Source organism: Brucella tritici (genome assembly GCF_008932295.1).
In the GTDB taxonomy this organism is placed as follows: Bacteria; Pseudomonadota; Alphaproteobacteria; order Rhizobiales; family Rhizobiaceae; genus Brucella; species Brucella tritici.
Map to the genome: position 1 here is coordinate 1 of NZ_WBWA01000014.1, position 56801 is coordinate 56801.

The window sequence follows — 56801 nt, forward strand, 5'->3', positions numbered from 1 at the left end:
CACCTTCTGCCGCCTCAAGGACTGGAGGCGTGTCGCGACACGATATGACAAGCTCATGATTAACTTCGCAGCAACCTGCTACATCGCCGCCATCGTCACATGGTGGATCAATTGAGTCTGGACCCTAGAGCCCGCGTAATAACCAAATCCCCATATGAATAACTTTCTCACTCGAGATGTTTGTTTCATCAACTTCATGGAGGTACAATATTAGACTGCACCTCCATGAGACAGTACGTTAGCTACCGTAGTGAAAGTCACCCACAAGCCAACCGATCTGTTGTGGCCTGTCGTCCACGGCAGACCATTCCGAAGACGTGTCACGCCTCTATTGGATCAGCTGAACAATCATGTGGGCACAGACTGCAACTACAAAAACAGCCGCGAAGCCGGATTCGAGACGAAAATACCAAGGCATTGCCACTCTCCAATCATGGTTAACAGATAGCTAATCAACGTACGAAGAACGATTTGGTTCAAAATGGCTAAGCGAAGATCGATATGGCGTCAGCGCGATGGCGTTAAAACGTTGGTTGGCTGATACCGATTTGGCGTTCCCACGCCCTGTTGAAATTAAACGGCGCCGATATTTCCTCAAATCAGAAATTCTGGCATGGGAAGAAACAAGGCGCGAGCAAGCGACCTGAAGTAATAAACGCCCTTCCGAGGGCGTTTTCTTTTTTGCGAAATAACCGAAATATTTTCAAATGTCGGTGTTAAAAACTGTAAACATCCGTCAAATTCTGTAAACTTTCGACCTGTTTGTGGGGAATTAATCAGAATGGTCGAAAAGCTTTTCATGACTGATGGCGAGATCGCCAAAATGCTTGGCCTCCCGCATAAGCACTGCCAGCCAGCGTTAAGAGCACTGGAAAAAGAAGGGCTTCCATTGCCAGAGCCGTTGTTCGAGAACCGACGCTACTGGCCCGCAGTAAGAGCATTCTTTGACAGACGATACGGCCTTCTTGATCCACTCTCCCCGCCCCCAGCTTTGGACGGAGAAGAAAAATGGGCGTCAAAGACAAAGTCGAGATTAAAGCGTGATTAGATTGCTCCCGCCGGATAGTCGCGCCAGCAATTTTTGGGCCACCGTTTCCAATGCCGGAATGTTTTTGAGCATTGCTGCGTCAAATGAGGCAGGATTGTCTACAAACGCCTGAGCCTCCCCCCCAGTTCCGTTCTTCAGATCAGCCATTACGCGGGTAATATCGATCATTAATTGGGCCGCTTCAGATACCTCCCCTTCTCGTGCTGGTAAGTCTCGGATGAACTGTACGATCATGTCCAGCCAGAAAGCCGCGGCATCGAAGTGCGCAGCATTTTCATCGTTGTGGTTCAATCTATAACTCCCTTGATGCGTACGCCCGGCTTGCCATGGTTTAGAAACTCAATTCCCTTGGCTTCTAATGCCCGCTGTACCGCTTGGACGTTCTGAGATCGCCCCGCGATGGGGGCAAGCCCCGATGCCTCCATGCTTCGAATAGTATTTACGTGAACGCCGGATGCCTCTGCGATCTCTTTCTGTTCGACACCGATGAGCGCGCGTGCGGCCTTCAATTGGTTGCCTGTCGTCAGCATATCGTCCCTCATTAATATAATTCTATGTACCAGACACAGATTTATATTGACAAGCGCCGCCTGTCGATTATGTGTATGAAACACAGTTAACAGTTTCTAAACGACAGGAACCGCAATGAACAACAGGTCTCAAACAGGGTCGATATCGTTTCAAGATATCTTAAATGCGAACGATGACGCCATTTTCTTGCTCGACGCGATTCTCATGATAGCACCACAAGTGAGCGACTCTGACCAATGTAACGCGTTGCAAGCCGTTGCCCTGACCGCAAAAGGTCATCTCAAGAAGCTGGAGGAATTGGTTGAAGGCAAGTGGAAGGAGTCGAAACAATGAGCACGAATTGCAAACGTCAAGCGTCATCGGTGGTCACATTGCTGGACTGTTACGATGAACTAACCACGGTGAAGCATCTGTTTAGCGGAGCTTCGTTTATCGTCGACGCCTTGATTGCTTCACCTGAAACAGAATCAGCCTCAGCAGTCATTACCGTTGGCATGACCAAACTTGATGAGGCTTTGCAGAAGCTAGATTCCATACGGAAAACAGCGAACTAGCAGTTATCCCGAAAACACGCGCCTGTTGCCCCAGACGTTGCCCGGAGCCGATAAAATCAAAATCTTGGGATTACCTAGATATTCCTAAGCTACTGTTTTCATTAAGAAAGAATTGGCTCCCCGGGCCGGATTCGAACCAGCGACCAACCGGTTAACAGCCGGTTGCTCTACCGCTGAGCTACCGGGGAACAGGTGCTCGTCGTGTCAGCGAGGTGGCGTATAGCAAAAGGATTTCGCGTTTGCAAAGGGCTAAATCCATTTTTTTTCATCTTTTTGCATTATCCCCTCGAAACCCTATATTCTCTGGGACGTTTTACTCCTGTGAATTGTAACATATCAGTCCGAGAGATGCCCCTGTGAATGACGAATCCGCAGAAATGCCCCGAAAAAAAGCCATCGTGATTCTTGGTCGGCGAATCCCGATGCCGCAATCAGTCATGATGCGGCGCATGCTTGGCGGCACACTCGTTGTCGGCGGCTCGCTGGGTTTTCTTCCGATTCTCGGTTTCTGGATGCTTCCACTCGGATTAATCGTCCTTTCTCATGACTCTCATCGCGTCCGTCGCTGGCGCCGCAGAAGCGAAGTCCACATCTGGCGCAAATGGGTGAGACGGAAGCCGTCCGACATATCGAGCTGATCAATTTGCAGCTCGATATCCCACACTCAAGTCAACTTCAAAAAAAGTGACTGTTCAACGGAACGAGCACTAGGAAATTGTTACTGCAAAAAGGCGAAAACTCTACTTACGCAGTTCACCTGGTGTCAGATGTCGATGTTTTCGCAACGCCGTCGTTAGATGGCTCTGGCTGGAAAAATTCAAAAGACGCGCAATCTCGCTTATTGGCTCGACCGTCTTTCTGAGACGTCGTTCGGCCTCATCAAGCCTCAGCCCCAACAGATATTGATGGGGCGTCTGACCAAAACTATTTCGAAAACATGTCGAAAAGTGCCCCGCTGAGATTCCCACCAGTGCGGCCATATTCGGCACAGAAAGAGCTTTATGAAAATTTTGACTGAGATAAGCTTCAATCTGCTGGCACGCTGATTTACTGAGTCCGGCTTTATTATTGCCTGAAACGCGATCATTCAAAGCAATGTGCGCTAGTGTGCGCATAAGAACCAAACTGAGAGCAGTTAGGTAGGGCTTATCCTGCCCGCCGCGCCGACAGACCTCATCCCATATCAAATGAGATAATGAGATAGATTCTTTGCACGAAATTTTTTCAACGTTCCTGGTGTCATTGATTTCATAGAATCGGGGCTCAAGACAGAACGTTTCCCGCACAAGCTGCTCTTCAGGCTGCATGATTATGATTTCAATCGAATCCGGCCAGTCGATTGATAAATCGACAGAAGCAGGAATGATGAAAACAGTTCCAGCCGAACAGTTGGACTGCTCAGCCACCAGTGCGGAGGAATACCACTTCAGATTGCGAATCTGCTCGCGCAAGACAATGATGGTCGTATCGGCTCCGCAATAAATAGCTGGCCCAACTTGGGTTGTGGTACAGGTCAAAGTGCTATTGCTTGATATCGCTTGCACTTCCCGAAAAATCCTTCCATCGGCCCCATCTTTCGCAATAATTGGGTGTAAATCAACCACTAAACTCACCCTCACATTTATTCGTTTAATATGAAAATTGAGAATAAGGACATACAGTTCGCTGATGGACTGTGCACTTCTTCTCCATTGCGCCTCAATCGAAAGCCCAACTTCAAAACTTTAAATTTTCACTCGAATACAATTTAAGCGTGTATTTCCAATTTGCAATCAGAATCTCGTTAGCCAACCTCTTTCATTTAATGCAAATGGTTTGCAATAGCACTTGATTGTGGATTGGTGACCAGTTATGCAATTGCAACTGATTGGCAACAAGGATTTGGATATGCTGCGTCGCGTTTTACGAACAACGGTGCTCAGTTTTCTGAGCGGGGCTCTTCTCTGGACAAGCGCAAGCGCTGCACTTGCGGAAAAATTCAAGGCCGTGACGACATTCACTGTTATCGCCGATATTGCCCAGAACGTTGCGGGTGATGCCGCGACAGTCGAGTCGATCACAAAGCCAGGCGCCGAGATTCATAATTATCAGCCAACTCCCGGCGATCTGATCAAAGCACAGGATGCGAAGCTCGTTCTCTGGAACGGTCTTGGGCTGGAACTATGGTTCGAAAAATTCTTCTCGCGTCTCAAAGACGTTCCGAATGCAGTTGTCTCGGACGGCGTTGAACCAATCGACATCAGCGAAGGGCCCTATAGAGGCAAACCAAACCCGCACGCATGGATGTCGCCAAATGCGGCCCTGATCTATGTTGATAATATACGGGATGCTTTCGTTAAGAACGACCCCGCAAACGCTGATACCTACAAGGCCAATGCCGAAGCCTATAAAACGAAAATTAAGGCCACAATCGATCCCATCCGAGTGCAACTGATGGCTATTCCGGAAGATAAGCGCTGGCTTGTTTCCAGCGAAGGCGCCTTCTCCTATCTCGCACGGGATTTCGGCCTGAAGGAGCTTTATCTCTGGCCAATCAATGCCGACCAGCAGGGCACTCCTCAGCAGGTGCGAAAGGTGATTGATGCAGTACGTGAGAACAACATTACGGCGGTTTTCTCGGAGAGCACCGTCTCCCCTGCTCCAGCCGAGCAGGTGGCCCGCGAAACCGGCGCAAAATACGCTGGCGTTCTTTATGTCGATTCCCTTTCAGAACCCGATGGCCCCGTGCCAACCTATATCGACCTCTTGAAGATCACTTCGGGTACGATTGCGGAAGGACTCAAACAATGAATGCTCCCGTGGACCTTCACGCCAATACCTCCGCAGCGCTGAATAACGGCGCGACCGATGGTATCCATGTGAGGGAGGCGACCGTTACATACCGCAACGGTCATACGGCTCTGCACAATGCAAGTTTCGCAATCCCAACCGGAACGATTACAGCGCTCGTCGGCATCAACGGGTCCGGCAAGTCGACCCTCTTCAAGGCGATCATGGGATTTGTGAGACTCGCCAAGGGGGAGATATCCATTCTCGGAATGCCGGTTGAAACTGCGCTCAAGAAGAACTTTGTGGCTTATGTCCCACAAAGTGAGGACGTTGACTGGAACTTTCCGGTTCTCGTTGAAGATGTCGTCAAGATGGGCCGCTACGGCCATATGGGCATGATGCGCATCCCGCGCCGCGCCGACAACGAAGCCGTAGAAAAAGCGCTTGATCGCGTGAATATGCTCGAATTTCGTCATCGACAGATCGGTGAGCTTTCAGGCGGGCAAAAGAAACGGGTATTTCTTGCGCGAGCGCTCGCACAAGACGGGCGCGTCATTCTTCTGGATGAACCCTTCACTGGCGTAGATGTGAAGACCGAAGAAGCAATCGTCACACTTCTTCGCAGTTTGCGAGATGAGGGGCGCGTCATGCTGGTCTCGACCCACAATCTTGGTAGTGTTCCCGAATTCTGCGACCGAACCGTATTACTGAAACGAACAGTTCTCGGTTACGGGCCGACTGCGGAGGTTTTCACGCAAGAAAACCTCGAAAAGACTTTCGGCGGAGTGCTGCGCCATCTTGTACTCGGCGAGACTAGCGGTGCAGGACGAGGCGCCGTCAGCGTCATAACTGACGATGAGCGCCCGTTTGTTGTTTATGAGAACGAAGACTCCGCGACCCGCAAACGGAGCCAAGAACAATGACCGTATTACTTGAGCCGTTCAGTTATAGCTACATGCTGAATGCGATGTGGGTTTCGGCGCTGGTGGGCGGGGTATGTGCCTTTCTTTCGGCTTATCTCATGCTGAAAGGTTGGTCGCTGATTGGCGACGCTCTATCCCATTCCATCGTTCCCGGCGTGGCAGGCGCCTATATGCTCGGACTGCCCTTCTCCATTGGAGCTTTCTTTTCAGGTGGCCTCGCTGCTGCAGCAATGCTTTTTCTCAACCAGCGGACAAGGCTGAAGGAAGATGCGATCATCGGCCTGATCTTTTCGTCGTTCTTCGGGCTTGGCCTCTTCATGGTCTCGCTGAGGCCAACGGCTGTCAGCATTCAAACCATCGTTCTCGGTAATATCCTCGCCATCACGCCAGAAGACACGCTGCAATTGGCGGTCATCGGCTTCGTTTCCCTGTCGCTTCTTCTTTTGAAGTGGAAAGACTTGATGGTGGTGTTCTTCGATGAAAACCATGCACGTTCGATTGGTCTCAAGCCCAATCTGTTGAAGATCATGTTCTTCACATTGCTGTCGGCATCGACTGTCGCTGCCATGCAGACGGTAGGCGCCTTTCTCGTCATCTGCATGGTAGTGACGCCCGGTGCAACCGCGTATCTGCTGACGGACCGATTTTCGCGATTGCTCTGGATTGCTGTCGCAATCGGCGCCATCACAAGCTTCACAGGTGCCTATGTGAGCTATTTTCTGGACGGCGCGACGGGAGGCATCATCGTGGTTCTCCAGACGCTGGTTTTCCTCAGTGTATTTTTGCTTGCTCCAAAGCACGGACTACTGGCCGCACGCCGCAAGGCAGCAATCGCTCTCAGGGAGTTCCAGCAATGACCATTCTAAATATGCTGGCCTCCCCGTTTCAGTTCGAGTTCATGCGCTATGCATTAGCCATTTCGGTACTAATCGCGATCCCGACAGCATTGTTGTCATGCTTTCTTGTCCTCAAGGGCTGGTCATTGATGGGCGACGCGATCAGCCATGCCGTTCTCCCGGGGGTAGTGGTCGCCTACATCATTGGAATACCGTTCGGTATCGGTGCATTTGTAGCGGGCATGGCTTGCGCCCTTGCAACAGGTTACCTCACCGAAAACAGCCGTATCAAGCAGGATACGGTGATGGGCATCGTATTCTCCGGCATGTTCGGCCTCGGTCTGGTTCTTTATGTTGCGATCCGCTCAACAGTGCATCTCGATCATATCCTGTTCGGTGACATGCTCGGAATAACATCCGGCGACCTGATCGAAACGGCCATTATCGCCACACTGACCGCCGGCATTCTTGTCGTCAAATGGCGCGACTTCCTGCTGCACGCTTTCGATCCGGCACAAGCCAGAGCGGTCGGTTTACCGGTCCGCCTTCTGCATTACGGTTTGCTTTGCCTGATTTCGCTGACGATTGTCGGCGTTCTGAAAGCAGTAGGTATCATCTTAGCCATCGCCATGTTGATTGCGCCGGGTGCAATTGCGTTTCTGCTCACGCGCAAATTCAGCACCATGATGCTGTTCGCCGTGACAATTGCAGTCAGCGCATCTTTCTTTGGTGTCTACCTGTCTTTTTTCATCGACAGCGCACCCGCTCCAACAATCGTTCTGCTGATGACTGTTATGTTCTTCGCCGCGTTCATTTACTCTTCCCGGCAAAATGCCAAATTCGAAGAGCGCGCAGAAGAAGTTTGACTGACGACTGATAACAAGCCGGTTCCTGTACACTCTCCGTCAGACCTGCTTGCGTGCGACGTGGACAGCTTTGCAAAGCTGTCCACGTCTTCGTCTTTACGTCATACATCTGTTATGAAATCTCGTTAAACAGCCTTCAAATGACGTTCCACAATGGAACTCAAGACAGTTTTTCCCGCGCAATTTCAATTTTGCGGCTTGTCGAGGTTGTTTAAAGATGCTTCAATCCAATTTGCACGGCTGTGCAGAAAAAATAAAATCAGCCGGCGATCCTGGGGAGGAGACGCCTATGCCAGCGTTTTTGGAGGTGGCGGACGCGCGCGTTCGCTATGGCAATAATGAAGTTCTCAAAGGCGTGAACCTATCCGTCAAGAAGGGTGAGTTCGTCGCGCTTCTCGGCTCTTCCGGTTGCGGTAAAACAACATTGCTGCGCGCGATAGCGGGCTTCAACATGCCATCAGGCGGCGCAATCCGGGTAGACGGCAGAGATGTCACCCGACTGCCCCCGGACAAACGCGGCATGGCACTTGTCTTCCAGTCTTACGCGCTCTGGCCGCATATGACTGTCGCACAGAATATGGGCTATGGCCTGCGCATTCGCGGCGCAGCGAAGGAGACCATCAAACAGAAGGTCGAAGAAGTCGCTCGCCTGCTGGGGCTGGACTCTTTACTAGAGCGCAAACCCGCTGCCCTTTCCGGTGGACAGCGCCAGCGTGTCGCCCTCGGGCGTGCCCTCGCCATTCAGCCCGACATCCTGCTTCTCGATGAGCCGCTCTCCAATCTTGACGCGCGCATCAGACTATCGGTGCGCCATGAGATCAGCGCCTTGCAGCGTCGCCTCGGTATCACAGCAGTTCATGTGACGCATGATCGGGAAGAAGCTATGGTCATGGCCGACCGCATCGTCATCCTCAATAATGGTGAAATCGCCCAGGCGGGCGCTCCAGAAGAAGTCTACAACCACCCGGCCACAGATTTCGTCGCAGCATTCATGGGCGCTGAGAATCTGATCGAGGTACCAATCCAGATCAAGGCTGACCATATCGAGATTGCAGCAGGGGCGAACAACAAAGTCAGTATCATTTCGGCAGGGCGCAAAAATCTGTCCGATGGCATGGCATCAGCACGTTTCCGCAGCGAAGCTGCCCGCCTCTCTGCGCCAGGGACTGATCAAAACTCCCCGACGTCCGAACTAGCGCTCAACGGCACGGTCGAGCAGACCAGCTATCCCGGTGGCCTTTGGAGGCATATGATCCGCGTTGGAGATCGGCACATCATGGTTGACGCTCAGGAAAGCCACCAACCCGGAGCCAATGTAGAAATCCGCATACCCGAGCATGCTCTGTTTCTATTCGACAAATAGCCAAGCACCTGTGGCGTTTTCGTCAGCGTTTAATAATGCGTCGTTTAGTTAAAGAAGGCCAGAGAGCGGAATACGGCATTCGTCAAATTTCGGTGCACAGCTGTGCATAGCAAACTTGATTTCTGCCGGCGCCAATACGGGGAGCCCCCCGTTCAAATTCGTTTTCACGGGCAATTTTGTCCGCGGATGCCACTGTTCCCGATAAACACCACTGATGCGCTGCATCTTCTTTCAATCACAAGACCGGGAATCCCGGTTCAGACAGGAGTCCTTTTCATGAGAACTATCCTGAACGCGGCAATGGCAATCGGCCTTACCGTTGCACCCGCCGCTGCTGATGAGCTTACCGTCATCACCGCAGGCGACCAGAACATGGTCGATTATATCAATCAATATCTTGGACCGTTATTCGAGAAAGAGAACCCCGGAACGACCGTTCGTGTTGTTGGGACAGGTCCCGGCGACGCAGGCTCGCAAAAGGTTCTCGAACGTTTTGAAGCCCAATCCAAGGCCGGCGTGGAAAAATGGGACACCGACGTTGCAGTCGTCCACGAGAAATTCGTCGGACCGATGGTAACGGCAAAGTTTCTAGAAAATTATCGCGGCAAAATCGACAGTGGCAAGTTGGTGACACGTGAGAACGCGAAAATGGCGCTCGGCACCGACGTCGACGGTTACGTCATGCCGATGTTCAACAGCCAGACCGCACTCGCTTATAACCCTGCTCTCGTTGCCAATCCTCCGAAGAGCTATGACGAGCTCGTCGCATGGGCCAAGGACAACCCGAAGCAGTTCGGTTATAACGGCATTAAGGGCGGCGCGTCGGGCGTGAGCTTTGTCATGGGCTGGATCTATGCTTATGGCGGCGACGCAGACAAGCTGATGAAGGGGCCATTCGAAGAGGGCGAAGCAAAGAACTGGGACAAGGCATTCGCCTCGCTCAAGGACTTCACGAAGAATGCCACCCTCACCCCCGGCAATGCTGGCACACTCGACATGTTGAGCCGCGGCGAAATCGCGATGGGACCAGTCTGGGTAGACATGTTCTATTCGTGGAAAGCGAATGGTCAGCTTCCGCCAGAAATGAAGCTTGTCCTGCCTGCTCCCGGCATGCCCGGTCAGCCGATGCATTATGTGATCCCGGAAAAGAGCGCGCACAAGGAACTGGCCGAAAAATTCGTCGCATTGGCGACGAGCCCGAAAGTACAGGCCGAAGGTATTGTAAAGCGCTTCAACTGGTATCCGGGCATCGATGCCGACCACGTCAAGGCAGAGCTTGACGGTGAAACATGGAACAAGCTCTTCACCGATATTTCGCCGGATGAACTTGCGAAATACGGTAAGCCCTTCCCGATCGCACCTTATAACACCGCGATCCTGGAAGCTTATGAGCGCCAGGTCGGTAACTAAGCCCGACAATCCTGCTTTCTATCGGGGCGCCTTGACGAACCTGGTTCCATGCAAAGCGCTCTGATGTCGATGCCGGATATGCAATCAAGGCACCACGAGCGTGTCCGGCACTCCACACTGTCATGAGGTTTCGAATGTCGTATCGACTGACGGGGATTCTTCTTGTCGCACCCGCACTGGCGATCGTCCTGTTGCTGTTCATCGTACCACTTTTTGGTGCTATCACCGGGGCTTTCTATGTTTCCGGTGGATGGGGAACCGGCAATTTCACCAAAGCATTCGAACTGTATTCCAGTGACATCATCTTTACTTTTGTTATCGTCACGCTGTCGTCGTTGCTGATTGCTTTATTCGCTATCGCTATCGGTGGCTATCTGACACTTGGCTCCAACCCGCGCGCTGTCACTGTTCTGCGCTGGCTTTATCGGTGGCCGCTTTTCATCCCCTTCATCGTCGTTGGTCAGATACTTCGCACCTTCCTTGCCAAGAACGGATTGATGAACAGCCTGCTTATCGAAACAGGGCTTCTAACGCCCCTACAGGCCATGAGCTTTCTCGACTGGCGTGGGATCGTCATCGCATTCGTCTGGAAACAGACGCCATTTGTCACGTTGTTGCTGGCGGGTGCCATGGCATCCATTGATCGCAGCACAATCGAATCCGCTCGCAATCTTGGCGCTGGACGGCTACGCATTCTCATCGAGATCGTCCTCCCTCAAGTCCGCCAGACATTGCTCGTTGGCTTGATACTGAGCTTTGTCACCATGATGTCCGTTTTGTCCGTGCCTTTGATGATCAACGCCCAGTCGCCAACGATGATCACAGCGAATATGGCATTTCGTATCAATGCTTATGGGGATTACGGCGTCGCAAATGCACTGGGTACGATCTCCCTTCTCATGACCAGCCTCGTCGCCTGGGTTTACCTCCGCCAGACCATGAAGGAACACGGCCAATGAGCAACATCATCGACTGGCGCTGGATACCACGTGGCATATCGCTCGGCCTGCTCGCCTTCGCGATTTTCGGACCGCTCGCCAATCTGCTTCTATGGGCGGTCGCTGAACGTTGGTATTTCCCGCACACATTGCCGCTTCAATATGGATTCTCATTCTGGGCGAATGTGTTTTCGCCTCGCGGCAACGCGCTCTCGTCACTTGGCACGAGCGTGCTTATCGCAGGCCTTACAGTGATCGTTTCACTCGGCCTCGCCATTCCCGCCGGTTATGCTCTCGCACGATTGAAACTGCCGTTTCGCGGACTGATCCTGCTGACGCTGCTGATCCCGCAGGCTTTTCCAAACCTGCCCGTTTACGTGAACATCGCGCAGATGTTCTACTCGTTTGGGCTGAATGGCACGATCACAGGCGTCGTTCTGGTCCACGTGACCCATGGGCTGGTCTATGCCGTATGGATCGCAACGGCGGCGTTTTCGGCAATTGATCGTGAGCTTGAAGAAGCGGCGCGCTCAATGGGCGCTTCAGCCCTCAAGACATTTTTCGACATCACTCTGCCAATAGCCGCACCCGGTTTGCTTGCAAGCGCGATCTTCGTCTTTCTTGAATCGCTTGATGAGTTCACCGGTACTTATTTCGTGGGAGCTCCTGATATTTCCACCCTGCCCTTGCTACTCTATACAGCGAGTTCAGGCGGCAATTATCAAATCGCGTCGATCAGCGCATTGATATTGCTGGTGCCATCAATTGCCTTCATGTTCGTGGTCGAGCGCTTCCTCAGGGCCGATGTCCTTTCAAAAGTAGGGCGATAAAATGCCAGATAAAGAAACGCAGCGAGAACAGGACAGCGCGGATAACCAGCCACGGTTCATCAGCGCGCATGAAGTCGCGCTTGAGGCTGGCGTCTCTCGCTCTGCGGTGTCCCGAACCTTTACTCCGGGTGCCAGTGTTTCGCCTGCAACACGCGAAAAAGTGCTGAAAGCCGCTGAGAAGCTTGGCTATCAGGTCAACGATCTTGCGCGCGGCCTCCTTGCTAACCGCAGCCGTATCGTCGGAATGATTGCGGCAGACCCGGACAGTCCTTTTCGTTCACGCCAGATTGCAGCACTTTCCCGTCGGCTTGCAGCACGCGGCAGTGTGCCGGTGTTGATTCCGACTGGCCAGCATGGAGAAAATCTCTCTGCCGCCCACGAAACGCTGCTGCGTTATCGCGCCGAAGCGACGGTAGTTCTTTCCGGCATGCCTTCCTCTTCATTTGTCGAGCTGGCGCAGAGAAACGGCCAGACCCTGATCCTCGTCGGGCGAACCGAAGAGGGAGCCGATCATATTCATATCAACAATCGACTTGCCGCCGAAACGGCTGTTGAAATCTTCGCGGCACGAGGCATGAAAAATCTCGGCCTCATAACGTCGAATGTCGGCAGCCTCAATCTGGTTGAACGTGAGGAAGCTTTCATCGCCAAAGGCAAGAGCCTTGGATTGAGCGTCAGTGTTCAGCGCGGCAACCTGACCGATTACGACGGCGGCTACGGCGCAGCATCTCTGCTACTTGGCGAACGAGAGCGTGTCGAAGGTGTGTTTTGCGTCAACGATCTTATGGCATTCGGCCTGATGGACTGCGCACGTGACGTTTTCAATCTTTCCGTTCCGGACGATATTTCAGTCGTCGGTTTCGACAATGTCACCGAAGCACGCTGGGGCGCCTATCGGCTAACAACGTTCGACCAGAATGCCGAACGCCTTTCCGCTGAAATCATACGCCTGCTCGATGAGAGGCAGGCTGCGCCAAATGCGCCGCCTCAGACAGTTGTACTCGAACTACCGCTCATTTTGCGCAACAGCGTCAGGGCACTTAAAAGCGAACGCGGCGTTCGAGGGATGCCAAATCAATGACTTTCCACTCCATCTGGTTACGTCCTGCGCGCGATGACCTCAAATTTCTTGAATCCATTGTCGCGGAACTGGCAGGTCGCTTTGCTTCGCCCGTATTTGAACCACACGCGACACTCGTACCCGATATGAAACGCTCGGCAGACGAATTGCTGCCGCTGGTGCTCAGCCTTGTGGTCGGCCGCAAACCTCTGGATGTTCTTATTGAAGACGTGACCGGAACAGAGGCTTATTTCCGCTCTTTCTACGCCAAACTGCAGAAAACGCCTGCACTGATGGCACTGAAGCAGGATTCACTGGACATATCGGGAGAGAAAGACATCTCGACTTTTCTCCCCCATGTTTCGCTTGCCTATGGCGTTGCCGATAAGGCTTCGCGTGCAACGGAGATAGCTCACCTGACAAGATCACTTGCTGGTCGCAATCTACGCTTCGACCGAATGGTGATCGTCAGCTCCTCAAGCGAGACGCCAATCGATCAATGGATCGTCAAACACGAAGTTTATCTTGCCGGATAGAAAAAGCCCACCAGTTGGCGGGCTTCTATCATGCATTTTTAATTGGCTTAAAGCGGACGTGGATACTGTCGATAGACCTTCTCAATGTCGCTCAGAACATCATCGGACAGCCTAACCTGATGCGCCGCAATATCGGTCTTCAACTGATCGACGGTCGTAGCGCCGATGATGGCCGAGGTCATGAACGGACGTGTCAGTGCAAAGGCAATCGCCATCTGGGCAATGTCGAGACCGTGTTTCTTCGCAACATCGATATAGGCGCGAATTGCAGGCTCTGAGTGAACATTGTTCCGCCAGATGCCACCTTCGGAAATGGCTGCGCGTGAACCGGCGGGCAGCTTGCCGCCCAGATATTTCCCGGTCAGCACACCAGCTGCAAGCGTCGAATAGGCAAGCAGTCCAACATCTTCGCAGAGCGCCAATTCTGCCATGTCAAAATCGAACTGGCGCTGCAGAAGACTATACTCGTTCTGGATTGAGGCGATGCGCGGCAAACCGTGCTGCTCCGCCAAACGAAGCCACTGCATAGTTCCCCAGGTTGTCTCGTTGGAAAGACCGATATGCCTGATCTTTCCGTCGCGAACCATGTCTCCGAGTCCGAGCAGAACGTCATGCATCTGTTGGGTTTCTGCCGCCCCATCCGTGTTGGACGGATCGAAGCTCCAGCTCTGGCCGAAATGGTAGTGCGCACGCATCGGCCAATGGACCTGATAGAGGTCAATATAGTCCGTCTGAAGCCGTTTCAGGCTACTCTCTACCGCCTCACGAACGCTGGCTCGGCTCGGCCTGGCGCCGTCTCGAATCCACTTCTGTCTGCCGCCACCGGCGATCTTGCTCGCCAGTACGATCTTGTCACGTTTTCCAGATTTCTTGAGCCAACTGCCGATGTAGGTCTCTGTCTTGCCATAGCTTTCCGCGCTCATCGGAATGGCATATCCCTCAGCTGTATCAATGAAGTTGATACCGGCATCGAGAGCAATGTCGAGCTGCTCATGAGCGTCAGACTCGGTATTCTGTACGCCCCAGGTCATGGTGCCGAGGCAAATTTCAGTGACAGTAAGGCCGGTACGGCCCAAAGGCTTCATTTTCACGAGAATTTTCCGGATCGATTATTCGCAACTACGCGATATGAGAATGGAGCCAATTGATAGCCCTGCTCCACCATGACTGACAAGCCTGTCGCGAAAGTTTTAGAATAAACTATAGAAACCGTTCTGCCGAATAGGGTTTCGGATCAACGAATGGCTCTTCTCCGACGAGCATTTCAGCGAGCAAACGTCCTGTCGCAGGCCCAAGCGTCAACCCGTGATGAGCGTGGCCGAAATTGAACCAAAGGCCCTTATGTTTTGGCGCGGCCCCAATCACCGGGCGCATATCCGGCAGGCAGGGACGCAATCCAAGCCATGGCGTCGTTTCGATTGCGTCTCCCAATTGGGGTACAAGCTTGCGCGCGATTTTCTCGTCCTTCTTGAGCTGTATACGGTTGGCAGGCGCGTCAGGCGAAGCGAACTCTATGCCTGTGGACAGCCGCACACCCTGCACCATTGGGGCAAGGACATAACCTGCTTCTTCATCCACCACCGTATGACCGAGCCGCGAACCGTCCTTCATGGTGAAGTGAAGATGATGACCGCGCTTGATGCCAAGCGGTATTGGATAGCCGAATTTCCTGAAAATGAGGCCGGATTGCGGACCGAGTGCTACGACAACGTCCCGCGCATGGACAATGCCCTCCTCCGTCGTCACCTGCCAGCCATTCTCATTCTGTGTAAGGGTCGCGGCATCTCCGTGAACGAAGGCGCCACCATGCCTGCGAAACAGATCTGCATAGGCTTTAACCAGCCCACCGGGGTTCACAACGGTCTTGGGGTCGAGCCAATGAATGCCGCCAGCCACATCGCCAAGCGACGTTTCGCGCTGGCGCAATGCTGACGCATCCAGAATGTCATAAGACAGTTTGAAACGCTGCAGATCTGGCAAACGGCGCACTGCTGCGTCGAATGCCGAAGATGTCCGGAACACTTCAATCCATCCTTGGGACCGGATCAGCCGTTCACTGCCTGACTGGGTCACCAAAATATCATGTTCGCGAACACTCGCTTCAATCAACGGCAGCATGGCATTCGTGGCAATCTTCAACCGCTCTGGTGACGATTCCCGCCAATATCGAAACAGCCAGCGAGCCATCTTCGGTATGTAAAACGGGTTGTAGCGAACGTCTGAGCGGCGGTTCATGCCGTAGCGGAAAAGCGTCCAGAAGCCTTGCGGGAAGGAATAGGGAATGACGCTCGACCGCTCGATCAGACCGGCATTGCCGAAACTGGTGCCGTTGCCGGGGTCACTTTTGTCGATCAGGCAGACTGAGCGGCCTCGTGCCTGCAGATGTAGTGCCGTGGACACGCCAACAATACCCGCGCCCAGAACGATGACATCTTGTTGCTGAATCGGCATTTCTGGCATCCACAAATCAAACAAATAAACGCGCCGATTGCAGCCGGCGCGTTGTTGCTTACAGCAAAGAGCTGTGTCTTTTACAAGCAATCAGTAGATGTCGAAGTCGAAATATTTCTTCACGATCGTGGCATAGGTTCCATCGTCGCGAATTTTCTTGATTGCCGCATTGAACTGCTCGCGCAGATCGTCATCGCCCTGACGAAGCGCAATTCCGGTATCAGTCTGCGTGCCGGGAATATCGCCGATAAGCTTGCAACAATCCGCACCGTCACCTTTGATCCAGTCAGAGATCGGAAATTTGTCGGAAACAACCGCATCAAGGCGCCCGTTTTTCAAGTCTGCGTTGGCTTCATCGGCAGTCGGGTAAAGCTTCACGTCGGCGCCAGCCTTGCCGTAGACATCTTCCGCATAGTTACCCTGCGTCGTCGATCCCTGGGCACCAACCGACTTTCCCTTGAATGCTTCGGCATCCAGCGATGTGATCGGGCTATCCTTCGGCACGGCAACGGACAGTGGTGTGGAATAATACTTATCCGTGAACGCTACTTCTTTCTTGCGCTCTTCCGTGACGCTCATCGATGCAATGACCGCATCGAACTTGTTCGACTTCAGGCCGGGAATCATCCCGTCCCAGTCGTTAGCAACAATCGTGCACTTGGCATCCATCGCCTTGCACAGGGCATTGGCTATTTCGACATCAAGTCCCTGAAGCGAACCGTCCGCCGCCACGAAATTGAAAGGTGGATACGCACCTTCGGTGGCGATGCGGATTTCTTTCCATTCTTTGGCCTGCGCCGGCAAGGCAGCGATTACAGATGCTACGCCCGCAAATAGGATGGCTTTCAACATAACTATTCCCCTTATTGCTTTGTTATCGTTGTAATTGGCAGGGCCCCCCCCGCGAATGGTAGCGCCTGATTTCATGCGCTTGCCATGACTGAAGCACCGGACGCCTTCCACTGCAAGCAGGTTCTGAAGGTGTCCGGAGCGTAATTTGTCACATCAATAGATGTCGAAATCGAAATACTTCTTGCGGATCGTTTCGTAGGTGCCGTCGTCACGGATTTTTTTGATCGCGGCGTTGAACTGTTCACGCAGGTCGTTGTCCCCCTTGCGCAGGGCAACAGCAATCTTCGTTTCAGAACCCGGTATGTCGCCGAGGAACTTGCAGCAATTTGCGCCCTGCTTCTTTAGCCAATCCGCAGCGAGGAATTTGTCAGCAGCGATTGCGTCCAGACGACCGCTTTCGAGATCGGCATTGGCTTCATCAGCCGTCGGGTAAAGCTTCACATCCGCGCCTGCCTTGCCGTAGACGTCATCGGCATAGTTGCCCTGCGTCGTACCAGCCTGTGCACCAACCGTCTTTCCATCGAATGCCGACGGATCGAGCGAGGTCATATCCGTATCCTTTGGCACGACAACCGCAAGCGGGGTCGTGTAATAGCGCTCGGTGAAAGCAACCTGCTTTTCGCGCTCTTCGGTAATGGCCATCGAAGCAATGACTGCGTCGAACTTGTTGGCCTGCAGTCCCGGAATCATGCCATCCCAATCATTGGCAACAATCGTGCACTTGGCTTCCATTGCTTCGCAAAGCGCATTCGCGATATCAAGATCAAAACCTTCAAGCTTGCCGTCTGGAGACATGTAGTTGAATGGAGGATATGCGCCTTCGCTGGCGATGCGGATTTCTTTCCATTCCTTTGCCTGAACCGGCAAAACGAGAAAGACAGAGGCCAGACCGGCTAGCAATACTGATTTCAACATGATTTTCCTACTTCTTCAGAACACAGCCCGAAACTATAAACCAGTTTTCGGGCAAACTGCGCGGATAGAGACACATCAGGCGGATGAACGTTCATCTCTCTGTTTGGATCGGGGAATGCGCTTAAATCCGATCCCGTTCAATTGCAACTTTGGTAGAACTGACTTGCCGAATACCAAAATGCAAAAAGGGCCTGCTGCGCGCAAACGCAACAGACCCCGCATTCATGCGGCAGGAGTTATCAAGCGACCATGCGGGCGCAATGGTCTTCCTGTGCATAGGCCTTGCCAAAGCGGTTCGCGAGGAACGCCGCAAGAGTGATGTCTTCCTGACGGATAAAGCCCTGCTGTGGAAGATCGCCCTTCGCCAGCATGTCGAGCACGGCGCAGATTGCCGAAGCTGTGGTGATCTGGATGCCCGAACGAACGATCTTGCCAACCGGAGCGGCGTAAACCTTGTTCGCGTAGGTTTCCTGAACCAGACGACCATTCTTGGTGCCCGAAACGGTCACGAAAATCACCACGACGTCCTGAAGGGTCGTCGGCAGGGCATTTTCGAAGATGTCCTTGAGCACTTCACGGCGATGACGCAGGCCGAGATCGTTGAGGAGCGCCTTCATCAGCGCAACGTGACCCGGGTAGCGGATGGTGCGGTAGTTGAGCGTGCGAACTTTGCCTTCCAGCGTTTCGCAGAGCGTGCCGAGACCACCGGAAGTATTGAAAGCTTCGTAGGTAACGCCGTCAAGCGAGAACTCTTCGCGTTCTTCGAGAGCAGGAACTTCTGTCAGCTCGCCATTCACAATGGCTTCACATGGCTCGATATATTCGTTGATGACGCCGTCGGTGCTCCAGGTCAGGTTGTAGTTCAGAGCATTCGAAGGGTACTGCGGCAGAGCGCCAACGCGCATACGAACGCTGTCGAGCTTGTCGAAACGCTTCGCCAGATCATAGGCAACGATGGAGATGAAGCCAGGAGCCAGGCCGCATTGCGGAATGAAAGCGGTCTTGGCTTCCTTCGCCAGTTCCTTGACGCGGCGTGTGCTGGCAACATCTTCGGTCAGGTCGAGATAGTGAACGCCTGCCTTGGCTGCAGCTTCCGCGATGCGGGTCGTCAGATGGAATGGAGCGGCGCTGAGTACGGCGAACTTGCCGGTCAGAGCAGCTTCAAGAGCCTTGGCATCTTCGATATCAAGCGCCTGCGTCTTGACTTCCGCACCCGATTCCAGTGCATCGAGCTGCGCCTGAGAGCGGTCGACAACGGTAACGGCATACTCGCCCGTGGAAGCGAGAAGATCGGCAATGGTGGCGCCGATTTTGCCCGCACCGACAACAACGATCTCTTTCATGTAACTTTCCCCTTGGAATGCAATTCGGATATGCAAGAATCGCATAGTTCCATGCAAAAAGAAGCATACAAACTGACGATATGACGTTGTTTGTTTGTGCATATTGACGTATTTAATATGCATTATGACGACAGAAGCCGATCTTACCCTCATCGCCCTCCTCCGTGAAAACGCCCGCGCCTCGACAGCCGACCTGGCACGGCGTCTCGGCGTATCCCGAACTACCGTCCAAAGCCGCATCGAAAAGCTTGAAAAACGTGGGGTTATCGAGGGCTACACAGTACGAATCGCACCTGAATTCGAGCGCGATCTGGTCCGCGCCCATGTGCTCGTGACCGCGCTACCCAAGCTCGCGCCCAAAGTCGAAACAGCTCTGCGCGGCATGATGGCCGTCCGTTCGCTCCATTCTGTCAGCGGACATTTCGATATGATCGTCGTTGTGGAAGCCCCATCCATACAGGAACTTGACGCCGTTCTGGATCGGATAGGCGCGCTGGAAGGCGTCGAGCGCACGATGTCATCGATCATCCTTTCAACACGGATCGATCGCTAAGGCGCAAGGATTAGCAGTGCGGCAAATGAGGCCTCTCGCACCATCAGGAGGTGATTGCCCCACTCACACGCTTTCGGCGGAAGAGCATCGCCGCAAGACCTAAGAGCACCGTGCCCGCAATGAATAGAAAAGCAGCAGCAGCGATAGCCGGGCTGATATTTTCTCGAATTGTCGAAAACATCTGGCGCGCCAGAGTGCGCTGATTTGGACCGGCCACGAACAGGGTCAGCACAACTTCATCCAACGACGTAGCGAACGCCAGCACCGCGCCTGACGCGATGCCCGGCATGGCGAGCGGAAGCGTGACCTTACGAAACACCGTTAGAGGCGATGCACCAAGACTTTCGGCTGCCAGTTCGACACGTCGGTCGATACCTGCCAAAGCGCCCGTAACACTTACCAAAACAAAGGGTATAGAAATCACGGTATGAGCAACAATCACACCAAGATAGGAATTTGCTATTCCGAGCCGGACGAACAGTAACTGCATACCGACGCCCATAACCACGGCAGGAACGACCATGGGCAAGAGGAACAGAGTTTTAATAGGGCCCGAGAAAAACAAAATCCTGCTGCGCAAACCAAGTGCGGCCATGGTTCCCAGCACAGTTGCCAAGATCGTCGTTCCTGAGCCTATAATCAGGCTGTTGACGATTGCGCGCTGCCAGACATCCGCCGTTGCCAGTTCCTCAAACCAGCGCATTGACCAACCAGGCACCGGATAGGTCAAGAATACGCTGGATGTGAAAGCAAGTGGAAGAATTGCAAACAGAGGTGCAATCAAAAAGACCACGGCCGCCACGCCGAACAGGATTTTAGCGAAGCGCTCCATACTTACGCTCTCCCCCGTTCATCAGCGGTGAGCCGTCCGTAAACGGCATAGAGTACGAGGCAGGCGACGAGCAGCACGAGCCCCAAAGCACCAGCCATACCCCAGTTGGCCGAACCGGTTGCGTAATAGGCAATAATCGAGCTTATCATCTGGTCGCTCGGCCCACCAATCAATGCCGGTGTGATGTAGTAGCCGATTGCGCTCATGAAAACGAGCAGCATGCCGGACAGAATGCCGCGCATACTCAGTGGCAGAAGCACTCGCAGGAAAGCTCTCCACGGCGGCGCACCCAGCGATGCAGCGGCAGGCATCAAATTAGACGGAATCGATACGAGCACGCTGTAGATCGGAAGCACCATGAACGGTAAAAGCACATGGGTCATGGCTATCACCACCCCTGCCCTGTTAAAGATCAAGGGAAAAGGCGCATCGGTGATGCCCAGCCAGATCAGCGTATCATTGATGAGCCCCTTGTCCTGCAGGAGGATGAACCAGGCAGCAGTTCGCACCAGCAACGACGTCCAGAGGGGCAACAGAACGGCGGCAAAAAGCACGTTTCTGACCCAGCCCTTAGACGATGCAAGCAACACAGCATAAGGGTAACCAATCGCTGCACAAGCCAATGTCACCAGCGCGGCGATCCAGAATGTGCGCAGCATGATCGCCCGGTTGGCCGATGTGCCCTGCGCCATTGAAACAATTTCACCAGACGTATCGCGTTCCATGTCCACGGCCGCGAGCAGGTTGCGATCAGTTGTCGGAGAAAGCGCGCTCGCAATCGCCTGCCAGAATTCCGGTCGGCTCCATCGCTTATCTATTGTTTCAAGGTCCGGGACTGGATCGTCTTTCTCGATTGCCGAAAGTGTCTTGCTCATCAGGGTCCGAAAACCCGATTGAGCGCTGTTCAAACGGCGAACCATATCGCCTATGGCCTGCTGGTCGGTCGAAGCCTTCAGATCCGTCACCAAAGCCTGTTTCATTTCTGGTGATGGAGGCGATTGTCCGTCCCACAGACTTACAGCGTCAGCCGTCTGGGGAAGAACGCGCAAAACCGCCGTATCGGACACGGCCTGCTTCATCATCACTCCGAGCGGCCACAGAAAAAACAAGGCGATGAAAACAAGCAGAGGCGCGATCAGAAACATCGCTCGGACAGTTTTGCCGGACAGAACCGTCATGCCGTGATAGTCCAGCAGTCAGCGGCATTGAAACCCGCCACGACATCCGTTCCGGGCGCCCATTCGCGCGCTTTTCTGTCGAGCCGCACGATAAAATCATGAGCGCTACCATCAAGCTGGATACGTAGATGATCCCCTTGATAGACACTGTCGATGACACGTGTTTTAAGAAGATTGTCCGAACCGCCCTCGCGACCCAGTTCAATGCGCTCAGGCCGAATGGACAGGAGAACTTTCTGTCCCGTCGCCACCATTCCCTTTGATGATGCGGTTAGGATACCCCCATCCTTCAAGCGAATAACGGCACTGGTGCCTTCCACCCGTTCGATTGTTCCTTCAGCGAGATTGGTTTCGCCTATGAATTCGGCGACGAACCGAGTCTGTGGCTCGTCATAGATTGCACGCGGCGTGCCTATCTGTTCGATTTTTCCTTTGTTGAAGACGGCGATCCGATCCGACATGGTCAGCGCTTCGCTTTGGTCATGGGTGACGAAAACAATCGTCAGTCCTAACCGGCCATGCAACGCGCGGATATCAAGTTGCATCTGCTCACGCAGTTGCTTGTCGAGCGCCCCGAGCGGTTCGTCCATTAAAACCACACCCGGTTCGAAAACCAGTGCACGGGCAAGCGCCACGCGCTGTTGCTGTCCACCGGAGAGCTGTGATGGCTTACGTTCGCGCATTGTGGAGAGCTGCACCATATCGAGCACCTTATCCACCAGCTTGCCGGTCTCGGCTTTTCCTATACCTCGCATCTGAAGCGGAAAGGCGACATTCTCGCCAACTGTCATATGCGGAAACAGAGCATAGTTCTGAAAGACCACGCCCATATTGCGCTTGTACGAAGGAACCGTATTGATTGCCCTGCCATCCACATGGATTGCTCCACTGCTTGGACTTTCAAACCCGGCAAGCATCATCAAAAGCGTCGTCTTGCCTGAACCGGAAGGGCCAAGAAGACTCACGAATTCACCTCGATCGATATCGAGGTTCAGACCATCTATGACTTTGAAATCACCGTAGGATTTGCTGATATTCTCGAAGCGGATGCGGCAGTCCGTCAATGAATCACTCCATCTTCCGGAAAACAGGGAAACCCCGCCGATATTGCACCGACGGGGCTATGACCGTGAATTATTGCGCCAGCCAGGCGTTGAAGCGCTTCGTCAACTCTTCGGAATTATCGATCCAGAAATCGACGTTGAGCGGAAGGGCGTCTTTCAGATTGGCTTCCGCCGTTGGAAGATCGGACGCGAATTCCGCTGGCACCTTGCTTGCAGCCTCCTTGTTCGGCAAACCGTAAGCGACATATTTCGGCAACTTCACCTGATTGTCAGGCTGGCTGGCAAAAGCAATGAAATCCAGCCCCGCATCCTTGTTCTCGGCATCTTTCAGGATCACCCAGCTATCGACAGCATAAATGCTGCCCGGCCAGACCACCTTGAAGTTCTTGCCTTCGCTCCTGTTTATGCCCGTGATGCGTCCGTTATAGGCCGATGCCATCACCACTTCATCCGAGGCCAGCAATTGCAACGGTTGTGCCCCTGCTTCCCACCAGACAATGTTCGGCTTCAATTCATCGAGTTTCTTGAATGCACGGTCCACACCTTCCGGTGTCGAGAGCACGTCATAAACTTCATCCTTGCTGACCCCATCGGCGAGGAGCGCGAATTCAAGCGTATACTTGGCACCCTTACGCAACGAGCGCTTGCCTGGAAACTTCTTCACATCCCAGAAATCAGCCCAGGACTGCGGGCCATCTTTCAGCTTGTCGGCATTATAGGCAATTGCCGTCGACCACACGATCGCACCCACGCCGCAATCATTGACCGCACTGTCGAGGAACTTATCCTTACCGCCAACCTTGTCCCAGTCAATCTTCTCGTAAAGACCGTCCGCACAACCGAGAGCGAGTTCTTCAGCCTCTACCTGCACGACATCCCAGTTGGGTTTTCCTGCTTTCACCTTCGCCTGAACGACGCCGTAACCACCGTCCCAGGATTCGTCCAGCAAAGGCTTTCCGGTCTTCTCGGAAAAGGGCTTGAAGTAAATTTCACGCTGGGCATCCTGATAGTTCCCACCCCAGGAAACCACCGTCAGATCGCGGGCCACAGCGGAGCCGGTATAAAGCGCAGTTGCGAGGAGTCCACCCATCAGGGCAAGGCGAGCAATTTTCATCGACATGTTCCCCATTTTGGCTCGACGGGTTGTTCCCGCCGTTGTTGTAATGAGGTCATGCTAACTTGATCGGTAGGCGTGGGCAATATTGTAGTCGCCCAAGAATACAAAAGTTGTATCTGCTTTGCGGGAGAGAACAAATCCGGGCGGTTTTCACCCGGATTTGTCATTTATTCACGCTCAAACGCGTTCCAGCGCAATGGCAATACCCTGTCCCACACCGATGCACATCGTTGCAAGAGCGTATTTGCCACCGTTGAGCGAGAGTTCGAGCGCCGCCGTACCCGTAATACGCGCCCCGGACATGCCGAGCGGATGCCCGAGCGCAATAGCGCCACCGTTCGGATTGACGCGTTTGTCGTCATCGGCAATTCCAAGATCGCGCAACACTGCCAGCCCCTGCGACGCAAATGCTTCATTCAGTTCGATTACATCGAATGCATCGGGTGCAATGCCGATACGTGCAGAAAGCTTCTTTGTCGCCGGAGCCGGGCCTATACCCATAATGCGCGGAGGAACACCCGCCGCGGCACCGCCTATAATGCGGGCAATCGGTGTAAGGTCGTATTTCTTGATGGCTGCTTCAGATGCGATGACAAGCGCAGCAGCTCCATCATTGACGCCGGAGGCATTACCCGCCGTCACGGTGCCACCCTCACGGAAGGGCGTACCCAGCTTTGCGAGTGCTTCCAAGCTGGTCGCACGTGGGTGTTCATCCTTGTCGACAACAACCGGATCACCCTTGCGTTGTGAGATCGTGACCGGAACGATTTCCTTCGCAAGGCGTCCATTGCCCTGCGCGGCTGCCGCTTTTTCCTGGCTGCGAAGTGCAAAAGCATCCTGATCCTGCCGTGAGACCGCAAAATCTTCGGCGACGTTTTCACCCGTTTCCGGCATGGAATCGACGCCGTACTGCTTTTTCATCAAGGGATTGATGAACCGCCAGCCGATCGTCGTGTCGAAAATTTCCGCCTTGCGTGAAAATGCGCTGTCGGCCTTGGGCATAACGAAGGGAGCGCGGCTCATGCTTTCCACACCACCAGCGACGAGCAGCTCGGCCTCGCCAGACTTGATAGCTCGCGCAGCCGTTATGACTGCATCCATTCCAGAACCGCAGAGACGGTTGATCGTCGTTCCGGACACCCCCACCGGCAATCCGGCCAGAAGCAATGACATACGCGCAACGTTGCGGTTGTCTTCCCCCGCCTGATTGGCCGAGCCGAAAATCACATCATCGACGACTTCCCAATCGACGGAACCGTTACGCTCCATAAGCGCTTTCAGTGGAATGGCCCCGAGATCATCGGCACGCACAGATGAAAGCACGCCGCCATAACGACCAATGGGAGTGCGGATGTAATCGCAGATATAGGCTTCACTCATGGCATGGTCTCACAATTCGGGAACAACGAGATCGGCAACTGGGCCATCAATATGAAGCTTCGCGCCAGTCATGGCCTGAAGCTCATCAAGCGTCATGGCGGCCAGTTTTTCGCGCAGCACGAAACGCCCCTTGGCGATGTCGATCACCGCATGACTGGTATAGATGCGAGTGATACATGCGACGCCAGTCAGTGGAAAAGTACATTTTTCGACGAGTTTCGGCTCACCCTTTTTCGTCATATGCTCGGTGATAACGACGACTTGTTTCGCACCATGCACGAGGTCCATTGCGCCACCTACCGCAGGCACACCTTTAGCTCCTACCCGCCAATTGGCGAGATCGCCGTTCTGGGCAACCTGATAGGCGCCGAGAATCGCAACATCGAGATGTCCGCCGCGCACCATCGCGAAGCTATCGGCATGATGGAAAAATGCCGCGCCAGGTTTCAGCGTGACGGCCTTCTTGCCAGCATTGATCAGGTCCCAGTCCTCTTCACCTTCGGGCGGCGCTTCACCGAAATCCAGAACACCGTTCTCTGTGTGGAAAATTGCCTCCCGTCCCTCCGGCTGATAGCGGGCCACCATTTCAGGAAAACCGATTCCAAGATTTACATAGGCGCCATCCTGAATATCCTGTGCGGCGCGCCATGCGATCTGGGCATTGGACAGTTTAATGTCCTCATGAGTATCGATCATCATGCGTAGGCCACTCCCGTCCGAATAAGTTCTTCTTCCTGCTGTGGATTGGGAACTTCGACGACACTGTCTACGAAGATGCCCGGCGTGATGACGTCTTCCGGTTCGATTCCGCCGAGCGGAACAACTTCAGATACCTGCACTATCGTCTTGGCAGCAGCCATACACATCAACGGGTTGAAATTGCGGGCAGCCATGCGGTAGGTCAGGTTGCCATGCGCATCGCCAAGATGTGCTTTGATAAGCGCGAAATCGGCTTTCAGCCACCGCTCCTGCACATAAGATCTTCCATCAAACTCGGCTATGACCTTGCCCTCGGCAAGCTCGGTGCCATAGGCTGTCGGCGTATAGAAAGCCGGAATACCGGCACCGCCCGCACGGATACGTTCGGCCAACGTTCCCTGCGGCACAAGTTCAAGGTCGATTTCACCGGCGATGTACTTATCGGTGAAAGCGCGCGGATCGGAAGACCGCGGAAACGAGCAGATCATTTTCCTGACCATCCCTGCATCGATCATGGCCGCAATACCGATCCGTCCATTGCCTGCATTGTTGTTGATGACCGTCAGGTTCTTTGGGCCCTTGTCGATCAGGGCATGAATGAGTTCGATTGGCGCGCCTGAGCCACCAAATCCCCCGATCATGACCGTCGCGCCATCACCTATCCCGGCAACGGCCTCGGCCAGACTTCCGATTGTTTTGTCCATTTTGCCTCCACACCGGAGCGTTCGAGCTTCATGCTTGAGCGTTTCCGGTCTCAATCGCGGTGGAGTTAGCCACCGCGTCGGCAAAGGGTCAAACAATTTGTGCGTTATTTGACATTTGTTCATATATCGCACAAAATGATAGTTCAGATTGAGGGGATTTCATGCGCGAAACGGATTTCGTCGGAGGTTTTGCCAAGGGATTGAAAGCCATCGAAGCATTCGGTGAAGATCAATCACGTCTTTCAATAGCGGAAGTCTCAAAAATTACCGGCCTTGATCGTGCAACCGCGCGACGGTGCCTGCTGACTCTCGCTGAGCTTGGTTATGCCGAATATGATGGGAAGTTCTTCATGCTTCTTCCCAAAATTCTTCGGCTCGGGCATGCTTATCTCTCTTCCACACCACTGCCGACAATCATTCAGCCGCATCTGGACCAGCTCTCCGATACCGTCGGCGAGAGTGCGTCCGCATCAGTTCTGGATGGAACGGAAATCGTTTATATCGCGCGCGCCTCACAAATGCGCGTGATGTCCATCAATCTGATGGCCGGAAGCAGACTTCCAGCCTACTGTGCTTCGATGGGGCGGGTACTTCTGGCCTGGCTTCATGAACCGGAGGCGCAGGCGCTTCTCGAACGCACCGAACGGAAAGCATTGACACCATTTACAAAAGTGGAAATTGGCCCACTCATGGCAGAACTTTCCACTATTCGTGGCCAAGGTTATGCAATCAACGACCAGGAACTGGAACTTGGACTGCGCTCCATTGCGGTTCCTGTCTTCAATCATCGAGGTTTAGTGGTCGCAGCACTCAACATCGGAGCGCCCGTGGCTCATATCGAAACACATGACCTTGTGGAACACTTCCTGCCTGCGATGCTTCAGATCCAGTCGGAATTGCGCAGCTTGCTGAGATAACCGTGGAGAATGAAAAATCCAATTTATTCTATGATGATGAATCCAGAGCGGCCAAACGCTCACGTTCCCTCAAGCGGAATGTACGCGGTGTTTCGCCTGTCATCTTCAGGAAGAAGCGTGAGAAATATGCGGGGTCTGAAAACCCAAGACTATAACCGATATGTTGCACCGACGACGGCATGGCAATCAAATCGCGCCTGGCCGTCTCAATCAGCCTTTTCGCAACCATGTCCTGTGTCGTTGCTCCTGTCATCTGTTTGACGGTCCGGTTGAGATGTGTTGGTGAAACGCCCAACAATTTCGCATAGAATGAAACAGGCTTGTGTTCTCGATAATAGCGGTCGATCAATTCCTGCAAGCGCTCAATGCGAGCATACCCCAATATCTGGCGGTCTTCCTGCTTCGCTGAGCTTGAAGAATAAGCGTGCCGCATGATGTAAACGAATACAGCTCGAACAAAAGATTCCAGTAAGTTGTTTTTATATAGCTTTCTCGCGTGAAACTCATCTTGAATTTGCCGTAGAAGAGAAGAAAGTAGGGTCAATTCTTCATCGCTTGCACCTGTCATTGAGATGAGTTGCGGCTGCATCAACCATTCCGCTGTCACACCTCCGGCCCCTCCTCCGAAAAATGACATATGAGGGCTCAGAATTGTCACGATATGACCGATTATATCTCGAGAAAATGCAAACCCATGATTGAACCCAGGTGGCACCAGGATAGCGCACGGCGTTTGGAAGGTGCGAACGACGCCGTCGAAATTCGCCTGTCCCGTACCACCTTCAATATATAAAAGCTGAAAGAAGCTCTCGTGACGATGGAGCGTAATCTCGAAATTGTGCAAGCTCGATCGAGAGAAAAGCGTTTCACAGTGCAGCCAGAAATCCGGTTTCTGCTCGCTCTCTTCTCCATAAAGCTCGTATGTTGGAACAAAGTACTGCGACACTTGCCCTCCGAGAATGTTCGATTTGTACAATAAATTGCGGGAATTATCCATTGCCAGATCGAAGGTTCGCTAAAGAATAAAGGCGAACTTGCATTGGGAGGACTACATGCGCACTCAGGTCGCAATCATCGGATCAGGTCCCTCCGGCCTGCTTCTCGGTCAACTTTTAGCGAAAGCCGGGATAGACAATGTCGTACTGGATCGCGTCAGCGCGGATTACATTCTAGGCCGAGTGCGCGCCGGCGTCCTGGAAGAAGGCACTGTCAATCTGATGGATGAAGCTGGAGCGTCGGCGCGCCTTCACGTCGAAGGACTACCGCATGACGGCTTCTCACTCGCCTTTGACGGACGGGATCACCGCATCGATCTACACAAGCTGACCGGTAAGCGCGTTATGGTCTATGGCCAGACCGAAATGACGCATGATCTTATGAATGAACGGCAAAGGTCGAACACCACCAGCATTTACGAAGCCTCTGACGTGACGCCACACGATTTTGACACAATATCGCCCTACGTCACTTACGAAAAGGGCGGGAAAACACATCGCATCAATTGCGATTTTATCGCCGGATGTGACGGGTATCACGGCATAAGCCGCAAATCAGTACCCGACAAGGCAATCGACCTCTTTGAAAAGGTCTATCCCTTCGGTTGGCTCGGTATACTGGCTGATATTCCGCCAGTCGCTCACGAGTTGATCTATGCCAACCACGAACGCGGCTTTGCGCTTTGCTCCATGCGATCACTCACACGCAGCCGTTATTATATCCAATGTTCGCTGGACGAAAAAATCGAAGATTGGAGCGACCAGCGGTTTTACGATGAACTGCGCCGACGTCTTCCCGAACATCATGCCGAGGCTATGGTAATCGGGGCGTCTTTTGAAAAGTCGATTGCCCCACTACGCTCCTTCGTGGCCGAACCGATGCGTTTCGGGCGACTGTTCCTTGTCGGTGATGCCGCACATATTGTTCCCCCGACCGGTGCAAAAGGGCTCAACCTCGCTGCCAGCGACGTTCACTATCTTTATGAAGGACTGAGAGAGTTTTATCTGGACAAATCGGACGCCGGTATCGGCGCCTATTCCGCCAATGCGCTTGCTCGCATCTGGAGGGCTGAGCGTTTTTCATGGTCCATGACCAAAATGCTGCACCGCTTCCCGGATATGGTTCCGTTTGACCAGAAAGTACAGGAAGCCGAGCTCGACTATTTCTGCACTTCCGAATCTGCATTGACTTCACTTGCTGAAAACTATGTGGGACTACCACTCCGATAAGAAAACAATAATTAAGACTTATCTAATGTAAGTAAATATCATATAATATTATTAATACAGGTCCTATAAAACTAATGTTTTATTTTAGAATTGATGTAGACTTCCATTTATCATTGGACCCCCGGGCGTGAAGTTCCGGCCAGAACTTCTCGCTTCTAGCGCGGTCAGCTACCACATTCTGGTAGCTGACCGTGTTGGTTTTCAGGACTTCAAACCCGCAGCCTCCCGCAATGTCTGGATCAAAATCTGCATGGCAGCAGTTTGAACCATATCCGTGCGCATCGTAAGCCCTACCGGTCCTGTCGTCTCGCTTGTATCAATGGGAAGCGCGACAAGTTTTCCTTCTGAAACGTCACGCGCTGCAACGCCTTCCGAAATGATCCACACCGCATCGCTATCGCGGACAAAGGCACGTCCGAAAGCATCGGACACAGTTTCAATCTGCACGGGCAAGCCACCAATCCCATTTGTGATCAGCAGCCGATCCACAAAAGGACGAATGATTGAATTGCGTGTCGGCATCAAAACCGGATAGTCAGCCATGCTTTCAAAGACTGCACGTCCATCGGTTAAAGGATGACCAGCCCGCACAAGAAACCTAACCTGCTCCGAATAAAGATGTTCGAACGAAAACCCCGTCATTTTTTCAGGTGCAGCAAGTCGCCCAACGACCAGATCGAGATCGCCCACCCGCAGCTGTTCCAAAAGAACTGCATTTTCACCCGTCACGATTTTAACCCGACTGGATGTTCTCTCAGCAAGAAACAAACTCATTGCTTTCGGCATGATGCGGGTCGAAACCGTCGGCAATGCGCCGATACGGATGGGTGGTCCTGATCCGTCCAGCTCTTGCGACACGGAATCCAACCCTTGTCGTAAGGCTGTTAGCGCCGTCCCGGCATGACGCAGGAATACTTCACCAAACCGCGTTATCCTTATGCCACGACCGTCGCGCTCTACTACTGGAACGCCTAAAATCTCCTCGAGCTCGCGCATTGTCTTGGTCACTGCAGGCTGGCTGATGCTTAGAATTTCGGAGGCCTTGACCACGCTTTTCTGTCGCGCGACCTCAACAAACGTATGCAGATGACGAAACTTGATCCTGTTCCCAATCACTTATCTATAACCCTGCAGTTATGATTTTTGGTAATAATATCATTTTACTTAACCAGTTTAAAGCACGACAGTGCTGGATGAGAGGAGAAAGCCGTGCAGTTCGCGTCCATAAACGACATCGTTGTTCATTATGATTTTCAACGAGTGACAGGCGAAAAGCCCGTTCTGGTTTTCATCAATTCGCTTGGAACCGATTTCCGCATATGGAATGAAGTTCGCATGCGTCTGAACAATGACGCATCGACACTCGTTTATGACAAGCGTGGTCACGGCCTTTCGGATATCGGAAACACTCCCTACACAATCGAACTGCTCGCTTCCGACCTCATTGACCTGCTCGACAGGCTATCAATAAAGCGGGCAATCATTTGCGGCCTTTCTGTCGGCGGGCTGATTGCACAGGGTGTTTATGCAGCGCGACCTGATCTTGTAACTGGGCTCATCCTGTCAAATACCGCGCATAAAATCGGCACCGCAGAGATGTGGAATGCGCGTATAGCCGCTATTCAGCAAGACGGTCTGGCAAGCATCCTCGACGCAACAATGCCACGCTGGTTCACACCGGTCTATCGGCGCCCCGATAATCCTGCCTATCGGGCCTATTGTAATATGTTCGTTCGACAACCGCTCGACGGCTATGCGGCCACTTGTGCTGCGCTGCGTGAAGCGGATTTAACCGAAGTAGCCAAGAATGTTTCAGTGCCTACACTTTGTCTGGTCGGCGATCAGGACGGCTCCACGCCGCCTACCCTGGTGCGCGAACTGGCAAGCCTTATTCCTGAAGCAGACTTCGCAGAGATCGCTGCCAGCGGCCATATTCCCTGCATTGAACAGCCCGATGCCTATGTCTCGCTGTTGCGTAGCTTTATTTCAAACAGATTCTAGCATGGAGAACAACCATGGCTGATAATGCCGTGCGGTCGGAACGTTACAAGATTGGCATGAATGTGCGCCGTTCGGTTTTGGGCGATACGCATGTGGATCGCGCTTCGAACGGCGCGACCGACCTTGATGCCCCGTTTCAGGAGCTTATAACGGAAGCTGCATGGGGAACTGTCTGGTCACGGCCCGGCTGGACCAGGCGAGAGCGTTCGATCGTTACTATTGCGCTCCTTGCCGCACTCGGACAAGACGATGAAGTTGCCATGCATATACGCGCCACAAAAAATACCGGCGCCACAAAAGAGGACATCTGCGAAGCATTGATGCATGTCGCAATCTATGCGGGGGTTCCAGCATCAAACCACGCATTCAAGATCGCCAAGCAGACCTATGCGCAGATAGAAGTGGAGGAAGCTGAGAAATGAAGAACAGTCTGCCGGAGACAACTCCATTCTTTGCACGCGATCTGTCCATGCATCCACCGGCTTATACGCCGTGGTACAAGACCTCTGTGCTCCGCTCGCCTACTCGCGCCCTGCTTTCGTTGGAAGGCACCAAAAGCGAAATTACCGGCCCGGTATTCGGGCATAAAATGCTGCATGAACTGGATAACGACCTCATTCTCAACTATGCGCGCCCCGGCGAAATGCCGATAGGTCCGCGCATTCTTGTTCATGGCCGTGTTCTGGACGAAAGCAACCGTCCTGTTCCAGGCGCATTGCTCGAGTTCTGGCAAGCCAATGCTGGCGGGCGTTATCGCCATAAGAAAGAAACCTATCTTGCAGCGATTGACCCCAATTTCGGCGGCGTCGGCCGTACGATCACGGATGAGAACGGCAACTACTGGTTCAAGACCATAAAGCCCGGCCCGTACCCCTGGCCGAATGGCGTGAACGATTGGCGTCCGGCTCACATTCATTTTTCTGTGTTCGGCCATGGTTTTGCGCAGCGCCTCATCACCCAGATGTATTTTGAGGGTGACCCGCTGATCTGGATCTGCCCGATCGTCAAAACCATCCCCGATAAATCTGCTGTCGAACGGCTGGTCGCGCCGTTGGATATGAATGCCAACCTGCCGATGGATATGCTCGCTTACAAGTTCGACATCGTGTTGCGTGGACGCCGTTCAACCTTCTTTGAAAATCGCCCGGAGGGCAACTGATATGGTTCAACCTCTCGGCTATCTGAAAGAAAGCGCCTCCCAAACGGCAGGTCCCTATGTCCATATCGGACTGATGCCCAACTTTGTCGGCATTAATGGCGTTTTTGAACATGACCTTGGCTCTGGCCCTCTCTATGATGAAAAGACAACAGGCGAACGCATTACCATCAAAGGTCATGTGTTTGACGGCACGGGCGCGCCACTCCGCGATGCGCTCATTGAAATATGGCAAGCTGATGCGAAGGGCTTCTATAACAGCCCTGCTGAAACTGGCGGCAAGGCCGAGCTCGGCTTTCGCGGCTGGGGGCGTTGCCCGAGCCATATGGACACGGGCGAGTTTACTTTCGAGACGATCAAGCCTGGCCGCGTTTCTTTCAAAGACGGCCGCCTCATGGCACCACACGTTACCTTGTGGATCGTGGCTCGCGGTATCAATCTCGGTTTGCAAACGCGGATGTATTTTTCCGATGAAGCCGACGTCAATGCAGAGGACCCTATTCTTGCACGCATTGAACATCGCAGTCGGGCGCAAACCCTGATCGGTCAGCGCGAGGGTAGCGTCTATCATTTCGATATTCACTTACAGGGCGAGAAAGAAACCGTCTTTTTCGATATTTGACGCATGAGTATCTCGCTCTTCGAACATCCCTTTCTGGCACAGCTTTTCGGTGACGACGAAGAGATATTAAGCCTTTTCACGGCAGCGGCTGACATTACGCAGATGCTTCGCTTCGAAACAGTTCTGGCCGACGCTCAGGCTGGTTTGGGTCTAATACCCGTCGAAGCCGGACAAGCGATCAGGCAAGCCGTAGAATCGTTTGAACCTAATCTTTCCGATTTGGCGAAAGCGACGGCACGTGACGGCGTTGTCATTCCTTCCTTCGTAAAGAAACTGCGCCAGTTCGTCGGGAAGGATTGCGCTGAGTATGTTCATTTCGGCGCGACGAGCCAGGATGTCATCGATACGAGCCTGATTTTGCGGTTGAAGCACGCAAGTACAATTCTTCATGGGCGAATTCAGCAACTCACACAGCGTTTCGATTGGCTTGATGCGGCGTTTGGAAAAAATACCCTGACCGGCTATACGCGCATGCAATCTGCTATCCCGATCACCGTATCCGACCGCATCTCAAGCTGGCAAAGCCCGCTCGGCGCTTACGGCTCAAAACTGAATACCACCGCCTTTCCTGTGCAGTTCGGAGGAGCCGCTGGAACGCTTGAAAAATTCGGCGATCAGGCCCCGGCTCTGCGTGCTTTGCTGGCTGATAAACTTGGATTGCACGATAGTCCGCAATGGCATAGCCAGCGGGCCTTCATTATCGAGTTCGGCAATCTGCTTTCGCTGATTACGGGTACTCTTGGAAAATTTGGACAAGATATTGCTCTCATGGCTGAGCTGGGTACCGAACTGTCCTTGACAGGCGGCGGCGCTTCATCCGCCATGCCCCACAAGCAAAATCCGGTGTCGGCAGAGATACTGGTCAGCCTTGCCCGTTTCAATGCGGCCCAAATGGGTGGTCTTCATCAGGCAATGGTGCACGAGCAGGAGCGCTCAGGCGCAGCTTGGATGATCGAATGGATGATCCTGCCACAAATCGTTGCATCGACAGGCAGTGCTCTCAAGATTGCGTCAACCCTGATGGATAAAGTAGTTCGGATCGGAAGCGAGCAATCCTCGGATACATAACCATGTGGGTATCATTTATAAGGAATTTTTCATTTTACATGACCAATTAGATAGGCATGCTGAAATCAGGACATTCCCTGTTGCGACAAGACGGTCACGCGCGGGAATGTTGGGCGATAGGGAGGAGAACATGAAGAAAATTGCATTAACCGCGCTTGCGGTCTTTTCACTCACAACATCGGCAGCTTATGCCGATGTAGTGAAGGTCGGCGTCATTGGTCCATTTTCAGGCCCATTTGCTCTTCAGGGTAAGAACTTCAAGGCCGGCATCGACGCCTATATGACCGAGCACGGTAACAAGATCGGCGATGACACTGTCGAGATTGTTTATCGTGATGAGCCGCAGGCTGATCCAGCGCAATCCAAGGCGCTTGCGCAGGAACTTGTGGTCAAGGAAGGCGTGCAATATCTCGCTGGCTTTTACTTCACCCCTGACGCCATGGCGGTTACGCCCATTCTCAAACAGGGCAATGTGCCAATGGTGGTCATGAATGCCGCCACTTCTTCCATCGTAACGAAGAGCCCCTATGTGGTGCGGACGTCGTTCACTACATGGCAAACGTCAACTCCGATCGCGAAGGTCGCACTCGACAAGGGTGTAAAGAAAGTCATCTCGGTTGTGAGCGATTATGGGCCGGGCGTTGATGCGGAAAACGCTTTCAAGGCGGCGTTCACAAAAGCTGGTGGTGAAGTGGTCGAAGCTATTCGAATGCCGCTCGCTACGAACGATTTCAGCCCGATCATGCAGCGTATCAAGGATTCCGGTGCGCAAGGCGTGTTTGCTTTTCTGCCGTCCGGGCCAACCACGCTTGGTTTCATGAAATCCTATGTCGACAACGGCTTGAAAGGCTCGGGCATTCAGCTTTTTGCTCCTGGTGATCTGACACAGGAATCCGATCTCCCGGCGCTTGGAGAAAATGCTCTCGGAGTTCTTACGACTTTCCACTACGCAGTCTCGCATGACTCGCCAGAGAACAAGAAGTTTGTCGAGGAAGCCCGAAAGGCCATCGGCAATCCTGTGGAATTGTCCTTCCCTTCGGTCGGTGCTTATGACGGTATGCATGTTATCTACAAGATGATCGAAGCTACCGGCGGTGAAAAGGATGCTGAAAAGGCAGTGGAGGCCGTGAAAGGCATGGAGTGGATCAGCCCCCGTGGCCCTGTATCCATCGACCCCGAAAGCCGCCATATGACGCAGAACATCTATCTGCGCGAAGTAGCCAAGGCTGATGACGGCGCCTACTATAACAAGGAAATCCAGACCTTCGAGAAGCAGGACGACCCCGGCCTAAAAGCCCAGTAGTTCTGGCATTCAAGAGTGAACACCTTGATGCCTGAACGGGCGTAAAGCGTACGTGCCCGTGGCTCATAACTGCGTATTTTAACGCGTACCCCGAAAGCCCTTTCGCGCTTTTCGGGATACGCCCAACAGGACCACTCAATGCAGACTGTGCTCAGCATTGCTGTCGATGCCCTCGCCTATGGCATGGTGCTTTTCGTCATCTCCATCGGCCTTTCGGTCACCATGGGCTTGATGCGCGTCGTCAATCTCGCTCACGGCGCATTTGCAATGATCGGCGGCTATTTTGCATCCTATGCTGCCCAGCAGCTTGGTCTCAACTACGGCTTTGCGATCATCATCGCCGTTATAGGCACGATGATAATCGCCGTTCCGGTGGAGAGACTGCTCTATCGGCGCATTTATGGAGCGCCTGAACTGACACAGGTGCTGATGACCATCGGCATCACTTTCTGCATCATCGGTCTCACCAATTATATATTCGGACCGACGCTGAAGACCATTCCTTTGCCTGAAATGTTGCGTGGATCAGTCGATCTCGGCTTTCGGGCAATTGCCAAACATCGCATCTTTGCAATCGGGTGCGGCTTCGCGGCGGCCCTTGGTCTTTGGTACATCATCGAACGCACTGCCTTCGGCGTAAAACTGCGTGCTGCTGTAGACAATGCTAACATGGCGGCAGCCCTCGGCGTGCGAACGGAAATCGTTTACGCTGTCAGCTTTGCGCTTGCCATTGGACTTGCAGCTTTCGGCGGTGTTGTCGGCGCCGAACTTCTACCTGTCGAACCCTATTATGCGCTCCGCTACATGGTGACATTTCTGGTTGTCGTCTCCGTCGGCGGCGCAGGCTCCATACCCGGTGCATTGATTGCGTGCCTCCTGCTTGGGGCAATCGATACAACCGGTCGTTATCTGGCACCGGAATATGGCGAGTTCTTCTTTTACCTGGCGGTAATCGTCATTGTTACTCTGTTCCCGCGCGGTCTTGCAGGAAGGCTGGCCCGGAAATGACCGATCTAACGCAAAATCTCATCCAACGTCGTCAGTCCTATGCAGGTCTCATTGGCATTGTGGCCGTTATTTTTGCCGGTGTCGTCGGCTGGTTTCTGTTCCCCGATAATCTGGCATTGCTGACACGTATCATTGCCATTGCCTTGCTCGTCTTGTCCCTCGATCTGGTGACGGGCTATTGCGGTATTGCAACGCTTGGCCATGCTGCATTGTTTGGCGCTGGCGCCTATGGTGCTGGCATCGCTGCCGCCCATTTCGGTATTACCGACCCGATCCTGATGACACTTATCGGTCTTGTTGCAGGAGCTATCACCGGACTTGTTTCTGGAGCCGTCATTCTGCGCGCCCACGGCCTCGCACAGCTTGTTCTATCGATTGCTGTTGTCCATCTGTTCCACGAAGCTGCAAACAAAGCATCAAGCTGGACCGGCGGCAGTGATGGGCTAAGCGGCATTTCGCCCGATCCGATCTTCGGCATATTCGAGTTCGATCTCTACGGACACACAGTCTATATCTACGCCGTAGTTCTGCTGCTCGTTTCGTTCGTCTTCCTGCGTTATATCGTACGTTCACCCTTTGGCATGCTTTGCCGGGGCGTGAAAGAGGACCCGATCCGCATTCATGCAATGGGCGCTTCGGTGCAGTCCGCACAGCTTCGCATGTATGTCATTTCAGGTGCTGTTGCTGGCATCGGTGGCGCGCTGAATGCCATTTCGACACAGGTTGTCGGGCTCGACAGTCTCAGTTTTACCATGTCGGCGGAAGCTTTGGTGATGCTGGTTCTCGGTGGCACGGGATCGCTGTTCGGAGGACTGATCGGCACGGTTGTCTTCATGTGGTTCGAAGACCTCGTCTCTGCTGCCAACCCCTTCCACTGGCTTACAATGGTTGGTGCTCTGCTGATCGCCGTCGTGCTATTCGCGCCGCGAGGCCTCTATGGAACCGTCGCCTATTACTTTGAAAAGAAGGCGCATCGCAAATGAGCACCGTGTTTGAAGTAACGAAACTGCGCAAGAATTTTGGCGGTCTAGCGGTCACAAATGATGTTTCGCTCAGTATGGCGAAAGGCGACCGCGTCGCCCTGATTGGTCCTAACGGAGCGGGCAAGACCACTTTCGTCAATCTTGTTACAGGCAATCTCGGCGCGACTTCCGGCACCGTGGCGTTGGACGGCGAGAATGTCTCCAGGCTTAACGCCATGCAGCGCGTCAGACGCGGACTGGTGCGTTCATTTCAGGTTACCCGTCTCTTTTTCGACATGACTCCCGAAGAACATGTGGCTCTTGCTGTTTTGCAACGCGAAGGCAAGACGGGCCGTATTCTCGGCAACTATCGCAAGATGCCTGAAGTCATGGATGAGGTTCGCGACATTCTAGATGCGCTCGGTCTTCTGCATGTCGGGCAATTGCGGGTGAGCGAGATCGCATATGGCCAACAGCGGCTTCTGGAAATTGCACTCGCTCTGGCGCTTCGCCCCAAAGTGCTGCTGCTTGATGAACCTGCTGCCGGTGTTCCGCAGAGCGATACTGGCCGCATCGAGGAAGCGCTCGACCGATTACCGGCAGATCTGGCAGTGCTCATGATCGAGCACGATATGGACCTCGTTTTTCGCTTCGCAAAGCGCGTAATCGTGCTGGCTGCCGGAACGGTGATTTTTGACGGGTTGCCGGAAGATGTCGTGCAGGACGCCCGCGTCCGCGAAGCCTATCTCGGGAGCTATGCCCAATGAGTGCTGCCTCACTTGAAGTTCGCAATCTCTTCGCCGGTTACGGGCCTACGCGTGTCATCGAGGATGTATCGTTCAAAGCGGAACCGGGCTCGCGGCTTGGCATTCTGGGCCGCAATGGTGTCGGCAAGACCAGCCTCTTTGCTACCATCGCAGGTCAAACCCGCCGTTATGGCGGTGAAATTCTGTTGGGTGGCAGGAACATCGCCACGCTTCCATCAGCCGCGCGCGCAATTGCCGGTCTCGGCTATGTGCCGCAGACCCGCGATGTTTTCCCGACCCTCACAGTCGAAGAAAATCTGTTCGTTGGCCTCAAGAGCCGACCGAAGGATGCGCTCGAAGAAGCCTACGCGATGTTTCCCCGTTTAAAGGAGCGACGCCGTAATCTTGGATCGCAGCTTTCCGGCGGCGAACAACAGATGCTTTCCACTGCGCGCAGCATTCTCGGGCGACCGACAGTGCTGCTGCTCGATGAACCGCTGGAAGGTCTTGCTCCTGTCATCTGCGAAGAACTGATGGCTGCTTTCTCGACACTGGCGCAGAAGGGCGACATGACGATCCTGCTTGTCGAACAACGCATCCAGAGCGCACTCGATTTTGCCGATCACGTCATCATACTGGAACGTGGGCGCATCGCGTGGTCTGGCACGTCAGCAGAACTCGCCGAAGATCGGCAGACCGTAGAAGAACTGCTCGGCGTCGGCGGTCTGCATTAATCAATTCCCGACAAATGCAAACTTGTCGACGTCCACGAGGCCACGGTCGGTGATTTTGAGATGCGGGATCACTGGCAGGGCAATGAAGGCCAGTTGCAAGAATGGCTCTTCCAAGACTGAGCCCAATTCTTCTGCTGCATGACGCAGCACGCGAAGCTGGTCGCGAACAGTTTCGTATGGCTCGGCGCTCATCAATCCGGCAATGGGCAAAGGCATTTCGGCCAACACCTTGCCATCTCGCACGACGACGAAACCACCCTCAATTTCGCCCAATCGGTTTGCAGCCGCAGCAATATCTTCGTCTGAGGTGCCTACCACACAGATATTATGGCTGTCATGACTGACAGTCGACGCGATTGCACCGGATTTCAAGCCGAAGCCATGCACGAAGCCGGTCGCGATATTTCCATTTTTGCCGTGTCGTTCGACAACCGCAATCTTGACTACATCCTTTTCGAAATCGGGTTCAACGCCGTTCGGGCCAACCTTGAGATCGAATTCGAGACTTTCCGTTATGATCTTGCCAGGAATTATACCGATTGCACGGGTTTTGCCGCTGTTGGAATGAGAGCGGAAACTAGAAGCGCTGACTTTCGGTGCCTTGACGCTACTGCGCCCGACAGGAGCAACAGTCTTGCGAGCAGCAAACAAATCCTCTGAAACCACCCTGCCCGCAGACAACACGACTTCAGCGTGGCAACCTTCGAGGCTATCCACCACAACGAGGTCGGCACGCTGGCCCGGCGCAACCAGACCACGGTCGAAAAGACCGAAAGCACGTGCTGCGGAAATGCTCGCGGCCCGGTAGATGGCAATCGGTTCCACTCCGCCTGCAATAGCCGTACGGATAAGGTAGTCGAGATGGCCCTGATCGGCGATATCGAGCGGATTGCGATCATCGGTACACAGTGCCAAAAATTGTGCGTGGCGCTCCGTAATGATCGGCATGAGCGCGTTCAGGTCCTTGGAAACTGATCCCTCACGCACCAGCACATGCATGCCCTTGCGCATCTTTTCGAGTGCTTCTTCCGCACTTGTCGCCTCGTGTTCGGTGCGAATACCTGCGGAAATATAGCCGTTCAGATCAAACCCACGCAGAAGCGGTGCGTGCCCATCGATATGCCGTCCTTGAAACGCCCTGAGCTTCGCCATGCATTCAGGATCTTTCGCCAGAACACCTGGAAAATTCATGAACTCCGCAAGACCGATCACCTTGGGATGGTCGGCAAAAGGCAGGAGGTCATCAATCAGAAGTTCGGCACCGGACGTTTCCATGTGGGTCGCAGGCACACAGCTCGAAAGCTGCACGCGGATATCCATGATGGTTTCCAAAGCACTATCGAGGAAAAACTTGATGCCTTCAGCCCCCAGCACGTTTGCAATCTCATGCGGATCGCAAATGACAGTGGTGACGCCCTGCGGCAATACACACCGGTCAAACTCATGCGGCGTTACGTGCGAGGATTCTATGTGAAGATGCGTATCGATAAATCCCGGCACGACAATCCGTCCGAAAATGTCGATTTCATGCTTGCCCTGATAATTGCCGAATGTTCCGACAATCCGGTCACCACAGATTGCGATGTCACTTTCAACAAGCTCACCGGTCACGAGATCGAAAAAACGACCGCCCTTCAGCACGATGTCGGCAGGCTCCCGACCCGCGCCCTGATCGATCATCCGTTCCAGCATCACGTCACCTCAAATTCGGAATCAATTGTCGAAAGTTACCACAATGCAAGACGCGGCGGTAAGGTCACCCTTCCGCCGCGTCGATAACTTTAGAAAGTCCAGATTACCGGACGTATTCAATCGTCCTGGCTCGACTGAGAACCAGTTCGACACGATTGTCGTCAAGCCTGTGCATGCAGACGCGCTTGGTCCACGGCCCATCGTGCAGCGTGAATAGAACACGCCCCTGCCCGAGATCTTCCAATGGCATGGCTTGGCGCGTAGGGCCAATACCCATGATGAAGTGGCCATCCTTGATATCGAAACTGGCACCATAGGGCGACGCTTGCCAGTGGCCGTCGAGTTCCCGGCAGATTGGCTTTAATGTGACCGGCTTCAACCGGCGAGACACGTAACCGATCTCGCCTTCCAATTCCGTACCTGTCCAGCGGAGTTCAACTGGTGAAGACGGCGACAAGGATGAGAACCAGCCGTTACCGATATCGTAAAGCGTGTCTTCGGAATCGAGCCAATTGGCTATGCCGTTGCGCATTTCCAGCCAGAACGGCCCACTCTCCGTCACATAAAGCCCGTCAGGGATCGTGCAGTTGGTCTCCGGCAACGACAATCCGTTGAGAGCGACCATGCAATCTCGCGCCATCTTATAAGTGTTGGCGTCTTCACGGTTTGAAACAACAATCATGCCGGTTTTCGCGGCTGGATCGAGCATAAAGTAGCTCTTGTAGCCAGGGTGCGAGCCACCATGTCCAACAAAACGCTTGCCAGCCACTTCATTCCAACGCAGCCCAAGCCCGTAACCGGTGACGCGCCCGTCAGCAAGATAGCGATCAGCCGACAGCTTATCGAGCAAGCCCTTGAACCCACCCTCGCCGTTAACGAGTGCTTGCGCCCATTTGGTCAGCGCCATACCACTGCCAGTCAGGCTGCCCGAAGCTGAAATGTGCAGGCCAGCGGAACTGAGCTGCCATTTTTCGCCAGACTTCCAGTAACCCGGAACCAGACCTGCGACCGGATCATTCCATACATCCGGCGCTTCCATGAAAATATCGAGAAGCGCAGCAATATCCGACTTCACGAAATCATTGAAACGAAACCCTTTTCGCTCCAGTGCGGCTTCCACCAGACGATAACCGGTGTTGGAATAGGAAATTTCCGAACCCGCATCGAAATTGAGACGATTAAGAGAGCCAAGGTAATCCAGAAGCTGACGGGCTTCCGTTTCTGTATAAACCGATAGCCCCAGAAGCGTGAGGCATTCCCGCGTGTCGGGCAGACCACCAGTCATGTCGAGCGCACGACCGACAGTGACATCGGCTAGTGGGCTTTGCAGCTCCGGCAGATGGTCGCCGAGCCGGTCCTCAAGGGCGATAATATCGCTATGCTTGAGAACCATCGCACAAAACGCATGTTTCGTGACTGAAGCGTAGCGAATAACAGTATTCGCCGTGAACGGTACACCCGTAGAAAGGCTCTCAAGCCCGCCCGCATAGGCAAATTTCACACCGTCTGGACCAAAGCCGATGATAACGCCGCCTGGCTCATCCTTGGCCCATGTTCTTGAAAAGACTTTCGCGGCGTGCGAGGCCGCGTTCCAGTCAGCATGCGTTGACATGAAAACTCCGTCAGGCAGGTTCTTCCAGATTGACGCTTAGGGCGCGCAATTCTGTGGTATGCGGATGTGTAGTTCGCCCGGCGCGCAAATCATCAGCGCTAAGCTGTTCCACCATCTCGCCGTGTTGCATCACCCCTACCTGCGGGCAGAGATGCGCTATTACCGCGAGATTGTGGCTCACCAGCACATAAGTGAGATTCTTTTCTGCGCGCAAGTCCGCGAGAAGATTGAGAATTTCAGCTTGTACCGAGACGTCGAGCGCCGAGGTTGGTTCGTCCAGCAACAGAACTTCCGGTTCAGCGATAAGAGCGCGAGCAATTGCGACGCGCTGGCGCTGTCCGCCCGAAAGCTGATGCGGAAAACGGAACCGAGCAGCTTTCGGCAATGCGACTTCGTCAAGAACCTTTTCAATACGCTTGTCGATGTCGCCGATACCATGGACCAGCAGAAGCTCGCTCAGGATTCGGTCGATGGTCTGGCGAGGGTGCAGCGATCCAAAGGGATCCTGAAACACCATCTGCACCTGACGGAAGAAGGCAGATGCACGCTTCGGAGCAACATCTTTGCCGTCAAAAGCGATGCGGCCGTTCCATTGTTCGTTGAGACCGGCCATTGCGCGCAGAATGGTGGATTTGCCGGAGCCGCTTTCGCCAACAATGCCGAAGCTCCCGCCCTTCTCGACATTGAAGGATACACCCTTGACGACTTCACGCTCGTTGAAGCTGATGCGAAGTTGATCAATAACTATCATGAGTTCAGCCAGCTTTCTTCACGATTGAGAACCGGCAATCGATCACGAGGATGCATGAGCGATGGAATGCAATTAAGAAGCCCCTTTGTATAAGGATGCTCAGCGCACACCAGTTCAGCGGCTTTCAACTCTTCCATGACGCGGCCCATATACATGACCATGACACGGTCGCAGAAATGCGACACGAGTGGAAGATCATGGCTGATGAGGAGAAGCCCCATTCCGCGTTTCGAAACCAGATCATCGATCAGGCGAAGAATTTCCGCCTGAACGGTAGCGTCGAGCGCAGATGTCGGTTCATCGGCAATCAACAGTTCCGGATCGGGCGCAAGCATCATAGCAATCATGACACGCTGCCCCATGCCGCCCGAAACTTCGTGCGGATAAAGCTTTGCCACTTCACGCGGATTGCGGATCATGACCTGATCGAGAAGATCAACCGCAGCATCCATCGCTTGACGCTTGCTACCACCTTTATGGGTACGCCACGCTTCAGCTACCTGCACGCCAATGGTTTTGACCGGATTGAGCGAATATTTAGGGTCCTGAAGGATAAAGCCTGCCCGCTTGCCGCGAATTTGACGCATGCCACGTTCGGTGGCCGACAGAATGTCGATGCCGTCGAATGAGAGCTTGTCGGCCTTCACTTCAGCGATTGGCGGCAGTAGTTTCATGAGGGCGCGCGCGGTCAAAGACTTGCCCGAACCGCTTTCGCCAACGATACCCAGTTTTTCACGACCGAGCTGAAGTGAGATACCGCGTACAGCATCGAAACGGCTGGTGCGCGTTTCAAAGCTAATCTGCAGATTTTTAATATCAACCAGCATCTGTTCTCTCAATTCTGCTTCGGATCGAGCACGTCGCGCAGACCGTCGCCGAGGAAATTGAAGGCGAGCGATACGAGGAAGATCGCGATGCCGGGGATAGTAGCAACCCACCATTGTTCGAAAATGAAGCGCTTGGCAGTGGCGATCATGGCTCCCCATTCGGGCGATGGCGGCTGCGCGCCCATTCCGAGGAAGCCAAGACTTGCCGCAGTGATGATGATCGAGCTCATATCGAGCGTGATGCGCACAATGACGCTCGGTACACAAAGCGGCATGATATGACGCAGGATAATGCGAAAAGGCGATGCACCCGTCAGCTTGGCGGCTGCAACGAAATCGCTCTTGCGCAAGGTCATTGTTTCAGCACGCGCCAGTCGCGCATAGGGCGGCCATGCGGTCAAGGCGATTGCAAGCACGGCACTTTCGACGCCCGGCTTCAGCGCAGCCACGAAGGCAAGCGCAAGGATCAATCGTGGAAACGCTAGAAAGACATCCGTCACGCGCATCAGCGCCGTATCGACAATACCGCCGAAATAACCCGCTATACAACCGATGAAGAGTCCAATTGGCGCAACGAGAATGACGACGGCGATAACCATTCCAAGGGTTACGCGGCCACCGTAAAGTATGCGCGAAAGAATATCACGGCCAAGTTCATCAGTCCCAAACCAATGCGCTGCAGTTGGAACAGAAAGACGATTACCGAGATCCTGAACGCTCGGATCGTACGGCGCCAACAGCGGAGCGGCCAGTGACAGAACGACGAAAGCGACGATGATAAAAAGACCAATCATCGCGAGCGGATTAGCACGCAGGTTTACCCAGATGCGATAGCGCCTGCCCCAATTGGCCTGAGAGCGGGAAGCGGGCGATTCATCCAGCGCCCAGTTATGAAAATTGGCAAAAATCATCGGACACGCGGATCCAGAACTTTATAGAGGATATCGGCGAGCAGATTAAGCCCGACATAGATGATACCGATGAGCAGCGTAGCACCCACAACCGGATTCATATCGGCATTCATCAGCGACACGGTCAGATACTGACCGAGGCCAGGCCAACTGAAGACCGTCTCGGTCACGACAGCACCTTCGAGCAGACCTGCATAGGTCAACGCCAGAACCGTCACGAGTTGCACGGCGACGGTCGGGAAAGCGTGCTTCCAGATGACAGATGTCAATGACAGGCCTTTCGCGCGTGCCGTAATCACAAATTCACCCTTGAGAGCATCAAGCATGAAGGCGCGGGTCATACGCGTGATGTACGCCATACTGAAATAGGCGAGGATCAAAACTGGCTGGATCATATGATAGACCGCATCCCAGAATGCATCCCAGTCACCCTCGATCAGGCTGTCGATCGTGAGCAAGCCGGTAACGTGTGGGATCATGCCCTCATAGATGATGTCCTGCCGTCCAGGTCCCGGTGCGATATCGAGCGTCGCATAGAAGACCAGAAGTGAAATCAGGGCTAGCATAAAAACCGGAACTGAGTGCCCCGCAAGACAGACCACGCGGATCGTTTGATCGACGATGGAACCCTGTCGGACAGCAGCCCAAACACCCAGTGGAATGCCGACAAGTGCCGCAACAAGAAGTGCCGCCGTTGCCAGTTCCAATGTCGCGGGAAAATAGCGAGCGATATCCTGCGTCACCGGATTTCGGGTCAGAATAGAGTTGCCGAAATCACCGTGCAGCACCTGTCCAACATAGTGCACAAACTGGACCACGAGCGGCTGATCAAGGCCCATCTCCGAGCGGACACGCTGAATAACAGCCTCCGGTGCGTTGTCGCCCACGGCAGCGATAACAGGATCGACCGGCATTACGCGACCGATCATGAAAGTAATAACCATAAGCCCGAACAGCGTGATCAACACGCTGCTCAGGATACCGGTCAGGTTCTTGAGGCTTTTCTTCACGCCTTGGCGATCCCTGCATAGGAATGGGAATCGGACAAGACGCCAAGACGCATTCCTGTAACATCCTTGCGGCAAGCGGCCGTCTCGAACTTCTGCATCATGATGATGAACGGGCTATTGTTCATGAATTCGCGCTGCAAATCTTCATACATTTTCACGCGCTTTGCCGGGTCCTGTTCATCACGCGCAGCAAGAGATTTCTTGGAGAAATCCTCATTCTGGAAGTGCGAGCGCCATGCAAAAGGCTTCGTCTTCGCATCATCAGAATTATCCGGATTGTTGCAGAAGACATCGACATTGGTATTCGGATCGAAATAGTCCGATCCCCATACAGTCAATGCCATCTGATGTTCACGAGCGCGCATCTTCGTCAGAACCTGACGATTTTCAGCAGCCAGCAGCTCTACCTTGATGCCGATTTCGGCAAGGCTTGCTTGAATCGCCTGAGCGATATCGGGGCTCGGTTGTGCCGAATAGTGATCCATCTTGATAGAAAAGCCATCGGGAACACCAGCTTCGGCAAGCAGAGCCTTCGCCTTGGTAATATCCTTCTTGAACGGATTCTCATTCAGCGCGGCCGGAAAACCTTCAGGAACGAGGCTTTGGTGAACCTTGTAATTCAGCGGCACGATATTCTTCTGGATGCCATCGTAGTCCACAGCCCACTTGATTGCTTCCCAGACTTTCGGTTTGGCAAGAACTTCCACGCTCTGGTTGAGCGACATCAGCATCAAACCGCCGACACCCTTGCGCACCAGATTATAGTTTTCATCGCCATCCAGAACGCGAAGCTGCTCGGTAGTGAGGTTACGCGCAATATCGACGTCTCCCTTCTGGAGCATGAGAAGCTGCGAGGACGGGTCCGCAACGTGACGCAAAAGGATGCGCTTCACATTGCCCTTATATGCGCCATGCGGATTAACGTTCAGCATAATGCTTTCGCTTGGCTTCCAGGAAACAAGAACCCATTCACCCGAACCGGCGCTGTTCTTCTGAAGCCAGCCGTTACCGAGATCGTCACCGGAGGTATTTTCCAGAACGGTCTTCTTTTCCACAATGCTGGCGACACTGGCCGACAGGCAATACAGCAGGAAAGGCAGCGACGTTGACTGCTCAACCGTCAAAGTCAATGCCGACGGATCAGTTGCAACGATGTTCTTCTCCGCATTTTCAGGCGTAAAACCGAACTGGCCAATGATGAAAGCCGGACCCTTGTTCATCTTGATCGCGCGCTGCAACGAGAAGGCAACATCCTCAGCCGTGATCTGTGCGCCGCTTGCAAATTTCGCATTCGGATCGATCTTGAAGGTGAAGACTTTTCCGTCAGCATCCGCTTCCCAGGAAACAGCAACACCACCTTCCACCTGATCCGGATTGGTAAGGCTTGGATGCACCAGACGCTGATACATATTGTTGCAGATTTCGCTGCCGACAGCTTCAAAGCTCTCATGCGGATCAAGACTGGTCATATTGTCGAGCTGCTGGGCCACAACCAGAATATCCTGACGTCCGGCTCCGATGGCAGGCAAAATGCTTGCATAGGACAGGAAAGGAACGGCAGCAGCGCCTGCCAGAAAACCGCGTCTTGAAATCATTGAGAGCTCCTCTTGCAACGCTTCCTGAAAGGCTTCCTGATATTTGGGGCCATATAGACAGCGTTCTATCTCTGGATACATTTTTCCAGCTTCCCGCTATCACGTCAGCGGAGGCAGGGGCCAATGCAGAATTTTGCATTCCCTATGCAGAGTTTGCATGAGGATAAACTAAAAGAGTTATTTCATATGAAAGAATCACCCTTCATGCAGTGCCGTCATACCGAGTGACCGAAATCGCATTTGCAATTCTTCTCACTTGGGTCCATCACCCCCTCAAATCCTGGATTTGATTTGAAAAGGCTTTCCCATGGCGACCGAACAGATGATACCCGTTTTCGATGGTCACAACGATGTGCTGCTGCGCCTATGGTCATCTGACGCTTCCGCGCCGGAAAAGCGCTTTCTTGAAGGCGAGAAAGTCGGACATATTGACCTTCCACGCGCACAAAAGGGTGGGCTGGGCGGTGGTCTTTGCGCAGTATATGTGCCCTCGCCTTCACGAGAACTCGACGCAAACGGCAATCTGGCAACGCCGAGCCAGACGGACGCAATGAAAGCAACGCTCGCCATGTCGGCGATCCTGCTGAAGATCGAACGAGCATCGGAGGGCAAGGTCCGCATTTGCCGCACGGCTGCCGATATTCGCGATGCATTTGCCAAGGGTATTTTCGCTTCTGTCTATCATATCGAAGGTGTGGAGGCTTTTAGCGAAGACCTTGATGCCCTTTATGTTTTGCATGAGGCGGGCTTGAGAACGCTGGGACCCGTCTGGAGCCGCCCAAATATTTTTGCCCACGGCATACCTTTCCGGTTTCCGGCATCGCCCGACATCGGTCCCGGCCTCTCCGATCATGGCAAGGCACTCATTCGCGCCTGTAACGAACTCAAGGTCATGGTCGACCTTTCCCATATGAACGAAAAAGGGTTCTGGGACATCGCAGCTATTTCCGATGCACCGCTCATCGCTTCGCATTCAAATGCTCACGCGCTTTGCCAGCAAAGCCGCAACCTGACGGACAAGCAACTCGACGCTATACGCGATACTGGCGGCCTCGTCGGGCTTAACTTTGGCGTTTCATTCCTGCGTGAAGACGGAAAGCGCGATCCCAATACCGATCTGAGCGAACTCGTTCGCCATGCTGATTACATCGTCAACCGCATCGGAATCGACCATCTGGCTCTAGGTTCCGATTTTGACGGCACCACGATTTCTTCAACACTTCGCGATGTTGGCGATCTACAGCTCGTCATAGAAGCCTTCCGTAAACACGGTTTTGACGATGCTTCCATCGTCAAGTTGGCCCATGCGAACTGGATCAATGTACTTGAACGTACCTGGGGCGCTTAAACGGCGAATTGAAGCGATCTCACCCTTCAAGGGTGAGATCGAAAACATGATGGTGAATATGACCATCGAACATTTCGAGGAGGCCTTTCGTAGCCTCCCGGCTTTCGTATCGCACAGGTGACGCGAGCGCTTCCGACAATGCCTCCTCGCTGTCATACATGGTCCAAAGCACCATCGGATAGGCTGGAGCACCTTCGTCACGTTTGACAGCGTAAAGAACACGAACTTCCCTGATACCCGGAAAGTTGAGCCACATCGGCAGAAGAGTATCGGCAACATAAGCTTTGAACGCATCCTCGCGCCCAGCATGAATAGTGCCTTCAAAAAAGGCTTGTCTGACAATCATCGAAGTAACTCAGTTTACCTTGGTAGGCGGGACATCGCCGGAAAAATATGCGGCAAGATTGGCGAGAACCAATTCGCCCATTCCGACACGTGTTTCTACTGTTGCACTGCCCTGATGCGGCATCAGTACCGTATTCGGCGCGCGTAGAAAGTCTTCCTTGATCGTCGGCTCGTTGACGAAAACATCAAGGCCGGCTCCAGCGATGGTTCCATTATTCAAAGCAGCCAGAAGCGCATCCTCATCAACAACACTGCCACGCGCCACATTGACCACATAGCCCTTGCCGCCAAGGGCTGCGAGAACATCCGCGTTGACGATATTGGCCGTTGATGGGTTAGCGGCAACGCAAACCGCGAGTACATCGCTCTCCTGCGCAAGTTCCACGGGCGTTGCATGCGCAACCCAGTTTGTACCGGCGACAGGCGAGCGGTTCCAATAGTGCACTTCCATGCCGAATGCTTCCGCGCGTCGTGCAAAGGATTTTCCGATCTGGCCAAGTCCCAGGACGCCAACCCGCTTGCCTTTGGGGCTAACACCAAGAGGAAATCCTTCGCGACGAGCCCATTTTCTTTCCCGCACAAACTGGTCGCCGGTAACAATATGGCGCATAACTGCCAGCATGAGGGCAATGCCCGTGTCGGCAACATCGTCGGTCAAAACACCTGGCGTGGTGCTGACATGGATGTTCCGATCTCTTGCGAAGGTTAGATCGACCTTGTCCGTACCAACACCATTGATGGCGATCATGCCTAGCGATGGCAGACGCTCCATCCATTCGTTGGAGAGCCCCGTTCCACCGCCGGTAACAACGGCACGAATTGTGCCGAGGCTCGTATCAATGGCCGCCTTGTCTTCCGGCTTGTACAGGCGGAGAACCTTGTATGTTGCGTCCAGTCGTTCTTCGATCAGCCGCATCATCGGTTCGATGAGCAGAACTTCGTTCGTCACTTCAAACTCCATTACTAAACTATTGGAGACGATCAGGAAATCTGACCGATAAACGCCTTCGTGCGCTCATGTTTCGGGTTGCCGAAAAATTCTTCCGGCTCCGCCATTTCGAGAATTTGCCCTTGGTCCATGAAGATGACACGGTCTGCCACCTGTCGTGCGAAGCCCATTTCATGGGTAACGCAGAGCATGGTCATACCTTCCTTGGCAAGATCGATCATGGTGTCGAGAACTTCCTTGACCATTTCAGGATCAAGTGCCGAAGTCGGTTCATCGAAAAGCATGATCTTGGGATTCATGCAGAGTGCACGTGCAATCGCCACGCGCTGTTGCTGACCGCCGGATAGCTGTGCCGGATATTTATCCGCCTGTTCAGGAATGCGGACACGCTCCAGATATTTGCGCGCTATCTTTTCAGCTTCCAACTTGGAAACACCACGCACTTTCATCGGAGCCAAAGTGCAATTCTCAAGAACCGTCATATGGGGAAAGAGGTTGAACTGCTGGAAAACCATGCCGGTTTCCTGTCGGACAATATCCACGTTCTTTCCACCCGCCGTCAGATCGTGGCCGTCAACAATGATGCGGCCCTCCTGAATGGTCTCCAGCTGATTGATACAGCGGATAAGGGTCGACTTTCCCGAACCGGATGGGCCACAAATAACGATACGTTCACCGCGAGCGACATTCAGATCAATATCTCTGAGAGCATGATAAGTGCCGTACCACTTGTTCACACCCTGCATGAGCACTGCAGGATCGGAAGCATCCTGCGGAATCCGGTTCGCTTTTCCCTGAGCCGTCTGGTTCATGTTGAGAAACTCACTTTCGTGGACTGGGTCGTCATGCCCACCGAATGGACGGGCATGACGAAATTCGAGAGCTCACTTTGCTTGAGAAACAAAATCTGGCAGAGGCGTACCGAGCCACTTTTCATGGATCTTGTTCAATTCGCCGTCGCTCTTCGCCTTTTCGATGAATTTGTTGACGAATTCGAGCATTTCGGTCGAACCTTTGCGAACAGCGATCCCCTGTACCTGCTGGCTGAGTTGGATCTTCTGTTCATAACGGCCCGGCGCAGCCTTTTCGATCTCGGCAGCCACGACATTGGAAAGCCCAATCAACTCAACCTGCCCCGAAAGCAGGGCCTGCACAGCGCTCGCATCATCATCGAAGCGACGTATGTTGGCGTCCTGCGGCGCAACCTTGGTTACTGCCGTGTCCTGTGTCGAAGCGCGTGCAACGCCGATGGTTTTGCCCGACAGGTCTTCTGGCTTTGCAACGGCAGTATCCTTCGGTCCGAACACGCCGATCGAAATGCCCGCATAGGGCTGTGAAAAGTCAACGCTCTTGGCGCGTTCCTCGGTGATACCCAACGAGGCAACCAGAACATCAACCTGCCCGCTCTGCAGATAAGGAATACGGTTGGGACCGGTAACCGGTACGATCTGAGCTTCAACGCCTAGTTCCTTGGCCAGCAACTTCGCCACATCGGCGTCATAACCATCCGGTTCGTTATTGGTATTCATGATGCCAAACGGCGGAAAATCGACCAGCATACCGATCTTGATTTTCCCGGCAGACTTGATGCCGTCAACGGTTTGCGCAGATACAGCCGATGCGAACGCCGTTGCGAGAGCACCCGCACCAATCAAGGCCATTGCCAAACGTCTGCTGATAGTCATGTTTATTCCTTCCCTATTGAATGCCGGTCTCCTCGCCGGCACTGTTTCGTTATTTTTCATCGCATTTCCCGACACCAGTTTGGTTCTCATTCGGTCAGAAATGCTGATCTTCTTCCCTAAACACCCAACTGCCACTACCGGGCAGTAGCGCGAGAAAACCTCGTTTCCATACGGCGTGCCAAAATGGATAGCGGCCAACACAGGACAAAATAGACAGCCGCCACCGTGCCAAACACCATGAACGGGCTAAACGTCGCGTTATTGATAATCTGTCCCTGTCGCGTCAGTTCTGTAAAACCAATGATCGCGGCAAGCGACGTGCCTTTTATGAGCTGCACGAGAAACCCGACCGTTGGCGCAACCGAAATGCGTGCTGCCTGTGGCAGGATTACGTAACGCATGCGATTGTAATAGCGTAGTCCCAGCGCTGTTGCTGCTTCGCGTTGTCCGGGCGGCACCGCATCAATACAACCACGCCAAATTTCTCCGAGAAAAGCGCTCGCATGCAATGTCAGTGCGATGGTCGCGGCAATCCACGGATTGATACCCAGGCCAAAAATATTGAGGCCGAAGAACACCAGAAAGAGCTGCATCAGAAGTGGTGTGCCCTGAAACAGCCGAATGAAGCCGAGCGCGATGTAACGCGGAGCACGAGCGTCCGAAACACGCATCAGTGCGACAAGCAATCCTCCGATACCACCGCCAGCAAATGCAATAGCTGAAAGAGCAATGGTCCACTGCGCTGCATAGACGATAATGAGAAATTCGTTCCAGCCGAAAGGTCTGATCATGGCCTGCTCCTATCGGCTCAACGGGTATTTGAATGCCAGCTTTTCGATCAGTGCGAAGATGGCCGAGAAACCGATGGACATGACGAGATACATGAGCGTGATAACTATATAGACCTCAAAGCTCGCAAAGGTCGCCGACTGGAGATCGTTACCGGCGGCTGCAAGCTCATTTGCGGAGATCACGGAGACAACACTTGAAGTCAGCATCAGATAGATGAACTGGCTCGTGAGCGACGGGTAGACCGTCCGCAATGCCGGTTTCATAATGACATAGCGGAAGACCTGCAGCTTGGAGAGACCGAGTGCAGTTCCAGCTTCCACCTGGCCTTTGTGAATAGATTCAATGCCAGCACGAATAATCTCCGTACCATAGGCACCGAAATTCACGACCAGCGCGAGAAGCGCGGCGCTGTTGGGTGACAGACGCAAACCGGCAGACGGCAACCCAAAGAAGATGAAGAAAATCTGCACCAGAAACGGTGTGTTGCGGATGATTTCGATATAGGCGTCAATAATGAAACGGACTGGCTTTGGACCGGACGTCTTACCAACGGCGCAGACAATCGAAACAATCAAGCCAAACACCATGGCAGCGCAGGAAAGCTCAATTGTCTGCCATGCACCGACAAGCAGCTTATCCATCGACGCGAAAACGGGCGCGAAGTTGAAATTGTACAATGCTGAACCTCCCGGTACACCGATTATGCCGACTTTTCCTCCCGACGGCAATAAATTTAGATCGATCTAAATAAGTTTAGTCTCGCTCGTCAATCATTAATTGGGATTAGACGACAGATGTTTTTGCCGGTCCACAGGACTGTCTAACCTGCAAATATGTCTCACTGACGATCCGCTCTGCCTGCCTTTCCGAATTTGCCAAGCGGGAAAGAAGCAGTCGAGCAGCGTTTTGGCCAACAGTAACAGGTCGGGTTGACACTGAACTCAGGCGCGGGCGTGTTGCTTCGGCATCGCTTACGTCATCGAAGCCTATCAGGGAAAAATCCTCACCTATTTTCCTCCCGCAATCATAGAGGCCAGCAGAAAGGCCCAGCGCAATCACGTCATTGAAGCAGATCGCCGCCGTCGGCTCCCGACCGTCTTGAAAGAGTATTGGAGCTGCTTTGGCAATTTCCGGCATGATATGCGGGAAGCGAACAATCATTTCGGAATCGAGGCCTTGCTGTTGCATCGCATCGCGAAACCCTTCGACACGCTCGCGATATGCTGAATGAATCGGCTCGTGTACAGCGAATGCGATTGTTCTATGCCCAAGCCTGGCAAGATGATTGACCGCCTGTCGCATACCGCCTGCATAATCAACACCTGCATAGTCAATTCGATCAGTCACATGGCGAAGCACTTGCACTACAGGCAAACCCCAGTCAGCGATCTGCTCGATGAATTCGGGTGCCGTTTCTGCGGTCGGCGACATGATCAAGCCATCCACACCATGTTCGCGCATACGCTGCATGAGAGTGCTTTGATTGGCAAAGTTCTCGTGACTATTGGCGAGCAGAACGACCAGCCCTGCTTCACCCACAACGCTATCTATTCCCGAAAGCAACTCGCCGTAAAACGGGTTGCCGAGAGTGGGCACGATGACGCCAACCGTATTCGACCGCTCTACCCGGAGACTGGCCGCCCCCATATTGTAGACATACCCCAGCTCCTGCAGGGATTTTTCTACTTTCTCGCGCGTTGCCGCTCCCACCAACGGGCTTTTGCGAATGACGAGGGAAGCGGTCGCGCGCGACACATTGGCGTGGCGTGCCACATCCAGAAGTGTAACGCGACTTTTCCTGCGATCGTCACTCGGCATAACTTCACCTGTCAGCAAATTGGGTAATGTCCGATCCGGTTGAAGACACATCTCGATAAAATCATCGACCAGATTCGAAAGGCATATATCAGTTCAGTCTGGCGCGTTGGTCAATCCGTCGGCCAGCAAACCTGAAATCATCATGCGGAAGTGGCTTTGGGTGGCATTCCCAACGCCTTAATTATACACATGTTCTCCCCACGATTATCACTTGCCTTTCGTTTTTTTTCATTTCGAATGCTATCGTTTTCGTATTTATTCTGCCATTGGGAGAATCGAAGGTTGATCCTTTGGCAAAAATTGCATTCATATAAGTGCAATGAATATACCGCGGATGTCGGAACTTTGAGGCCATTACCAATGAGCTCGAATGTTCACGCAATCTCACACTCGAGGAGGAAACATGCTTATCCGTCTGATTACGACTTCGGCGCTGACGAGCGCCCTCGCCCTCACCATCGGTTCGCAGGCATTTGCCCAGACGGAACTGGCATGGTGGCATGGCATGACCGGTGCCAACAACGAAATGGTGAATGAGCTCTCGAAAGAGTTCAACGAAAGTCAGAGCGAATACAAGATCGTTCCCGTCTATAAGGGCACTTATCCCGAAACGTTGAATGCCGGCATCGCTGCGTTCCGTTCAAAACAGCCGCCTGCGATCCTTCAAGTCTTCGACGCTGGTAGTGGTGTTATGATGGCGGCCGAGGGCGCCGTGGTTCCTGCCGCTGAGGTATTGGAAAAGGGCGGCTTCAAGTTTGACAAGTCTCAATATTTGCCCGGCATCGTCGCTTACTATTCGAAACCGGACGGCACGATGCTGTCTTTCCCGTATAATTCCTCGTCGCCGATCCTCTATTACAACAAGGACACCTTCAAGAAGGCTGGCCTCGATGAAAACAACCCGCCAAAAACATGGCCGGAAGTTTTCGAAGCAGCCAAGAAGATCAAGTCCAGCGGCGCGGCACCGTGCGGTTTCACCTCTACATGGTTGACTTGGATTCAGACCGAAAACTTTGCTGCCTGGAACAACGTCCCTTATGGTACCAATGAAAACGGCCTTGGCGGAACCGATGTAAAGCTCGAGATCAACTCACCGCTTTACATCCAGCACTTCCAGTCGATTGCCGATCTCGCGAAAGATGGGACGTTCCGCTATGGCGGCCGCACATCGGAAGCCAAGCAGCTTTTCACCTCCAGTGAATGCGCAATGTTGACCGAATCCTCCGGCGGCCTCGGAGATGTTGTAAAGTCCGGCATCAACTACGGTATCGGTCAGCTACCTTACTATGAAGGGCACGGCCCGCAGAACACGATCCCTGGCGGTGCAGCTCTCTGGGTCTTCGCCGGTCTCAGCGACGAACAGTACAAGGGCGTAGCAGAATTCTTCAACTTCCTCTCGCAGACCAAAATCCAGGTCAAGCTGCACGAAAAGTCGGGCTATCTGCCTGTGACGCTGGCTGCATACGAGGAAACCAAGAAGTCGGATTTCTATGAAAAAAATCCGGGCCGTGAGACACCTATCCTCCAGATGATGGGCAAGGCACCGACCGAAAATTCAAAGGGTGTTCGTCTCATCAACCTGCCGCAGGTTCGCGATATTCTGAACGAAGAATTCGAAGCCATGCTCGGCGGTAAGCAGGATGCGAAAACGGCACTCGAAAACGGCGTCAAGCGTGCTAACGACGCGATTGCCGCAGCTCAGTAATCGATCACATTGACACAACGCCGCCTGTCTCTGTGGCAGGCGGCCTTGTTACCCACGAGGAAGCTCCCCGTGCAGAAAGTTACCTTTCCGAATAAAGTCTTGCCCTATTTCCTGCTGGCCCCACAGATCGTTCTGACCGTGGTGTTTTTCTTCTGGCCAGCCAGTCAGGCAATTTATCAGTCCTTCATGCGTGAAGACGCATTCGGATTGAAGTCTACATTTGTGGGACTGGCCAACTTTACAACCGTTCTGGCTGACCCCAACTAT

59 protein-coding genes, 1 tRNA gene and 2 pseudogenes (1 of these 62 running past the window's edge) are annotated in these 56801 nt (G+C 53.4%); 30 read left to right on the top strand and 32 right to left on the bottom strand.

Going from position 1 to position 56801, the window contains the following annotated elements; translation table 11 throughout:
• Nucleotides 1–115, top strand: a pseudogene (locus F9K91_RS14835) (IS5/IS1182 family transposase); the annotation flags it as partial.
• 918 nt (nt 116–1033) lie between these two features.
• Here F9K91_RS14835 and F9K91_RS14845 read toward each other — a convergent pair.
• A complete protein-coding gene (locus tag F9K91_RS14845; protein ID WP_151678086.1) occupies nt 1034–1339 on the bottom strand; it encodes a hypothetical protein in 306 nt (101 codons plus the stop codon).
• Nucleotides 1336–1578: a helix-turn-helix domain-containing protein gene (locus F9K91_RS14850; protein WP_151678087.1), complete on the bottom strand. Its 243-nt coding sequence runs from the start codon at nt 1576–1578 to the stop codon at nt 1336–1338. The genes F9K91_RS14845 and F9K91_RS14850 overlap by 4 nt, the downstream gene beginning before the upstream one ends.
• A 115-nt stretch (nt 1579–1693) precedes the next feature.
• On the opposite strand from F9K91_RS14850, the gene F9K91_RS14855 reads away from it, so the two are divergent.
• Entirely contained in the window at nt 1694–1912 is a 219-nt protein-coding gene (locus F9K91_RS14855; RefSeq protein ID WP_151678088.1) for a hypothetical protein, read from the top strand.
• A complete protein-coding gene (locus tag F9K91_RS14860) occupies nt 1909–2133 on the top strand; it encodes a hypothetical protein (protein ID WP_151678089.1) in 225 nt (74 codons plus the stop codon). Before F9K91_RS14855 ends, F9K91_RS14860 begins: the two co-directional genes overlap by 4 nt.
• A gap of 113 nt (nt 2134–2246) precedes the next feature.
• Here the strand turns inward: F9K91_RS14860 and F9K91_RS14865 are convergent.
• Nucleotides 2247–2321 (bottom strand) — tRNA-Asn (locus tag F9K91_RS14865).
• A gap of 189 nt (nt 2322–2510) precedes the next feature.
• Between F9K91_RS14865 and F9K91_RS14870 the strand changes: the two genes are divergently transcribed.
• The gene (locus F9K91_RS14870) at nt 2511–2771 is read left to right on the top strand and encodes a hypothetical protein (protein WP_412842168.1); all 261 of its coding nucleotides are present in this window, start codon (nt 2511–2513) and stop codon (nt 2769–2771) included.
• A 102-nt stretch (nt 2772–2873) separates the two neighbouring features.
• On the opposite strand, the gene F9K91_RS14875 is transcribed toward F9K91_RS14870, so the two are convergent.
• Nucleotides 2874–3737, bottom strand: coding sequence for an AraC family transcriptional regulator (locus F9K91_RS14875; RefSeq protein WP_235913046.1), 864 nt, complete (start codon nt 3735–3737; stop codon nt 2874–2876).
• Between the two features lie 283 nt (nt 3738–4020).
• Here F9K91_RS14875 and F9K91_RS14880 point away from each other — a divergent pair, with 283 nt between their 5' ends.
• From F9K91_RS14880 to F9K91_RS14925, 10 genes are all read left to right on the top strand, one after another.
• Nucleotides 4021–4923 (top strand): metal ABC transporter substrate-binding protein, encoded by a 903-nt coding sequence (locus F9K91_RS14880; RefSeq protein WP_151554622.1) that lies wholly within the window; start codon nt 4021–4023, stop codon nt 4921–4923.
• Entirely contained in the window at nt 4920–5825 is a 906-nt protein-coding gene (locus F9K91_RS14885) for a manganese/iron ABC transporter ATP-binding protein (protein WP_235913051.1), read from the top strand. The genes F9K91_RS14880 and F9K91_RS14885 overlap by 4 nt, the downstream gene beginning before the upstream one ends.
• Entirely contained in the window at nt 5822–6682 is an 861-nt protein-coding gene (locus F9K91_RS14890) for a metal ABC transporter permease (protein ID WP_151554621.1), read from the top strand. The genes F9K91_RS14885 and F9K91_RS14890 overlap by 4 nt, the downstream gene beginning before the upstream one ends.
• Complete coding sequence (locus F9K91_RS14895; RefSeq protein WP_151554620.1) at nt 6679–7527, top strand: metal ABC transporter permease; 849 nt, start codon at nt 6679–6681, stop codon at nt 7525–7527. Before F9K91_RS14890 ends, F9K91_RS14895 begins: the two co-directional genes overlap by 4 nt.
• 289 nt (nt 7528–7816) lie before the next feature.
• Complete coding sequence (locus F9K91_RS14900; RefSeq protein ID WP_151678090.1) at nt 7817–8890, top strand: ABC transporter ATP-binding protein; 1074 nt, start codon at nt 7817–7819, stop codon at nt 8888–8890.
• A gap of 276 nt (nt 8891–9166) precedes the next feature.
• Nucleotides 9167–10300, top strand: coding sequence for an ABC transporter substrate-binding protein (locus F9K91_RS14905; protein WP_192800754.1), 1134 nt, complete (start codon nt 9167–9169; stop codon nt 10298–10300).
• Nucleotides 10301–10434: 134 nt separating this feature from the next.
• Nucleotides 10435–11259 (top strand): ABC transporter permease, encoded by an 825-nt coding sequence (locus F9K91_RS14910; RefSeq protein WP_151678091.1) that lies wholly within the window; start codon nt 10435–10437, stop codon nt 11257–11259.
• On the top strand, nt 11256–12068 hold the full coding sequence (locus F9K91_RS14915; RefSeq protein ID WP_071632237.1) for an ABC transporter permease: 813 nt from the start codon (nt 11256–11258) through the stop codon (nt 12066–12068). The genes F9K91_RS14910 and F9K91_RS14915 overlap by 4 nt, the downstream gene beginning before the upstream one ends.
• A 1-nt stretch (nt 12069) precedes the next feature.
• A complete protein-coding gene (locus F9K91_RS14920) occupies nt 12070–13149 on the top strand; it encodes a LacI family DNA-binding transcriptional regulator (protein ID WP_151554616.1) in 1080 nt (359 codons plus the stop codon).
• Nucleotides 13146–13664 (top strand): haloacid dehalogenase, encoded by a 519-nt coding sequence (locus F9K91_RS14925; protein ID WP_151651176.1) that lies wholly within the window; start codon nt 13146–13148, stop codon nt 13662–13664. Before F9K91_RS14920 ends, F9K91_RS14925 begins: the two co-directional genes overlap by 4 nt.
• Nucleotides 13665–13711: 47 nt before the next feature.
• On the opposite strand, the gene F9K91_RS14930 is transcribed toward F9K91_RS14925, so the two are convergent.
• The 5 genes from F9K91_RS14930 to F9K91_RS14950 form a co-directional block, all read right to left on the bottom strand.
• Nucleotides 13712–14749, bottom strand: a complete 1038-nt coding sequence (locus F9K91_RS14930; RefSeq protein WP_151651194.1) for an aldo/keto reductase — start codon at nt 14747–14749, stop codon at nt 13712–13714.
• 115 nt (nt 14750–14864) lie between these two features.
• Nucleotides 14865–16115 (bottom strand): NAD(P)/FAD-dependent oxidoreductase, encoded by a 1251-nt coding sequence (locus F9K91_RS14935; RefSeq protein ID WP_151651175.1) that lies wholly within the window; start codon nt 16113–16115, stop codon nt 14865–14867.
• Nucleotides 16116–16205: 90 nt separating this feature from the next.
• Nucleotides 16206–16967, bottom strand: a complete 762-nt coding sequence (locus tag F9K91_RS14940; protein WP_151678092.1) for an ABC transporter substrate-binding protein — start codon at nt 16965–16967, stop codon at nt 16206–16208.
• A 153-nt stretch (nt 16968–17120) separates the two neighbouring features.
• On the bottom strand, nt 17121–17882 hold the full coding sequence (locus F9K91_RS14945; protein WP_151678093.1) for an ABC transporter substrate-binding protein: 762 nt from the start codon (nt 17880–17882) through the stop codon (nt 17121–17123).
• 239 nt (nt 17883–18121) lie between these two features.
• Complete coding sequence (locus F9K91_RS14950) at nt 18122–19225, bottom strand: saccharopine dehydrogenase family protein (protein WP_061347141.1); 1104 nt, start codon at nt 19223–19225, stop codon at nt 18122–18124.
• Between the two features lie 124 nt (nt 19226–19349).
• Between F9K91_RS14950 and F9K91_RS14955 the strand changes: the two genes are divergently transcribed.
• Nucleotides 19350–19778: an Lrp/AsnC family transcriptional regulator gene (locus F9K91_RS14955; RefSeq protein ID WP_061347140.1), complete on the top strand. Its 429-nt coding sequence runs from the start codon at nt 19350–19352 to the stop codon at nt 19776–19778.
• 43 nt (nt 19779–19821) lie between these two features.
• On the opposite strand, the gene F9K91_RS14960 is transcribed toward F9K91_RS14955, so the two are convergent.
• The 7 genes from F9K91_RS14960 to F9K91_RS14990 all read right to left on the bottom strand — a co-directional run bounded on the left by F9K91_RS14960 (nt 19822) and on the right by F9K91_RS14990 (nt 26752).
• Nucleotides 19822–20610, bottom strand: coding sequence for an ABC transporter permease (locus F9K91_RS14960; RefSeq protein ID WP_151651172.1), 789 nt, complete (start codon nt 20608–20610; stop codon nt 19822–19824).
• A 2-nt stretch (nt 20611–20612) separates the two neighbouring features.
• The gene (locus F9K91_RS14965; protein WP_151651171.1) at nt 20613–21788 is read right to left on the bottom strand and encodes an ABC transporter permease; all 1176 of its coding nucleotides are present in this window, start codon (nt 21786–21788) and stop codon (nt 20613–20615) included.
• Nucleotides 21785–22852 carry an ABC transporter ATP-binding protein gene (locus F9K91_RS14970; protein ID WP_151651170.1) on the bottom strand — a complete coding sequence of 356 codons (1068 nt, stop codon included), beginning with the start codon at nt 22850–22852 and terminating at the stop codon, nt 21785–21787. The genes F9K91_RS14965 and F9K91_RS14970 overlap by 4 nt, the downstream gene beginning before the upstream one ends.
• A 70-nt stretch (nt 22853–22922) precedes the next feature.
• Nucleotides 22923–23966: an ABC transporter substrate-binding protein gene (locus tag F9K91_RS14975; protein WP_151554607.1), complete on the bottom strand. Its 1044-nt coding sequence runs from the start codon at nt 23964–23966 to the stop codon at nt 22923–22925.
• Between the two features lie 180 nt (nt 23967–24146).
• Nucleotides 24147–25349, bottom strand: coding sequence for a 3-oxoadipyl-CoA thiolase (gene pcaF / locus F9K91_RS14980; RefSeq protein ID WP_151651169.1), 1203 nt, complete (start codon nt 25347–25349; stop codon nt 24147–24149).
• Nucleotides 25350–25358: 9 nt separating this feature from the next.
• The gene (locus F9K91_RS14985; protein ID WP_151554605.1) at nt 25359–26048 is read right to left on the bottom strand and encodes a CoA transferase subunit B; all 690 of its coding nucleotides are present in this window, start codon (nt 26046–26048) and stop codon (nt 25359–25361) included.
• On the bottom strand, nt 26045–26752 hold the full coding sequence (locus tag F9K91_RS14990; protein ID WP_151678094.1) for a 3-oxoacid CoA-transferase subunit A: 708 nt from the start codon (nt 26750–26752) through the stop codon (nt 26045–26047). Before F9K91_RS14990 ends, F9K91_RS14985 begins: the two co-directional genes overlap by 4 nt.
• Nucleotides 26753–26913: 161 nt before the next feature.
• On the opposite strand from F9K91_RS14990, the gene F9K91_RS14995 reads away from it, so the two are divergent.
• Complete coding sequence (locus tag F9K91_RS14995; protein ID WP_151678095.1) at nt 26914–27669, top strand: IclR family transcriptional regulator; 756 nt, start codon at nt 26914–26916, stop codon at nt 27667–27669.
• Nucleotides 27670–27697: 28 nt separating this feature from the next.
• Here the strand turns inward: F9K91_RS14995 and F9K91_RS15000 are convergent, their stop codons facing one another.
• The gene (locus F9K91_RS15000) at nt 27698–28666 is read right to left on the bottom strand and encodes a helix-turn-helix domain-containing protein (RefSeq protein WP_151554602.1); all 969 of its coding nucleotides are present in this window, start codon (nt 28664–28666) and stop codon (nt 27698–27700) included.
• A gap of 55 nt (nt 28667–28721) precedes the next feature.
• Here F9K91_RS15000 and pobA point away from each other — a divergent pair, with 55 nt between their 5' ends.
• Complete coding sequence (pobA, locus tag F9K91_RS15005; protein WP_151678096.1) at nt 28722–29894, top strand: 4-hydroxybenzoate 3-monooxygenase; 1173 nt, start codon at nt 28722–28724, stop codon at nt 29892–29894.
• A gap of 201 nt (nt 29895–30095) precedes the next feature.
• Here pobA and pcaQ read toward each other — a convergent pair whose 3' ends face one another.
• Nucleotides 30096–31010, bottom strand: a complete 915-nt coding sequence (gene pcaQ / locus F9K91_RS15010) for a pca operon transcription factor PcaQ (RefSeq protein WP_151678097.1) — start codon at nt 31008–31010, stop codon at nt 30096–30098.
• A 93-nt stretch (nt 31011–31103) separates the two neighbouring features.
• Between pcaQ and pcaD the strand changes: the two genes are divergently transcribed.
• The 10 genes from pcaD to F9K91_RS15060 all read left to right on the top strand — a co-directional run bounded on the left by pcaD (nt 31104) and on the right by F9K91_RS15060 (nt 39494).
• Nucleotides 31104–31895, top strand: coding sequence for a 3-oxoadipate enol-lactonase (gene pcaD, locus F9K91_RS15015; protein ID WP_151651164.1), 792 nt, complete (start codon nt 31104–31106; stop codon nt 31893–31895).
• 14 nt (nt 31896–31909) lie between these two features.
• Complete coding sequence (pcaC, locus tag F9K91_RS15020; RefSeq protein WP_151678098.1) at nt 31910–32317, top strand: 4-carboxymuconolactone decarboxylase; 408 nt, start codon at nt 31910–31912, stop codon at nt 32315–32317.
• Nucleotides 32314–33054 carry a protocatechuate 3,4-dioxygenase subunit beta gene (gene pcaH, locus F9K91_RS15025; RefSeq protein WP_151678099.1) on the top strand — a complete coding sequence of 247 codons (741 nt, stop codon included), beginning with the start codon at nt 32314–32316 and terminating at the stop codon, nt 33052–33054. The genes pcaC and pcaH overlap by 4 nt, the downstream gene beginning before the upstream one ends.
• 1 nt (nt 33055) lies before the next feature.
• Complete coding sequence (pcaG, locus tag F9K91_RS15030) at nt 33056–33673, top strand: protocatechuate 3,4-dioxygenase subunit alpha (protein WP_151678100.1); 618 nt, start codon at nt 33056–33058, stop codon at nt 33671–33673.
• A 3-nt stretch (nt 33674–33676) separates the two neighbouring features.
• Nucleotides 33677–34741, top strand: a complete 1065-nt coding sequence (locus F9K91_RS15035) for a 3-carboxy-cis,cis-muconate cycloisomerase (RefSeq protein ID WP_151678101.1) — start codon at nt 33677–33679, stop codon at nt 34739–34741.
• A gap of 130 nt (nt 34742–34871) precedes the next feature.
• Nucleotides 34872–36044, top strand: coding sequence for an ABC transporter substrate-binding protein (locus F9K91_RS15040; RefSeq protein ID WP_151678102.1), 1173 nt, complete (start codon nt 34872–34874; stop codon nt 36042–36044).
• Between the two features lie 138 nt (nt 36045–36182).
• Entirely contained in the window at nt 36183–37052 is an 870-nt protein-coding gene (locus F9K91_RS15045) for a branched-chain amino acid ABC transporter permease (protein ID WP_151554593.1), read from the top strand.
• Nucleotides 37049–38035, top strand: coding sequence for a branched-chain amino acid ABC transporter permease (locus F9K91_RS15050; RefSeq protein ID WP_151554592.1), 987 nt, complete (start codon nt 37049–37051; stop codon nt 38033–38035). Before F9K91_RS15045 ends, F9K91_RS15050 begins: the two co-directional genes overlap by 4 nt.
• Nucleotides 38032–38781, top strand: a complete 750-nt coding sequence (locus F9K91_RS15055) for an ABC transporter ATP-binding protein (protein ID WP_151651157.1) — start codon at nt 38032–38034, stop codon at nt 38779–38781. Before F9K91_RS15050 ends, F9K91_RS15055 begins: the two co-directional genes overlap by 4 nt.
• Entirely contained in the window at nt 38778–39494 is a 717-nt protein-coding gene (locus tag F9K91_RS15060) for an ABC transporter ATP-binding protein (protein ID WP_151651156.1), read from the top strand. Before F9K91_RS15055 ends, F9K91_RS15060 begins: the two co-directional genes overlap by 4 nt.
• On the opposite strand, the pseudogene ade reads toward F9K91_RS15060, so the two are convergent.
• From ade to F9K91_RS15095, 7 genes and pseudogenes are all read right to left on the bottom strand, one after another.
• A pseudogene (ade, locus tag F9K91_RS15065) lies at nt 39495–41235 on the bottom strand (adenine deaminase).
• 54 nt (nt 41236–41289) lie between these two features.
• A complete protein-coding gene (locus F9K91_RS15070; protein WP_151678104.1) occupies nt 41290–42798 on the bottom strand; it encodes a serine hydrolase domain-containing protein in 1509 nt (502 codons plus the stop codon).
• 10 nt (nt 42799–42808) lie between these two features.
• Nucleotides 42809–43549: an ABC transporter ATP-binding protein gene (locus F9K91_RS15075; protein ID WP_151651154.1), complete on the bottom strand. Its 741-nt coding sequence runs from the start codon at nt 43547–43549 to the stop codon at nt 42809–42811.
• The gene (locus F9K91_RS15080; protein WP_151678105.1) at nt 43546–44376 is read right to left on the bottom strand and encodes an ABC transporter ATP-binding protein; all 831 of its coding nucleotides are present in this window, start codon (nt 44374–44376) and stop codon (nt 43546–43548) included. The genes F9K91_RS15075 and F9K91_RS15080 overlap by 4 nt, the downstream gene beginning before the upstream one ends.
• 8 nt (nt 44377–44384) lie before the next feature.
• Nucleotides 44385–45287 carry a nickel transporter permease gene (gene nikC / locus F9K91_RS15085; protein WP_151651152.1) on the bottom strand — a complete coding sequence of 301 codons (903 nt, stop codon included), beginning with the start codon at nt 45285–45287 and terminating at the stop codon, nt 44385–44387.
• Nucleotides 45284–46297 (bottom strand): ABC transporter permease, encoded by a 1014-nt coding sequence (locus tag F9K91_RS15090; RefSeq protein WP_151651151.1) that lies wholly within the window; start codon nt 46295–46297, stop codon nt 45284–45286. Before F9K91_RS15090 ends, nikC begins: the two co-directional genes overlap by 4 nt.
• On the bottom strand, nt 46294–47892 hold the full coding sequence (locus F9K91_RS15095) for an ABC transporter substrate-binding protein (RefSeq protein WP_151678106.1): 1599 nt from the start codon (nt 47890–47892) through the stop codon (nt 46294–46296). The genes F9K91_RS15090 and F9K91_RS15095 overlap by 4 nt, the downstream gene beginning before the upstream one ends.
• 307 nt (nt 47893–48199) lie before the next feature.
• Here F9K91_RS15095 and F9K91_RS15105 point away from each other — a divergent pair, with 307 nt between their 5' ends.
• On the top strand, nt 48200–49240 hold the full coding sequence (locus tag F9K91_RS15105) for a dipeptidase (protein WP_151678107.1): 1041 nt from the start codon (nt 48200–48202) through the stop codon (nt 49238–49240).
• 19 nt (nt 49241–49259) lie between these two features.
• On the opposite strand, the gene F9K91_RS15110 is transcribed toward F9K91_RS15105, so the two are convergent.
• The 7 genes from F9K91_RS15110 to F9K91_RS15140 form a co-directional block, all read right to left on the bottom strand.
• A complete protein-coding gene (locus tag F9K91_RS15110; RefSeq protein WP_151554581.1) occupies nt 49260–49586 on the bottom strand; it encodes a hypothetical protein in 327 nt (108 codons plus the stop codon).
• Between the two features lie 9 nt (nt 49587–49595).
• On the bottom strand, nt 49596–50546 hold the full coding sequence (locus F9K91_RS15115) for a 2-hydroxyacid dehydrogenase (protein WP_151678108.1): 951 nt from the start codon (nt 50544–50546) through the stop codon (nt 49596–49598).
• 20 nt (nt 50547–50566) lie between these two features.
• Nucleotides 50567–51346, bottom strand: coding sequence for an amino acid ABC transporter ATP-binding protein (locus tag F9K91_RS15120; RefSeq protein WP_151678109.1), 780 nt, complete (start codon nt 51344–51346; stop codon nt 50567–50569).
• Nucleotides 51347–51418: 72 nt separating this feature from the next.
• On the bottom strand, nt 51419–52219 hold the full coding sequence (locus tag F9K91_RS15125) for a transporter substrate-binding domain-containing protein (RefSeq protein WP_151554578.1): 801 nt from the start codon (nt 52217–52219) through the stop codon (nt 51419–51421).
• A gap of 134 nt (nt 52220–52353) precedes the next feature.
• Complete coding sequence (locus F9K91_RS15130; RefSeq protein WP_151554577.1) at nt 52354–53010, bottom strand: amino acid ABC transporter permease; 657 nt, start codon at nt 53008–53010, stop codon at nt 52354–52356.
• 9 nt (nt 53011–53019) lie between these two features.
• Nucleotides 53020–53688, bottom strand: coding sequence for an amino acid ABC transporter permease (locus F9K91_RS15135; protein ID WP_151651145.1), 669 nt, complete (start codon nt 53686–53688; stop codon nt 53020–53022).
• A 106-nt stretch (nt 53689–53794) separates the two neighbouring features.
• Complete coding sequence (locus F9K91_RS15140; protein WP_151678110.1) at nt 53795–54829, bottom strand: LacI family DNA-binding transcriptional regulator; 1035 nt, start codon at nt 54827–54829, stop codon at nt 53795–53797.
• A 403-nt stretch (nt 54830–55232) separates the two neighbouring features.
• Here F9K91_RS15140 and ugpB point away from each other — a divergent pair, with 403 nt between their 5' ends.
• Nucleotides 55233–56534, top strand: a complete 1302-nt coding sequence (gene ugpB / locus F9K91_RS15145) for a sn-glycerol-3-phosphate ABC transporter substrate-binding protein UgpB (protein WP_167522221.1) — start codon at nt 55233–55235, stop codon at nt 56532–56534.
• A 69-nt stretch (nt 56535–56603) separates the two neighbouring features.
• Nucleotides 56604–56801, top strand: the 5' end (the start) of a protein-coding gene (gene ugpA, locus F9K91_RS15150; protein ID WP_061347106.1) for a sn-glycerol-3-phosphate ABC transporter permease UgpA. It continues 684 nt past the right edge of the window; the window shows 198 of its 882 coding nt (coding positions 1–198); it begins with the start codon at nt 56604–56606; the stop codon falls past the right edge of the window.

Coding starts and splice junctions, on each gene's coding strand:
- F9K91_RS14995 (WP_151678095.1), top strand. CDS start 26,914: ATGCGCGAAACGGATTTCGTCGGAGGTTTTGCCAAGGGATTGAAAGCC.
- pcaC (WP_151678098.1), top strand. CDS start 31,910: ATGGCTGATAATGCCGTGCGGTCGGAACGTTACAAGATTGGCATGAAT.
- F9K91_RS15060 (WP_151651156.1), top strand. CDS start 38,778: ATGAGTGCTGCCTCACTTGAAGTTCGCAATCTCTTCGCCGGTTACGGG.
- F9K91_RS15045 (WP_151554593.1), top strand. CDS start 36,183: ATGCAGACTGTGCTCAGCATTGCTGTCGATGCCCTCGCCTATGGCATG.
- F9K91_RS14885 (WP_235913051.1), top strand. CDS start 4,920: ATGAATGCTCCCGTGGACCTTCACGCCAATACCTCCGCAGCGCTGAAT.
- F9K91_RS14890 (WP_151554621.1), top strand. CDS start 5,822: ATGACCGTATTACTTGAGCCGTTCAGTTATAGCTACATGCTGAATGCG.
- F9K91_RS15035 (WP_151678101.1), top strand. CDS start 33,677: ATGAGTATCTCGCTCTTCGAACATCCCTTTCTGGCACAGCTTTTCGGT.
- F9K91_RS15080 (WP_151678105.1), bottom strand. CDS start 44,376: ATGCTGGTTGATATTAAAAATCTGCAGATTAGCTTTGAAACGCGCACC.
- F9K91_RS14860 (WP_151678089.1), top strand. CDS start 1,909: ATGAGCACGAATTGCAAACGTCAAGCGTCATCGGTGGTCACATTGCTG.
- F9K91_RS15140 (WP_151678110.1), bottom strand. CDS start 54,829: ATGCCGAGTGACGATCGCAGGAAAAGTCGCGTTACACTTCTGGATGTG.
- F9K91_RS15050 (WP_151554592.1), top strand. CDS start 37,049: ATGACCGATCTAACGCAAAATCTCATCCAACGTCGTCAGTCCTATGCA.
- F9K91_RS15120 (WP_151678109.1), bottom strand. CDS start 51,346: ATGAACCAGACGGCTCAGGGAAAAGCGAACCGGATTCCGCAGGATGCT.
- pcaH (WP_151678099.1), top strand. CDS start 32,314: ATGAAGAACAGTCTGCCGGAGACAACTCCATTCTTTGCACGCGATCTG.
- pobA (WP_151678096.1), top strand. CDS start 28,722: ATGCGCACTCAGGTCGCAATCATCGGATCAGGTCCCTCCGGCCTGCTT.
- F9K91_RS14990 (WP_151678094.1), bottom strand. CDS start 26,752: ATGGACAAAACAATCGGAAGTCTGGCCGAGGCCGTTGCCGGGATAGGT.
- F9K91_RS14940 (WP_151678092.1), bottom strand. CDS start 16,967: ATGTTGAAAGCCATCCTATTTGCGGGCGTAGCATCTGTAATCGCTGCC.
- ugpB (WP_167522221.1), top strand. CDS start 55,233: ATGCTTATCCGTCTGATTACGACTTCGGCGCTGACGAGCGCCCTCGCC.
- F9K91_RS14910 (WP_151678091.1), top strand. CDS start 10,435: ATGTCGTATCGACTGACGGGGATTCTTCTTGTCGCACCCGCACTGGCG.
- F9K91_RS14895 (WP_151554620.1), top strand. CDS start 6,679: ATGACCATTCTAAATATGCTGGCCTCCCCGTTTCAGTTCGAGTTCATG.
- F9K91_RS14880 (WP_151554622.1), top strand. CDS start 4,021: ATGCTGCGTCGCGTTTTACGAACAACGGTGCTCAGTTTTCTGAGCGGG.
- F9K91_RS15070 (WP_151678104.1), bottom strand. CDS start 42,798: ATGTCAACGCATGCTGACTGGAACGCGGCCTCGCACGCCGCGAAAGTC.
- F9K91_RS14965 (WP_151651171.1), bottom strand. CDS start 21,788: ATGACGGTTCTGTCCGGCAAAACTGTCCGAGCGATGTTTCTGATCGCG.
- F9K91_RS14960 (WP_151651172.1), bottom strand. CDS start 20,610: ATGGAGCGCTTCGCTAAAATCCTGTTCGGCGTGGCGGCCGTGGTCTTT.
- F9K91_RS14900 (WP_151678090.1), top strand. CDS start 7,817: ATGCCAGCGTTTTTGGAGGTGGCGGACGCGCGCGTTCGCTATGGCAAT.
- F9K91_RS14935 (WP_151651175.1), bottom strand. CDS start 16,115: ATGCCGATTCAGCAACAAGATGTCATCGTTCTGGGCGCGGGTATTGTT.
- F9K91_RS15075 (WP_151651154.1), bottom strand. CDS start 43,549: ATGATAGTTATTGATCAACTTCGCATCAGCTTCAACGAGCGTGAAGTC.
- F9K91_RS15055 (WP_151651157.1), top strand. CDS start 38,032: ATGAGCACCGTGTTTGAAGTAACGAAACTGCGCAAGAATTTTGGCGGT.
- F9K91_RS14945 (WP_151678093.1), bottom strand. CDS start 17,882: ATGTTGAAATCAGTATTGCTAGCCGGTCTGGCCTCTGTCTTTCTCGTT.
- pcaF (WP_151651169.1), bottom strand. CDS start 25,349: ATGAGTGAAGCCTATATCTGCGATTACATCCGCACTCCCATTGGTCGT.
- F9K91_RS15095 (WP_151678106.1), bottom strand. CDS start 47,892: ATGATTTCAAGACGCGGTTTTCTGGCAGGCGCTGCTGCCGTTCCTTTC.
- F9K91_RS14850 (WP_151678087.1), bottom strand. CDS start 1,578: ATGCTGACGACAGGCAACCAATTGAAGGCCGCACGCGCGCTCATCGGT.
- F9K91_RS14905 (WP_192800754.1), top strand. CDS start 9,167: ATGAGAACTATCCTGAACGCGGCAATGGCAATCGGCCTTACCGTTGCA.
- F9K91_RS14915 (WP_071632237.1), top strand. CDS start 11,256: ATGAGCAACATCATCGACTGGCGCTGGATACCACGTGGCATATCGCTC.
- F9K91_RS14920 (WP_151554616.1), top strand. CDS start 12,070: ATGCCAGATAAAGAAACGCAGCGAGAACAGGACAGCGCGGATAACCAG.
- F9K91_RS15110 (WP_151554581.1), bottom strand. CDS start 49,586: ATGATTGTCAGACAAGCCTTTTTTGAAGGCACTATTCATGCTGGGCGC.
- F9K91_RS14955 (WP_061347140.1), top strand. CDS start 19,350: ATGACGACAGAAGCCGATCTTACCCTCATCGCCCTCCTCCGTGAAAAC.
- F9K91_RS14985 (WP_151554605.1), bottom strand. CDS start 26,048: ATGATGATCGATACTCATGAGGACATTAAACTGTCCAATGCCCAGATC.
- nikC (WP_151651152.1), bottom strand. CDS start 45,287: ATGATTTTTGCCAATTTTCATAACTGGGCGCTGGATGAATCGCCCGCT.
- F9K91_RS15130 (WP_151554577.1), bottom strand. CDS start 53,010: ATGATCAGACCTTTCGGCTGGAACGAATTTCTCATTATCGTCTATGCA.
- F9K91_RS15000 (WP_151554602.1), bottom strand. CDS start 28,666: ATGGATAATTCCCGCAATTTATTGTACAAATCGAACATTCTCGGAGGG.
- F9K91_RS15105 (WP_151678107.1), top strand. CDS start 48,200: ATGGCGACCGAACAGATGATACCCGTTTTCGATGGTCACAACGATGTG.
- F9K91_RS14855 (WP_151678088.1), top strand. CDS start 1,694: ATGAACAACAGGTCTCAAACAGGGTCGATATCGTTTCAAGATATCTTA.
- F9K91_RS15115 (WP_151678108.1), bottom strand. CDS start 50,546: ATGGAGTTTGAAGTGACGAACGAAGTTCTGCTCATCGAACCGATGATG.
- F9K91_RS14925 (WP_151651176.1), top strand. CDS start 13,146: ATGACTTTCCACTCCATCTGGTTACGTCCTGCGCGCGATGACCTCAAA.
- F9K91_RS14930 (WP_151651194.1), bottom strand. CDS start 14,749: ATGAAGCCTTTGGGCCGTACCGGCCTTACTGTCACTGAAATTTGCCTC.
- F9K91_RS15040 (WP_151678102.1), top strand. CDS start 34,872: ATGAAGAAAATTGCATTAACCGCGCTTGCGGTCTTTTCACTCACAACA.
- F9K91_RS15125 (WP_151554578.1), bottom strand. CDS start 52,219: ATGACTATCAGCAGACGTTTGGCAATGGCCTTGATTGGTGCGGGTGCT.
- F9K91_RS14950 (WP_061347141.1), bottom strand. CDS start 19,225: ATGAAAGAGATCGTTGTTGTCGGTGCGGGCAAAATCGGCGCCACCATT.
- pcaG (WP_151678100.1), top strand. CDS start 33,056: ATGGTTCAACCTCTCGGCTATCTGAAAGAAAGCGCCTCCCAAACGGCA.
- F9K91_RS14975 (WP_151554607.1), bottom strand. CDS start 23,966: ATGAAAATTGCTCGCCTTGCCCTGATGGGTGGACTCCTCGCAACTGCG.
- F9K91_RS14870 (WP_412842168.1), top strand. CDS start 2,511: ATGCCCCGAAAAAAAGCCATCGTGATTCTTGGTCGGCGAATCCCGATG.